The organism is Fibrobacter sp. UWT2, from assembly GCF_900142545.1.
GTDB lineage: Bacteria > Fibrobacterota > Fibrobacteria > Fibrobacterales > Fibrobacteraceae > Fibrobacter.
This window is the reverse complement of sequence record NZ_FRBF01000006.1, coordinates 115343-173013: the sequence shown is the minus strand read 5'-3', so window position 1 is coordinate 173013 and position 57671 is coordinate 115343. Positions and strand designations below refer to the sequence as shown.

General features: G+C 50.9%; 39 protein-coding genes, 1 tRNA gene and 2 pseudogenes (2 of these 42 running past the window's edge). 10 read left to right on the top strand and 32 right to left on the bottom strand.

The window, feature by feature from the left end; all coding sequences use genetic code 11:
• From dnaG to BUA40_RS06165, 3 genes are all read left to right on the top strand, one after another.
• Positions 1-1097 carry the 3' end of a DNA primase gene (dnaG, locus tag BUA40_RS06175; protein ID WP_072799573.1) on the top strand. It extends 1120 nt beyond the left edge of the window, so the window shows 1097 of its 2217 coding nt (coding positions 1121-2217); its start codon lies beyond the left edge, outside the window; the stop codon is at positions 1095-1097.
• Positions 1098-1201: 104 nt separating this feature from the next.
• Entirely contained in the window at positions 1202-1948 is a 747-nt protein-coding gene (gene sufC / locus BUA40_RS06170; RefSeq protein WP_072799571.1) for a Fe-S cluster assembly ATPase SufC, read from the top strand.
• Positions 1948-2922, top strand: a complete 975-nt coding sequence (locus tag BUA40_RS06165) for a SufD family Fe-S cluster assembly protein (RefSeq protein WP_072799569.1) — start codon at positions 1948-1950, stop codon at positions 2920-2922. Before sufC ends, BUA40_RS06165 begins: the two co-directional genes overlap by 1 nt.
• On the opposite strand, the gene BUA40_RS06160 is transcribed toward BUA40_RS06165, so the two are convergent.
• From BUA40_RS06160 to BUA40_RS06090, 15 genes and pseudogenes are all read right to left on the bottom strand, one after another.
• A complete protein-coding gene (locus tag BUA40_RS06160; protein ID WP_072799567.1) occupies positions 2919-4163 on the bottom strand; it encodes a bifunctional diaminohydroxyphosphoribosylaminopyrimidine deaminase/5-amino-6-(5-phosphoribosylamino)uracil reductase in 1245 nt (414 codons plus the stop codon). The genes BUA40_RS06165 and BUA40_RS06160 overlap by 4 nt on opposite strands.
• A gap of 57 nt (positions 4164-4220) precedes the next feature.
• Complete coding sequence (locus tag BUA40_RS06155) at positions 4221-4661, bottom strand: rhodanese-like domain-containing protein (protein ID WP_072799565.1); 441 nt, start codon at positions 4659-4661, stop codon at positions 4221-4223.
• Entirely contained in the window at positions 4658-5914 is a 1257-nt protein-coding gene (locus BUA40_RS06150; RefSeq protein ID WP_072799563.1) for a PAS domain-containing protein, read from the bottom strand. The genes BUA40_RS06155 and BUA40_RS06150 overlap by 4 nt, the downstream gene beginning before the upstream one ends.
• Positions 5915-5916: 2 nt before the next feature.
• On the bottom strand, positions 5917-6681 hold the full coding sequence (locus BUA40_RS06145) for a hypothetical protein (protein WP_072799561.1): 765 nt from the start codon (positions 6679-6681) through the stop codon (positions 5917-5919).
• A 1-nt stretch (position 6682) separates the two neighbouring features.
• Positions 6683-7477 (bottom strand): lamin tail domain-containing protein, encoded by a 795-nt coding sequence (locus BUA40_RS06140; protein ID WP_143149712.1) that lies wholly within the window; start codon positions 7475-7477, stop codon positions 6683-6685.
• 80 nt (positions 7478-7557) lie between these two features.
• Complete coding sequence (locus BUA40_RS06135) at positions 7558-8478, bottom strand: M23 family metallopeptidase (protein WP_072799557.1); 921 nt, start codon at positions 8476-8478, stop codon at positions 7558-7560.
• A gap of 169 nt (positions 8479-8647) precedes the next feature.
• Positions 8648-9412 carry a Nif3-like dinuclear metal center hexameric protein gene (locus BUA40_RS06130; RefSeq protein WP_072799555.1) on the bottom strand — a complete coding sequence of 255 codons (765 nt, stop codon included), beginning with the start codon at positions 9410-9412 and terminating at the stop codon, positions 8648-8650.
• 50 nt (positions 9413-9462) lie between these two features.
• Positions 9463-13350: pseudogene (gene hrpA, locus BUA40_RS06125) on the bottom strand (ATP-dependent RNA helicase HrpA); the annotation flags it as partial.
• 120 nt (positions 13351-13470) lie between these two features.
• On the bottom strand, positions 13471-13611 hold the full coding sequence (locus tag BUA40_RS14550; protein WP_012820363.1) for a hypothetical protein: 141 nt from the start codon (positions 13609-13611) through the stop codon (positions 13471-13473).
• 2 nt (positions 13612-13613) lie between these two features.
• Positions 13614-14528 carry a dTDP-4-dehydrorhamnose reductase gene (rfbD, locus tag BUA40_RS06120; protein WP_072799551.1) on the bottom strand — a complete coding sequence of 305 codons (915 nt, stop codon included), beginning with the start codon at positions 14526-14528 and terminating at the stop codon, positions 13614-13616.
• Between the two features lie 441 nt (positions 14529-14969).
• Positions 14970-16247, bottom strand: a pseudogene (locus BUA40_RS14900) (glycoside hydrolase family 11 protein); the annotation flags it as partial.
• Positions 16248-16507: 260 nt separating this feature from the next.
• Entirely contained in the window at positions 16508-18400 is a 1893-nt protein-coding gene (locus BUA40_RS06105) for a glycoside hydrolase family 11 protein (RefSeq protein ID WP_072799549.1), read from the bottom strand.
• Positions 18401-18551: 151 nt separating this feature from the next.
• Positions 18552-21254, bottom strand: a complete 2703-nt coding sequence (gyrA, locus tag BUA40_RS06100; protein WP_072799547.1) for a DNA gyrase subunit A — start codon at positions 21252-21254, stop codon at positions 18552-18554.
• 10 nt (positions 21255-21264) lie between these two features.
• Positions 21265-22068 (bottom strand): 5'/3'-nucleotidase SurE, encoded by an 804-nt coding sequence (gene surE / locus BUA40_RS06095; protein WP_072799545.1) that lies wholly within the window; start codon positions 22066-22068, stop codon positions 21265-21267.
• A gap of 36 nt (positions 22069-22104) precedes the next feature.
• Positions 22105-24786 (bottom strand): TIGR02171 family lipoprotein, encoded by a 2682-nt coding sequence (locus tag BUA40_RS06090; RefSeq protein ID WP_255369228.1) that lies wholly within the window; start codon positions 24784-24786, stop codon positions 22105-22107.
• Positions 24787-24811: 25 nt separating this feature from the next.
• On the opposite strand from BUA40_RS06090, the gene BUA40_RS06085 reads away from it, so the two are divergent.
• On the top strand, positions 24812-25576 hold the full coding sequence (locus tag BUA40_RS06085; protein WP_255369227.1) for a TrmH family RNA methyltransferase: 765 nt from the start codon (positions 24812-24814) through the stop codon (positions 25574-25576).
• Between the two features lie 56 nt (positions 25577-25632).
• Here the strand turns inward: BUA40_RS06085 and BUA40_RS06080 are convergent, their stop codons facing one another.
• On the bottom strand, positions 25633-26838 hold the full coding sequence (locus BUA40_RS06080) for a PD40 domain-containing protein (RefSeq protein WP_072799541.1): 1206 nt from the start codon (positions 26836-26838) through the stop codon (positions 25633-25635).
• Between the two features lie 77 nt (positions 26839-26915).
• Positions 26916-28364 (bottom strand): glycosyl hydrolase family 8, encoded by a 1449-nt coding sequence (locus BUA40_RS06075; protein WP_072799538.1) that lies wholly within the window; start codon positions 28362-28364, stop codon positions 26916-26918.
• Positions 28365-28572: 208 nt separating this feature from the next.
• Here BUA40_RS06075 and BUA40_RS06070 point away from each other — a divergent pair, with 208 nt between their 5' ends.
• The gene (locus BUA40_RS06070; protein ID WP_083585307.1) at positions 28573-30060 is read left to right on the top strand and encodes a glycoside hydrolase family 5 protein; all 1488 of its coding nucleotides are present in this window, start codon (positions 28573-28575) and stop codon (positions 30058-30060) included.
• A 54-nt stretch (positions 30061-30114) separates the two neighbouring features.
• Here BUA40_RS06070 and BUA40_RS06065 read toward each other — a convergent pair whose 3' ends face one another.
• The 7 genes from BUA40_RS06065 to BUA40_RS06035 form a co-directional block, all read right to left on the bottom strand.
• Complete coding sequence (locus tag BUA40_RS06065) at positions 30115-31590, bottom strand: hypothetical protein (RefSeq protein WP_255369226.1); 1476 nt, start codon at positions 31588-31590, stop codon at positions 30115-30117.
• A complete protein-coding gene (locus tag BUA40_RS06060) occupies positions 31587-34391 on the bottom strand; it encodes a TIGR02171 family lipoprotein (RefSeq protein WP_072799534.1) in 2805 nt (934 codons plus the stop codon). Before BUA40_RS06060 ends, BUA40_RS06065 begins: the two co-directional genes overlap by 4 nt.
• A 65-nt stretch (positions 34392-34456) precedes the next feature.
• On the bottom strand, positions 34457-37195 hold the full coding sequence (locus BUA40_RS06055) for a TIGR02171 family lipoprotein (RefSeq protein WP_072799532.1): 2739 nt from the start codon (positions 37193-37195) through the stop codon (positions 34457-34459).
• A 3-nt stretch (positions 37196-37198) separates the two neighbouring features.
• Positions 37199-39931 (bottom strand): TIGR02171 family lipoprotein, encoded by a 2733-nt coding sequence (locus tag BUA40_RS06050; RefSeq protein ID WP_072799529.1) that lies wholly within the window; start codon positions 39929-39931, stop codon positions 37199-37201.
• Positions 39924-42683, bottom strand: coding sequence for a TIGR02171 family lipoprotein (locus BUA40_RS06045; RefSeq protein WP_072799527.1), 2760 nt, complete (start codon positions 42681-42683; stop codon positions 39924-39926). Before BUA40_RS06045 ends, BUA40_RS06050 begins: the two co-directional genes overlap by 8 nt.
• Positions 42684-42718: 35 nt before the next feature.
• Positions 42719-43483, bottom strand: a complete 765-nt coding sequence (locus tag BUA40_RS06040; protein WP_072799525.1) for a transglutaminase family protein — start codon at positions 43481-43483, stop codon at positions 42719-42721.
• 57 nt (positions 43484-43540) lie between these two features.
• Positions 43541-45505, bottom strand: coding sequence for an alginate O-acetyltransferase AlgX-related protein (locus BUA40_RS06035; RefSeq protein WP_072799522.1), 1965 nt, complete (start codon positions 45503-45505; stop codon positions 43541-43543).
• A 170-nt stretch (positions 45506-45675) separates the two neighbouring features.
• Here BUA40_RS06035 and BUA40_RS06030 point away from each other — a divergent pair, with 170 nt between their 5' ends.
• The 5 genes from BUA40_RS06030 to BUA40_RS06010 are packed head-to-tail and all read left to right on the top strand — an operon-like array spanning position 45676 to position 51220.
• A complete protein-coding gene (locus BUA40_RS06030) occupies positions 45676-46947 on the top strand; it encodes a chloride channel protein (RefSeq protein ID WP_072799659.1) in 1272 nt (423 codons plus the stop codon).
• A gap of 35 nt (positions 46948-46982) precedes the next feature.
• Positions 46983-47915: a radical SAM/SPASM domain-containing protein gene (locus BUA40_RS06025; RefSeq protein ID WP_072799520.1), complete on the top strand. Its 933-nt coding sequence runs from the start codon at positions 46983-46985 to the stop codon at positions 47913-47915.
• Positions 47916-47933: 18 nt separating this feature from the next.
• Entirely contained in the window at positions 47934-48749 is an 816-nt protein-coding gene (locus BUA40_RS06020) for an arginase family protein (protein WP_072799518.1), read from the top strand.
• Positions 48736-49509 (top strand): pseudouridine synthase, encoded by a 774-nt coding sequence (locus BUA40_RS06015; protein ID WP_072799515.1) that lies wholly within the window; start codon positions 48736-48738, stop codon positions 49507-49509. The genes BUA40_RS06020 and BUA40_RS06015 overlap by 14 nt, the downstream gene beginning before the upstream one ends.
• 55 nt (positions 49510-49564) lie before the next feature.
• On the top strand, positions 49565-51220 hold the full coding sequence (locus BUA40_RS06010) for a hypothetical protein (protein WP_072799513.1): 1656 nt from the start codon (positions 49565-49567) through the stop codon (positions 51218-51220).
• On the opposite strand, the gene ftsE is transcribed toward BUA40_RS06010, so the two are convergent.
• From ftsE to BUA40_RS05970, 8 genes are all read right to left on the bottom strand, one after another.
• Positions 51213-51902 (bottom strand): cell division ATP-binding protein FtsE, encoded by a 690-nt coding sequence (ftsE, locus tag BUA40_RS06005; RefSeq protein ID WP_072799511.1) that lies wholly within the window; start codon positions 51900-51902, stop codon positions 51213-51215. The two genes, BUA40_RS06010 and ftsE, sit on opposite strands and share 8 nt — an antisense overlap.
• Before the next feature lie 35 nt (positions 51903-51937).
• Positions 51938-53227, bottom strand: a complete 1290-nt coding sequence (locus BUA40_RS06000; RefSeq protein ID WP_072799508.1) for a peptidylprolyl isomerase — start codon at positions 53225-53227, stop codon at positions 51938-51940.
• Positions 53227-54051: a hypothetical protein gene (locus tag BUA40_RS05995; RefSeq protein WP_072799506.1), complete on the bottom strand. Its 825-nt coding sequence runs from the start codon at positions 54049-54051 to the stop codon at positions 53227-53229. The genes BUA40_RS06000 and BUA40_RS05995 overlap by 1 nt, the downstream gene beginning before the upstream one ends.
• A gap of 47 nt (positions 54052-54098) precedes the next feature.
• Positions 54099-55517: an MBOAT family O-acyltransferase gene (locus BUA40_RS05990; RefSeq protein ID WP_072799503.1), complete on the bottom strand. Its 1419-nt coding sequence runs from the start codon at positions 55515-55517 to the stop codon at positions 54099-54101.
• Between the two features lie 3 nt (positions 55518-55520).
• A complete protein-coding gene (locus BUA40_RS05985) occupies positions 55521-55919 on the bottom strand; it encodes a hypothetical protein (protein WP_072799501.1) in 399 nt (132 codons plus the stop codon).
• A gap of 117 nt (positions 55920-56036) precedes the next feature.
• Positions 56037-56109 (bottom strand) — tRNA-Asn (locus tag BUA40_RS05980).
• A 133-nt stretch (positions 56110-56242) separates the two neighbouring features.
• On the bottom strand, positions 56243-57262 hold the full coding sequence (locus BUA40_RS05975) for an RluA family pseudouridine synthase (RefSeq protein WP_255369225.1): 1020 nt from the start codon (positions 57260-57262) through the stop codon (positions 56243-56245).
• A 20-nt stretch (positions 57263-57282) separates the two neighbouring features.
• Positions 57283-57671, bottom strand: partial view of a nicotinate-nicotinamide nucleotide adenylyltransferase gene (locus tag BUA40_RS05970; RefSeq protein WP_072799496.1) — the 3' portion only. The gene runs 247 nt beyond the window's last position; only the last 389 of its 636 coding nucleotides appear in the window; its start codon lies off the right edge, out of view — the gene reads right to left on this strand; its stop codon occupies positions 57283-57285.

Below are 57671 nucleotides of genomic sequence, written 5' to 3'. Positions count from 1 at the left end.
TGATGCGAATTCGCGACATGGAAAGTCCCGAAGACCGCGCCAAGCTGATCAACTTTACCAAGGCGCTGGTCAAAAGCATTCCCGACCACGAACTGAGAAACCAGTATGTAAAGCTGATTTCGGAACGATTCAACACGGACCGTTCGCTGGCACAGGTAAAACCCCTGAAGCCTCAGAAAAATTTCGCAGAACGTCGACAGATGGCTGTAAACGCAGCCGCCCCCGGCGCACCCGAAACGATTCCGCAGCTGGAACAGGAAGCCAGCCTGGACTGGGCCGCCATTCCTCCCATGGAAATCCGTTTTGCGAACTTGATTCTCAGAAATCCCACGCTGATGGACCGTGCGCTGGAATACTTCGACATGGACTGGGCCGCCAGTGGAATCCATATGTTCGAATCTCCGGTCGTTGAAGAATTCGTGAATTCGGCGATTGCCTTGTATGCCGAAACGGGAGCCGTATCGCCACAGTTGCTCTACGACAACGTTTCACCCACGCTGCGACTCTTTTTGGAAGGCCTTTCCGAAGAACAGTGGAAAACGCCGCAAGAAATTATCGAATTCTACCAGACGCTTACTGAATTTTCGAAAAAGCTTTGCGACCGGCAAAAGCACCTGATTCCGCTGACTAGCAACGAAGCGGTTGAAACGCGTATGCAGATGTCCAAGTTTACGCAGGGCATGCAAAAGTTGAACGCCCTGTTCAACGCCGAAAAGATCACCATCGATGCTTTTGCCGACCAGGTGGTACGCAGCAAGGCTCAGCTGATAATGTTCCAGTCGGTGATTCAAGGCGCCCCGATGCCTGCGGCACCAATTTCTACGCCACATTCCGCGCCGAGTGTTGTCGCAGCCCCCATCGCCCCGGCCCCGGTTCAAGCCGCACCCGCACCGCAGAGCCTACAACCGAGTGCCCCTGCATTTGCAGAAAATGTGCCGCAATCCCCTGCAGAATTTGCGTCTGAAAATTATTCCGAAGAGCAAATGCCTGCCGACGAACCGCCCGAGGGCTTTGAGCCCCCACCGCCCGAAGACGACGAAGAATATTCTTACGGCGGCGATGACAACATGGGCAACGACTTTGATGACTTCGGGTAATCCGTTCATCTGATTATAAAAAAAATTGATAAGACACAGGCCGCAAGTTTTTCTAAATTTGAGCCGTAAAAAAAATGTTCTAGCGCAATAGCGCCGGAGGAATTATGCTGTCCATCAAGAACCTGAAAGCTAGTATCGAAGACGGAACCCAAATTTTGAAGGGAATCAACCTGGAAGTCAAACCGGGCGAAGTCCATGCCATTATGGGCCCCAACGGTTCCGGCAAAAGTACGCTTTCGAAGGTGATTGCAGGCCACCCCGCCTACACCGTGAATGACGGTTCCGTGACGCTTGATGGCAAGGATCTGCTCTCGATGGAAATTTGCGACCGCGCGAATTCCGGTCTGTTCATCAGCACGCAGTACCCCACCGAAATTCCGGGCGTGAACAATGTGGAATTCTTGCAGATGGCGCTGAATTCCAAGCGCGCCTACCTGGGGCTTGAACCGCTCGCCGATGCAGACTTCAAGAAGCTCTGCGAAGAAAAGATGGCCATGCTCGAAATGGATGACCGTTACCGCGACCGCGGCGTGAACGACGGCTTTAGCGGTGGCGAAAAGAAGCGCAACGAAATTCTGCAGATGGCTATTTTGGATCCGAAGGTATCGTTCCTCGACGAAACGGACTCGGGCCTCGACATTGACGCTCTCCGCATTGTGGCTCATGGCATCAACCAGATTATGTCGCCCGAGAAGGCGGTGATTCTGGTGACGCACTACCAGAGACTTTTGGACTACATCAAGCCGACTTACGTGCATGTGCTGCGCCACGGCAAGATTATTCTTTCGGGCGGTCCGGAACTCGCCCTCAAGCTCGAAGAACAAGGTTACGACTGGATCGAGGAAAACTAATGGACGCCATTACCCGCATTAAACAATTGGGAATGCCGCGTCGCAATAACGAATTGTGGACGTTTTTCCCGGTCAACAAGATTCAGGCTCCTGAATTTCCGAGTGAATGCACTTGCGATGAAGACTTCGCAAGCGAAGATGACTTTGCCGCCCTTTTGCCCATTGCCTGCAACGCCCGCCAGTTGGTGAAGACGATTGCCGATGGCGAAAACGAAATGGCGATGCTCAAGTGCAACAACGACTTCGGTCGTACCGTTTTGAACATCGGCAAGAACGCAAAGGCGAGCATTGAAATCCTTGACAACAAGGTGATGCATGAAATTTGCGCAGAACGCTTCGATATCAATGTCGCTGAAGGCGCCGAACTCGAAATCTTTTTTGCGAACCCCGCCAACGACTTGCCGCTAACCTTTAGGCATTTCGACATCAAGCAGGACGCAAATTCTACGGTGCATTTTGCGAACGTTTTGCAAGACAGCGGCATTGGCCGCATCAGTGCGCGCGTAGAATTGAACGGCGAAGGCGCGAACTTCGATTACCGCAGCCTGAATATTCTGAAGGGCACAGCCTCTAAGCACCAGCGCCTGACAATTTTGCACAACGCTCCCAGCACGGTGAGCACGCAGTTCGTGCGTAACATTCTCGACGAAAGCGCTTATGCCAGCTACGACGGCCAGGTGGTCGTGGGCAACAACTGCAGCCAGGTGAATTCGAGCCAGCTGGTGAATACGATTCTTTTGAGCGACGGCCCGAGCGTTTCGGTGAAGCCGGTGCTCAAGATTTACCACGACGATGTGGAATGTACGCACGGCAATACCGTGGGCGAACTCGACAAGGATCAGATGTTCTATTTGACGAGCCGCGGAATTCCGGCCGATAAGGCCCGCGAAATGCTCACTAAGGCATTCGCGAAGGAATTGTTCCTGGAATTGCCCGATGGGGCCGCGAAGAAACGGCTGATGCAGGCGCTCTAGCGGGAGTATACGGTCAGGACGTCGGGCCCGAGCATGAAGGATTCGCGGGCGACGAGGGCCGTCGGCAACTCAGGATAAGTAAGGCCGTCGGCGCCGCTGGATTCAAGCGCACGGTCGACCGCAGGATCGGAAGATTGCCACAAATCGAGGCGGTTCCAGAGACCGCATTTAAAGATTTCATCAGCAAGGCGTGCACCGGGTTCTACCATCAGGCGGTGCATGCCGCGAGCGGAGAGATTCGCATGCATTTCGTGCCAGTTGGCAACAAAAGAGGCGTTACTTAAAGCGACCACTTCAACAGCCGGCGCCTCACCCACATTCTTCTTTTCAAGCGCGGGCTGCGGCACACAAGTAAAGACGATGGGCGCTTTGCCCTTTTCTACAGGCGCTTGGAAAACGCGCAGATTTTCAACCTCGGCGGCGGTAAATTCATGATGCCCCGCCCAAATGATTTTGACGGGATTGTTCCCTTGAGCAAGGCGTACATCGAGCGAGGGGTTATCGGCAAGTACGGTACCTGCTCCCACGAGAATCGCGTCGCTCATGGCTCGAAGTTCATGGTTCCAGCAGTTGGCTCCTTGACCGGTGATTTTAAGCGGGGCATGCGAGCCGTCAGGCTGGCATGCGCCCATAAAGCCTTCTTGCGAAATGGCTGACTTAATTTCGACAAAGGTTGTCTTATTGCGAACATAGAAATCGTAGGCTTCGAAGAAGCGTTCGATTTCGTGAAAGAGCATACGGGCTTCGGCAAGTGCCTCGGCGCGAGTCTCAGGCTCCCCCATGGCAGCTGAATTTCCAGAAAGCACTTTGCAGCCGTCATGAGAACAAGAATCGTCCCAGCCGCTTTCAACAATCGCACGCTCGCAAGCATCCTGACCTTCGAAGACCTTGATTCCAGCTTCTTCGAGAATGCTACGGCTCTTGCCGCGTACCAGCGGATTCGGGTCGGCGTGAGCGAAGTAGACTTCCTTGATGCCGGCCTCGATGATAGCCTTGGTGCAAGGGGGCGTGCGGCCATAATGACAGCAAGGTTCCAGCGTCACGTATATGGCCGCCCCGCGGGCGAGTTCGCCCGCGTCACGCAGCGCCATTACCTCGGCATGAGCATTCCCCGGGCGCTGTGTACGCCCCTTCCCGACGACGATGCCATCGCGAACGACGACGGCACCCACGGCAGGATTCGGCCGACTGATGCCGACAGAAAAGAGGGAATTCTCAAATGCTAGTTGCAGGTAATTCATTTTCAGGATGCTGATTCAAGAAGCTGATTCCGACCTTCGTCGGAATGACTCAACAGACTACTTCTGCGGGAAGGCGAGGTAACCGCCGAGAACGTTATACACGCGGGTATAACCCTGGCTCAACAAGTAGTTGGTTGCGGCTTCGCTGCGACGGCCGGAACGGCAATAGATCAGCAAGTCCTTGTCTTTCGGAAGTTCGGCCAAGCGATCCTTCAATTCGCCAAGAGGAACATTCTTTGCTTCCGGGGCATAGCCTTCATTCAATTCCGGCGGATTACGGACATCCACAAAAATGGCACCGTTCTTGTTCATTTCAAGAGCCTTGTCCCAGTCAATGGACTGCATTGCCGGACGTTCTTCAGCCGGAGCCTGCTTTGCAACAGCCTGTTCAGCAACAGGAGCGGGCTGAGCCTGAACCTGGGCCTGTTCTTCCTTCTTTCCTTCGCAAGCGACAAACACGAGCAGCGAAGCAACAGCAAGCAACATCAATTTTTTCATTTTTTCTCCATTGTTAGATTTTTTACGGAACTAAAGTCATTTTCATCCAGCTGCAAATACACGCCCAAAACGCGGTAAGTGTAGCCATCAGGGCGCTTCAAGGGCACCGCATTGAACCACAGCAAACGCTTTCCTACTCCAAAGGGACCTTTCCAAGACTTGGAAAGCCCTTTTTCGAACACTTCCGAAAGAACGCCATGGAACAGCGAGAAATAACGCGGGCGAACCACTTCGAGCAGGCGCTTGCCTTCGATTTCTTCAGGAATCGGACTTCCAAAGGCAAGCGAAAAGGCCTGGTTACAGCCACAAATCTTGTATTCACGGTCGATCCAGAACAGACGAATATCCGGGAATGCCAACGCAGCCACCTGGGTCGACTCGCTCATAGCCGACGTTTCCACGACCGGGGTTTCTAGCTGCAAGTCCAGCCTACGGGCAGAACCGCGGAACACGATCTTTGCGTTTTCTTCGGTATAAAGGCGACCGCAAAACGCATACCAGTCCAGCTTGCCGTTTTCACCTTCCAGGCGCAGTCTCACGCCGCGCGTTTCACTAAAATCCTGGCCCTTGGCGCGGAATTCCACAATACGGGCATTCAAATGCTTGTCGAAAAAGGCGTAATCTTCTTCAGGCATCATGGCACGAATATCCTGAACCCCCTGGGTTCTGGGAATCGCACGGCCTTCGTCATCTACAAGGGGGGTCAAGAAGGTGAACTTACGGGAGTCCACATCCATCGACCACAGAAAATCGCCAGTGTTCTGGAGCAACATGTCGACTTTTTCCTTCAACTCATCGCGCTGCGTACGGGATTCCACATCCAAGGTCACATTCTTCAGCAAAAGGACCATGTGGACATCACCTTCCTGCTTTTGTCGGGCACGGATTTCGTACCAGTTCAAGCCATCGCCCGCATCTTGAGAAAAAACGAAGGGAATATCAGGATAGGCATCCAAGCCTCTAATGTATTCCGAGAAACGCTTGTACTCCGGCGCCGAAAAGACCTTCTTGAAGGACTTCTTGCGCATAATCAGGTTATAAAGGGGATCCGAAATATAAGAGGGGGAAGCGTCAATCAGTCGGCCTTCTTTAGAAATAATGGCCAGAAAATCACTCAGGAATCCAGAAAAATTGGAATAGATTTTCTGCTTGTGAAGCAGGTCCCTAATCAAAAGGACCGAAATCACAAACGCCGTTGTCACGAGGAAACAGACAAAAGAAAGCGCGATTAAAAGACCTACAGATACCTGCATATCTATAATATAGTCTTTTTTCGGATTGTCTTAGATGCTGTAAACCCAAACCAATCCCATAAGGGGTAAGCATCGCCATAAGCCCCCGAAAGAGACCACCCCCCAACCGAAACAACTAGCGAAACCGAAAGGGCAAACTCCGGGAAACGATAAGCGGATATTACGGACAAATGCGAAAATTTCAAGTAGTTCCCGACATCAACGGAATTTCCATCATATTCCACGAACGCCCCGAAAGTTTCGCCATCAAACCGAAGGGACACTCCATAATCCACCTGGAAAACCGAACCGGAATTGACCAGGGAAATCAATCCGGAAAGAGCCAGAGGCCTTTTCACAATCGCAAGCCCCGCCTTATAGCGGTTCAAGGTCCAGCATTCTTCGCCAGGAAGCCAATCCACCGAAACGCCATAACCCGCTCCCCCCATCAACCAGAAACGGGTCAACGAAAGATCCACCTCGGAATATACCCGCCTATAAAGAGAATCCATTTCTGTATAGGAACTGGAAACCGCAAGTCGACTTTTCGCCAAACCGATTTCGACCGCAGCCCCCGCCACTTGAATATCGGCCCCAGGCATTCGGGCGTAGGCCACCCCAAATCCGGCAGCGGCCCCCTCTTCCAAGTAGCGAACCGGAGTTGACTTATACCCGGGCAAACCCGAAAGAGCAAGGGAACCTCCGGGATTTTGGACAAATTCTCCGGGAAAGTCCATCGCACAGACAAGGCTCGCAAGCCAAACAAAGACAAGAATCGCTCTTCGCATACTACGGCCTCAACAAGAATCCCACCAACTTTTCATAGCGCCCGGAAGAAAGCGAGATATAGGCTACGCCTATATCAAAATGTTGGAGTGGTATATTCAGCCAAGCATTGGAATAGGGAGGCACAACCGTTTTCCATTGTTCCCGACCAGCCGAATCCAGCAATTTCAGCTCCACCGACTGTTCGCTTTCTACATAAACCCGCAAGGGCGTCTTATTCAGCCGCACCACCCGAGTCGACAACTTGAAGGTAAAGGGAGCATTCCGAGATTCGGTTCCGGCCCCGTGAGACCCCCGACTATCCAGCGTCTTCTGGAAACCCGGCGTATTTTCGGCCCTGCCGGTACGTGGATTGAACCCCGCGGGGCAGGTAACCGTCGACTTGTCCCATGCCACACTGTCAATGACGGAATCCCCCTTGCAAATGGCAAGAGAGCCAGCCGTATTGTTCAAGTACCCCATGGCATACTGGATCAGCCGCACATCCTTGAACCCGATGTACTCCCGCAAAAGGAGCGTATCCCTGGAAAAAAGCACCGTTTCGTATGGGGCAATGGAGTCGCGGCCGCGGGTCTTGCCCACGCTCCAGTTCTTGCTCCGGTTGCAAAAACGGTATTCTTCTATGGGCAGCGGTCTGCCCGACGCATTGTAGACTTCCACCCATTCGGGCTCCGGTTCTGCAGGGCAATGATGGATTTCAGTAAAATAAAGCTCCGGTACCTCGGCGCAAAACGCGAAGCCACAAAAGCAGAGAAGAACGCCCATAAGGCGCCCCGAGCGATTTTCCTTATTTGACATGATGACCCCCTAAGGGGTTGCTGCCCTTAGCCAGTCAAAGCCGGCGCCATATTTTAGGGGCAGGGCGTTACCCGGAACCGTTAGTCGACGGTATATCCGTTGGGCAACATATAGGCAAGCGGGTTCACAGGGCTGTTGCGGACCCAGACCTCGTAATGGAGGTGCGGACCCACGGAGCGGCCGGTGTTACCCATATAACCAATCACCTGGTAGCGATGCAAGTACTGACCCGGATGCACAATGGACAACTGCATATGGCCAAAGCGGGTCTTGATGCCGTTTCCGTGGTCAATCGTTACAAAGTTACCGAAGGTCGAACTCAATTGGGCGACTTCCACCACACCATCGGCGGGGGCGTAAATCGGAGTCCAGCGTTCGTTTGCGATATCCACACCCTGGTGCATTTTGCCGACTTCACCCGTGACCGGATGGATACGGGGGCCAAATGCCGAGGCATAACGGCCGTTTGTCGGAGAAATGGACGGAATAAAGCGCCACATGTAGTGCTTTTGATCCATGAACTTGTTCAGAGTACGGAAAGAGGAATCGTTGTTCGCAAGCTTGCCCTGAATGCGCTGAGCGGTTTCATTCAAGATGGACATGCGTTCATAGACCGGGGAGGTCTTGCGCAACAAAAGCGAGTTCGGACTTACAGAACCACCCGTACCGAGTTCACGGGACTCTTTATCCTGCACAGGCAGTCCAAAGCTTGCATACAAGCGGTTTTCGTCCGAGAAGAAAGAAGCCGTGGTGTTGGACAGGTAATCGAGGGTTCCCTGAATCTGGGACATTTCCTTGTCGAGCTTATGACGCTCGTTCAACTGGTGGTTCAGGATCCCGTCATAAATGGTGGTCGAAACCATCTGGATGACAAACAACACTACACCGATGAAGACAAAGATCCTAAGCACGGGCCATGCCTTAAACAAGAACACCGGCATGTGGACGGTCATGGACTTCGAGGAATTCTGGAAGTGTATGGTTGTCTTATAAAAATTCACGAGCGGAAAGATAGCAAAAAGGTCTCAGATGGCAATGTAAAATAGTGTGATGAGGCACACTCAACGGCCTTCCTGCTCCAAAATCGCCATTTTTAGCCCAAAATCGCAAAATTTCTCGCTCGGGCGAAAGTAAAAAGTAACATTACAGAAAGTGTAAACAGGGCTGTTTTTACACTTCGTTATCAATGTCGATAAAGGTGGCCGGGATACCCAGTTCGGCCTGAATTTTGGCAGCCAGCGCCCGAACGCCGAAGATTTCGGTACGGTGGTGGCCGCAGCTGATCAAGTTGAAGCCAAGCTCTTCGCAGGCGATGGGAACGGCTTCCTTGATTTCGCCGGTGACGAAGGCATCGCAGCCGAGAGCCATCGCTTCTTCAATGGCAGGGGCTCCTGCCGAACCGCTGCAGACTGCCAACTTTTTAATGGAAGGTTTCCCGTACATCAGGGCATGCTGTACGCCGTGTTCGAACACGGCTTTTGCCTGGTCCACGAAATTTTGACTCGATACAGGTTCGGCAAACTCCCCCACGACCCCGATGGTACGCTCCCCTTCGCGGAGGAACCCTTCCACATTCTGGAGCCCAAAGGCATTCGCAATCAAGATGTTATTCCCCACTTCCATGTGGCCGTCCAGCGGCAGGTGGAAGCCGTAAAGGGAAATCCCGTTTTGCATGAGGCGGCGCATTCTTTCGCCGAACTTGCCCACCAGCCTGCAGTTTTCACCCTTCCAGAAGCCGTTCGGGTGGTGGACAATGATGCAGTCGGCCTTATTTTCAATGGCGGCATCAATGAGGCGGTCACGGAAAGAGACTCCCGTGACGATCCGCGTAACCTTGTCGGAGGCTTCGACGCAAAGACCGTCAACGCAGTAATCCTTGAACATTTTCGGTTCAAGCAGGTTATCAAGCCATGTCGAGAATTCGGAAATTTGCATCGGGCACCTCATTGGGAAATTCTTCTTGAAATATAATTATATAGTCTGCATTAGAGTCGGCCGAAGCGTCCCTTCAGTTTTTTCAGAGCATCGTCTTCGATGATTTCTTCGGAATCGTCACCTTTTCGCTTGAATTTGAGGATTTCGAAGTCTTCGAGCAGGGCGCAGGCCTGTAGGTACAGTTCCGGGAATTCCTCTTCGTCAGGCGACAGCCGCTCTATCTTAGAAAGGATTTCGCGGGCATTTTTAAGCTCATGGTCCTTCATGAAACGGGCCTTGAGGAAGGGGCGGAACTTTTCACGGAGCGTGCGCACCGACAGTTCGGGCCTTGAGGGCGGAATCATATCGCCCAGAACGCAAAGGCGTTCAAACAGGGTCGTCTCCTTGTCGGAAGTATAGAGGGCAACGATTTTACTGATAGACTTGTGGTTCGCCGTGATGACACCGAGGGCGTCGCGGGCATGGTCGCCCCCTTGGCGCATGGCAACCGAGAATTCGCGGAGAATGTCCCAGAAAGCGACAAAGGATTCGGCGCCGAGCAGGGACGACTCATAAGTCGCCCGTACCAGGGCGAGGCGCACTTCGTCATCTTCGCTGCGGGAAGACACCGCCAAATTCTTGAAATCGTTGATTTTCTTGCCGCGGGAGAATTCGAGGCCCGAAAAACGCACGCAGCGGTTCGCATCCAATTTGTCTGCTGCGAGAGACTTGAGCACCCAAGCCTTCAGGGCCGTCTTGAACCCGTCAGCATAAAGTCCGCCGGTTTCGAGCAGGTTCAGTCGATCAGTAATGAGCGTATCAGGCTCGGCCGGAACCTCGGCCCTCTTGCGGAAACTTTGCCAGAAGGCGGATTCTGCCGAAGTCATGAGGGCGGATTCGCCGAGACGCCAGCCGAAACGCATTTCGTCTAAAGCAAAATCAATGCCAAAAGTCACCACCACCGGGCGAACCGCGGCAAACAAATTGAAGCTCCCCCACTCGGGATTGAGTTCGACGGCAAATTTTTCCGGGAAACCCTGCTTGAAAATCTTGGCGTGCAGGCGCAGGTGATTTTCCTTGTCGGGCGTGACCGTCGGAATATCGCAATCCAGCTGCTTGATACCGGCAAAAACTTCGTACAGGAGCAGGAGCGGAGCCTTGTGCGGATTCGCCTTCAGTTTGTCGCAGAAGGCGTCATCAATAAAGGTTCGGCGATTTTCGAGTTGCTTCTTGGCGGCCTTGGGCATTTCGCGGATAATCGATTCGGCCATCCATTCGCGCCATTGGTGAATCGAAAGGGCTAGTTTCGCAGGCGTCAGCTGCGGGAGCAAGTCGTAAGGCAGTTCCAAGGTGATGCCGTCGTATTCCTTGGTGGCATCGAAGACCATCTCACCCACGACCATGCGACTGGAGCCGTCAAGCCCTTCGACACGGAACTGTTCTATAGAACCGCCGAGGGATGGGGTTTGAGGTTTGAGGGCAGAGCGTTGCGCCTTTGAGCTCTCGGGCAAGACAATCTTATTGAAGCCCTTCTCGCCATTCGTCTGTAGGGCAGCGCCCGTTTTCTCGTCTAATTGATCCAGCCAGAACTTGGCGTCGAATTTCAGGAACTGGTCGGTATGTTCGGCAATATAGTCGCGGAGGGTCTTGATGGAATTCACCCGCGGAGCGATGCGCACATAATAATCTACCAGGGCGTCTTCGCTGGGAGCAAGGCCAAATTGACGTTTGCGGGCTTCGAGGCCATGCAGGTCTTCGACCACACGGTCATTCTGCTTCATGAAGGGGAACGGACGGGCCATTTGCCCGAGCACCACCGCCTCGCGCCAGAAGATTTCGGCACATTCGTCCGGATTCACGCGGGCGTAATCCACCCGGTGACCGCGACTGATGACGAGCCCCCTGAAGCTCACTTCTTCCACCGCTTCTACAAAACCGCGCTCCTGGTTCCACATCGGCGAATACCAACGGCGGGTACAGAACGGTTCCGCCACTTGCATAATCCATTCGGGCTTAATTTCGGCACCTTTATTCAGGAAGATGCGACTCGTTTCGCGAACTTCGGCGCTAAAGAGCCATTCCACACTCTTGCCGTACAAATCGCTGCCGGGGAACACGTGCGTTTCGCGACCGCTCACCAGTCGGTAGCAGCCGTTTTCGATATCGCGGCGGGCAATACCACCTAAAAATCCCGAAAGAAGCGCAATGTGCAAGTTATCCGCATGGAAACTGTCGAGCGGGCACACTCGATTTTCATATTTCACGTCGAGAATGCGGCCAAATTGTTCGTAAAGGTCAATCCATTCGCGACAACGCAAGAAATGCATGCTGAACTTGTCACAGAATTTGCGAAGCTTGTTCCAGGATTTGCCATCCCATTCGGCGCAGAAGGCATTCCACATACTTACAAAAGTCAGAAAATCGCTCTTGTGGCCCGCAAACTTGCGGTGCAACTGGCGGATTCGGGTGCGTTCCGGCTCTTCGCCGGGGACAACGCGCGGGTCCTGAATGCTAAGGGCCGAGCAGACGATGAGCGCCGGCTGCAAAACGCCGGATTCTCGGGCCCGCAAAAGCACTGCCGAAAGCGAAACGTCCATCGGAAGCCGAGTCATTTCGCGGCCAAGCTTAGTCACATGACCGCTGGAATTATCCGCAGTCAACGCGCCGAGTTCAAAAAGCGTCTTGTAGGCGCCACGGAAAGCCGAATGCGGCGGCGATTGCAGGAACGGAAAATTTTCCAGTTCAAGCCCGAGGCTACGCAATTGCAAAACGACGTTCGCGAGATTACTACGCCGGATTTCCGGCTCCGTAAACTCGTCACGTTTTTCGAAATCTTCGGGTGAATAAAGTCGAATACATACGCCAGGCTTGACGCGCCCCGCGCGCCCTGTGCGCTGCCGGGCACTCGCCTTCGAAATTTCTTCGACCGGGAGCCCCTGGATTCTCGACTGCGCATTGTATCGCGAGATGCGGGCCATGCCCGTATCGACCACGTACGCGATTCCCGGAATCGTGAGTGAAGTTTCAGCAATGTTTGTCGCAAGCACCACGCGAGTCTTGCCCGAATTCTTGAAAATGCGGCGTTGTTCTTCGGGACTCATGCGCCCAAAAAGCGGGAGCACATCGAAAGTCGCGCTATCGAGTTCGTGCGCAAGTTCCCCCGCTAAATCCTGAATATCGCGCTCGGTCGGCAAAAAACAAAGCAAATGGTCGCGGTGGCGGGATTCCAAATCGAGAATCGCGTCGCGGGCTTCTTCAATCAAGCCCGAGTCGCCCTTGCCCGAAATATCGCGACCGAGCACGCCACCGTCGGCATCAAAATAATACTCGATGTCGACCGGGTACATGCGGCCCTCGGCTTCGAGCACGCAGCTGTTGTCGTAAAATTCTTCGAAAAGCTTGGCATCGAGCGTTGCCGAGGCCACAATCAGTTTGAATTCGGGGCGCGCCTGCAAAACCGTCTTGAAAATGCCCAGCAAGATGTCGATATTCAACGAGCGTTCATGCGCTTCGTCAATCACGACCGCCGAATATTGGCGGAAAAGTCTATCGCGGCGGAATTCCTGCAGCAGGATACCGTCGGTCATCACCTTGATGGGTGCATCGCTCTGCCCCTGCTCCCAGAAACGAATCTTGGTGCTGACGAGAGTTTCATCCTTCAGTTCTTCACGCAGGCGGTCTGCGATCGAGATAGCCGCCAAACGCCTCGGCTCCGTGACACCGATCTTGAAGCCCGGCGCATCCTCTCGTCTCTCGTCTTTCGTCTCTCGTCTGTCAAACCACTCTAACAAAAATTTCGGGAGCTGCGTCGACTTTCCGGAACCGGTGTCTGCCTTGAGAATCACCACCTGATGCTTTTCGAGCATCTCAAAAAATTCTTCCCGATGTTCAACGACGGGAAGGTCTGGGTATGTGATTTTCAAGTCGGTTATTTGCATTCTGGTTATGAGGTCGCAGCTACGCTGCTTTCGGCTATGGGCTCGGTCGCCAAAGGCTCCCTTTGAGGTTTAAAATAATTTCTGTATGATTCGCCCAGAGCGAAGCGACCTCATTGCTCAAAGCGACGATAAGGAGCGTGCTCACTCCTTTATGTGTCCGCACTTGTCGCAGGTCAGCTTGTAGCTGTTATCGGGATCAACGACCATCACGCCGTCACATTCCGGCACTTCGCACGGGAGCTCGCCCGGCATGACTTCGCGGTAAGTTTTCTTTTCTTCCATCGTTAGCCTCCGATTTCCTTGAGGTAGCGAGCGAGGGCATCTTGCCACGTCGGGAGCGGTTTGAAACCGTTTGCAACGAGTTTGCTCTTGTCGAGGCGGCTGTTGAACGGGCGCGCGGCCTTGCTCAAGCCATATTCGGCTGTGGTTACCGGCAACACCTTGGTAGAGAGACCTGCCTGCTTGTAAATTTCGCAAGTAAAGTCATACCAGCTAATGAATCCGCCTTCGTTGGTGGCATGGTAATAGCCGTACTTTTCGGTTTCGTTCATGTCGATGAGCAAACGCGAAAGGTCGAGCGTATAGGTCGGCGTGCCAATTTGGTCATTCACCACGCGCACGGTATCGTGAGTCTTACCCACGTTCAGCATGGTCTTGATAAAATTCTTGCCATTCAGGCCGAACACCCAAGCGATTCGCACGATGAAGTACTTATCAAGCGTATTGGCGACGGCGAGTTCGCCTTCGAGTTTGGTCTGGCCGTAAACGTTGAGAGGTTTGTAATCCTTGCAGTCGGGCAGCCAGGGTTCCGTGCCCTGACCGTTGAACACGTAGTCGGTGCTGATGTAGGTCATCTTGCAGCCGAGCTTTTTGCAGGCGTTGGCGATGTTCTGGGTACCGCCGGCGTTGACCGCGCGAACCTTCGCCACGTTGGCATCGTCTTCGGCCATATCGACTGCAGTCCATGCGGCGCAGTGAATCACTGCATCGGGCTTGATTTCAGAAAGAGCCTTGTCGACCGCGGCAGAATCTGTAATGTCGAGCTGCACATACGGCATGGTCGTGACGGCAGAACCGTCGGCGACACCGCTATAGGCAGGCGCCATGTCGGAACCAACGCCCGTGTGGCCGCGCTTTGCAAGTTCATTCATTACATCATGGCCCAGCTGGCCACCAACACCTGTCACAAAGAATTTCATACGTATAAACCTCGGGGAGAAATATAGTATTTATGAAATGCTGATGCTGACTTTCGTCAGCATGACAGTAAGCAAACAATGCTGATGCTGACTTTCGTCAGCATGACAGTAGGCAAACGATGCCGATGCTGAGTGTCCTCAGCATGACAAAAAACACCCCGCATTCGCGGGGCGCCTTTCATCCACAATATAGGAGCATTTGGATGTTAAGTATTAGCGAGTCACACGCACCTGAGTCAGCTTGCTACCCTGCTTGACCATGTAGACACCGGTCTGCTGGAACTTAGCAAAGAGAGCGTCAGCGATGGAAGCACCAGCGGCAACTTCAACCTTGCCGAGCGCGCGACCCTGCATGTCAAACACCTGGTAGGTCTTTCCAGCAGCGTTCAAGCGAAGATCGGCTGCGATAGCCAGCGGTTCACCACCTTCCTTGCTGAACTTCACGTAGTCAACGTTGGTGTTGTCGTTGGCAATCGTGATGCGAAGAACATGCTGACCCTTGGTGAGCGTAGCCTTACCGGTAGCGTCTTCATAGGCATCCCAATCGTTGCTTGTACCCGTGAAGGAGAGCGAAGCTATCTGCTTGCCATCGATAGCGAGGTTCAACTTGCCAGCACCGGAACCATTCGAAACAGAAGCCACAATATCGTATTCGCCATCTTCAGCAACATTCACAGTATATTCCATCCACTGGTCAGCAGTCGTGTAACCGAGAACCTTGCCAGTACCGCTAGAAACAATACCGATATTGCTGTAATCAGAGCCACGATAGGATGCATCAATGCCTTCTGCAGTGCTCGGAACACTAGAGCCACCGTAAGTAGAATCCTGGTTACCTTCGTCAAAGTTTTCGGCTTCGATGGTGCCCGGAATAGAAGCCGGGGTACCACCAAACGCCTTGCGTTCGATCGGCTTCGGCGGTTCAGGCGGAACATAGGAACCCACATAAACCCTAGCATGCGGGAAGTCCATGTGACCGCTGCGAACTTCACCATTCACGTTACCAGCTTCACCGAGCACCTTGGCTTCGTAAAGCTTACCCATGGTCAGGCCCATCTTTTCCCACTGTCTCATGTGTTCGGAAATATTGATGGTACCGCAATCGCGCGGAGAAGTACGCACGCTGAAATACTGATAGAACGTGACGTTACCGGAGTTCTTAATAGCCGGACCCGTACGAGTGTTACGATAAACCGTATAGGTACCGCCGTCAACATTAATAGTACCCTTTCTTTCGTTACCAATCCAGCTACCCGGCATATCATTGGCGAGGGTATTGTCAATCACGTAGTATTCCACCAACTGGCTAGCCGTTCCGGGAACGCCTTCCATCCAGCCGTAAATACCGATGTAGGAATAACCCACATTCTGTGCATTGTTCTTGATGAGCTTAAATTCGGCAATCATGTCACCATCAAGCTGATCGTAGGTCTTGTTACTGCCGAGGGAAAGACCCGCGCGGCAGAGATAGTCCTTAGCACCGGAAATGTTACATTCCATGGAACCGTCGCTATAGAAGGTTGCATCACCACCATAGCCGTTTTCGTCCCAAAGTTCGTAACCGATATCACCGATTTGACCGGTCTTGTTCGAAGAGACCTTCACAGACTGACCCGAGTGTGCAGCGGTGCTGCAGAAACTTTCAGTCTGTGCGAAAGCACTGGTTGCAAGCCCAAAGGCAAGCACCAAGCCCGTTTTAACTAAAAGATTGGTTTTCATAATATACTCCTTAAGAAAATCCCGTTTTACCTCTACTCCAAAGTTATATCCATTTAGTCCAATTTGGAATAGCCCCCATATAAATGGCGTTGTTGTAAAAAACAACACCGAATTCACAATTTTTACACAAAAAAGCCCTTTTTCAAGGTTAAAAGCCAAATTTTCTATCGCAAAAAAACGCCCCACAACATCGTGTGAGGCGCCTTTTTCCACAAAATTTGGAGTATTTTCCGGGATTTTCCTGAAAATTGTGGAAACTCTTAGCGGTTGACCCTAACCGTGTTCAAGTAATTACCCTGCTTGACCATGTACACACCCGGCTTGTGGAACTTGGCGAACAGCACATCCTTCATATTGCTGCCGGCCTGCATTTCCACGGTACCCAGGTAACGGCCCTGCATATCGAGCACCTGGAAAGAGCCACTCATGAGCTGCATTCTCGGGATTTCCGTAAGAATTGCATCGGTGCTGCTACTGCTACGGTCTCCAAAACTATGATGTCCCGAGGAACTGGACTTCTTTTCGTCCTTGCTGGAGCTGGACTTCGGAGTTTCAGAAGAACTAGATTCAGCCGGAGTTTCAAGAGGATGCTTCTTGTCGGTCATCCTGAAGTAAGAAACGTCGAAGGAACCCGAACCGCCGCCGGCTTCAACGAGCACCTTGGCTTCATACATCTTACCCATCTTCATACCGAGTTCTTCCCACTTCTTGAAGTGAGCCGTGATGTCGATATGGCCGCAAGAACGAGCACTCTTACGAACGCTGAAGAACTGCGGGAAAGTCTGATCCCCCTTAATGGAGGGCTTGTTTACACGAGTGTTCTGCCAAATTTCGTAGGTATCACCGTCAACCGTGAATTCACCCTTTCTCTGGCCAAGGAGGTTTGCACCCGGCTTATTGAACCAGTCATCCACGATGTAGTATTCTACGAGCGGATCAACCGTCCAACCATAGATACCGATATAGTTATAACCACCGGCGCTACCCTGCTTGCTCCAGTTGAAGTAAGCATCAATAGGACCGAGGTCACTGTAAGACTTGTCTTCGTTGTACTTGAAGCCAACGCGAGCAAGGAAGTCGTTAGTGCCGTTCCAGCTGGCCTTGTACGTACCGTTGTCATAGAAGGTCATGGAGTTGTTGCCACCCTGGTACCAGATTTCATAGTGGTAAGGAGAGCTACCGACATTACCCGTCACACTGGAGTTGTTTTGACCCTGAGTCGTCTTGCTAGAGCCTTCGTGACCCATCTTATCCTTACAGGCGTCAATTGTGCCCGAAACATTCGAGCCTCCGTTAGAAGAACTGGACTTTGCAACCGCAGTCGAAGAACTTGACTTGGCAACAGAAGCACTGGACTTCGGTGTATCACCGTTAGAAATATACACCTTGGCATGCGGGAAATCCATATGGCCGCCATTAACCTGACCATTGACGTTGCCAGCTTCACCAAGTACCTTGGCTTCGTAGAGCTTACCCATGGTCATGCCCATCTTTTCCCACTGTCTCATGTGCTCGGAAATATTGATGGTACCACAATCGCGCGGTTTGTCGCGGACGCTGAAATACTGATAGAACTGCACGTTGCCGGAGGTCTTAATTGCAGGACCGGTACGAGTATTACGATAAACGGTATAGGTACCACCATCAACCGTAATGGTCCCTTTTCTTTCATTACCAATCCAGCTACCCGGCATGTCATTGGCGAGAGTATTGTCAATCACATAGTATTCAACCAGGTTGCTCGGAGCACCGGAAACTTGTTCCATCCAGCCATAAATGCCGATATAGGAGTAACCCACATTACTCGCACCGCTCTTCACAAGCTTGAACTCGGCAATCATATCGCCACCAAGTTCCTTGTAAGTCTTGTTACTGCCAAGAGAAAGGCCCGCACGGCAAAGATAGTCCTTGGCTCCCGTGATAGTGCAGTCCATGGAACCGTCGCTATAGAAAGTTGCACTACCGCCATGACCGTTTTCGTCCCAGAGCTCGTAACCGATATCGCCGATTTTACCAGTCTGGTTCGAGGTAATCGTCACTTTCTGACCGGAATGTTGAGCATTGCTACAGAAATCCTGAGCAAAAGCCCCTGAAGTTGCACACAAAGTCAAAGCCACCCCGACTTTGACACCCGATTTGAATGGAATTTTCATTTTAGACTCCTATCAAAATATTCCCTAGGATTAAAATTATATCCATACAAAACGATTCAGACTTTATATATAAGAAATGCCGTTGTTCCGAGAAACAACGGCAAAAGATTTACAAAATGCCGAATCCGGCGTAATTTAGCGGAATTTGAAGCTATTCTTCGTCAGAAGAAGGAACTCCAATCTGCTGTTCCGGCTTGTCTTCGATCTTTTCGACAGAATCGTCATCAACTTCGACGCCTTCCACCTTGTCGAAGGTTTCCTTCGCCTCGGCGCTATCCTGTTCGATATCTTCGACACTCGGAAGTGCGGTAGCATCTTGCACAACATCGCCTTCGCGCAGGCTAATCGCCTTGACGCCCTGGGCGTTACGGCCCGTGAGGCGGATATCGGCGGCCTTGATACGAATCACCTGGCCTTCGCGGCTGGTAATGATCAAGTCGTAGTCGTCAGCGACGCTTTCCACGAACACGGCGGCGCCCACCTTGTCGGTCACATTCAAGTTGCGCACGCCCTTGCTACCGCGGCGAGTAATGCGGTAGGTAGAAGGTTCGCTGCGCTTGCCGTAGCCGTTTTCGGTAATGGTCACAATCTTGTTGCCGGCCTTGAGCCACAACAGAGAAATCACTTCGTCGCCTTCGGCCAAGGTAATGCCCTTCACGCCGTGCGTGCCGCGGCCCATGGCGCGGAAGCAGCTGATCGGGAAGGTCACGGCCTGACCGTTCTTGGTCGCAAGCATCAGCAAGTCCTTCGGAATCGGACGACCTTCGATATCTTCGGCGTCTTCGGATTCCTCGGCGATGGCGGCCTCGGCAGCCTGTGTTTCGGCTTCGGCATCTACTTCGTCGCCTTCGGCGGCTTCGCTAGCCTTGAAGTCTTCGGCAGACATACCCACGAGCTGGACCTTCACCAATTCATCGTCTTCGTCGAGGCTGATGGCGTTCACGCCGGCCTTACGCGGGCGGCTGAACAACGTGAGGTCCATCTTGTTGATGACACCCTTCTTGGTTGCAAATACGAGGCAGAAGTAGCCACCGAACTTACGCACCGGCACAATCGCCTGCACCTTTTCGCCTTCGGTAAGACCGATGAAGTTGATAATCGGGCGGCCCTTGCCGTTGCGAGTGCCTTCGGGCAAGCGGTAAACCTTGGTCCAGTAAGCACGACCCTTGTTCGTGAACACCAGCAAGTAGCTGTGCGTGCTTGCGGTAAAGATCTGTTCGACGTTGTCTTCTTCCTTGAGAGTAGCACCGATAATGCCCTTGCCGCCACGGTTCTGAGCCTTGAAGGTATCGATCGGCAAACGCTTGATGTAGCCTTCGCGGCTGAGCGTAATCACCTGTTCTTCTTCGGCAATCAGGTCTTCGTAATCGTAGTCATCGACAGCGTCTTCGATAGAAGTACGGCGGTCATCGCCACACTTGTCCACGATGGCATCGAGGCGGTCGAGCATGATCTTCACGCGGCGTTCGCGCTTTTCCAAAATATCCTTCAAGTCGGCAACGGTTGCAACGAGTTCGTTGTATTCGTTTTCCAACTTTTCCAAGTTCAAGCCCGTGAGCTGAGCAAGACGCATGTCCACGATAGCCTGGGACTGAATGTCGTCCAGGTTGAAGCGATCCTGCAAAGCAGTCTTTGCGGCTTCGGTCGTCGGGCTCGACTTGATAATCTGCACCACTTCGTCGATATTCTGCGTTGCAATGCGCAGGCCTTCGATAATGTGGAGGCGAGCTTCGGCCTTGTTCAAGTCAAACTGCGTAGAACGCGTAATCACTTCCAAGCGGTGATCCACGTAAACCTGGATGAGGTCCTTGAGGGTCAGGAGCTTCGGCAGGTTGTTGACGAGAGCGAGGTTATAGATGCTGAACGTCGTCTGCAGCTGTGTATTTTTGAACAAATTATTCAATACGACTTCGGCGACCACATCCTTGCGCATTTCAATCACGATGCGCATACCTTCGCGGCTAGATTCATCGCGGATGTCGGTAATGCCGTCGACGCGCTTGTCCTTCACGAGTTCTGCAATCTTCTTACAGAGTTCGGCCTTGTTGACCATGTAAGGAATTTCAGAGACCAAGATGCGCGGTTTGCCACGGCTATCTACATCGATTTCAGTGCGGGCACGCACACGCACGCGGCCATGACCCGTGAGGTATGCATCACGGATGCCAGCGCGGCCACAAATCACGCCGCCGGTCGGGAAGTCCGGACCGGACACATACTGCAAAAGGTCTTCGCCGGAGATATCCGGATTTTCAGCCACTGCATGGATTGCATTTGCAATTTCGCGGAGGTTGTGCGGAGCCATCGAGGTCGCCATACCCACGGCAATACCGGTAGTACCGTTCACCAGCATGTTCGGGAGAGCGGAAGGCAGCACCTTCGGTTCTTCCAAAGATTCGTCGAAGTTCGGACCCATGTCGACGGTATCTTTTTCAAGATCTTCGAGCATGAGGGCACCCATGTTGTTCATCTTGGCTTCGGTATAACGCATTGCAGCAGCGCCGTCGCCGTCGATAGAACCGAAGTTACCCTGACCGAACACCAGCGGGTAGCGCAGCGAGAAGTCCTGCGCCATACGCACCAAGGTTTCGTACACGGCAGAGTCGCCATGCGGGTGGTATTTACCGATCACGTCACCCACGATACGGGCAGACTTCACCGTCGGCTTGTTGGGCACCACGCCCAACTTGTGCATACTGTACATCACACGGCGGTGCACCGGCTTAAAGCCATCACGCGCATCAGGCAAGGCACGCGCAACAATCACGCTCATGGAATAGCGCAAGTAGCAATCCTGCATGTCCTTTTCAATCAAGGACCTGATTTGCGAACCTGGTACCAATTCTTCTGACATTCTTTTTCCTCTAATTATCCACCGGTGTTTCCACCAGCATTTCGTTTATCTCATTTAAACTTTCTTCGTCGGTCTGGTCGATGCGATGGGGCGTAATCGTCGCATAGCCCTGGTTCAACAGATAGTCATCACTATCCTTGGGCTGTTCGTCCCACAGTTTATCGCCGTCCAGCTGCCACATGTTCCCTTCGTGGGTATAGTGGTCCGTAAACATTCCGAGAGCCATCTTGGTCGCCTTGAACCCCTTGAAGGTTTCGGCGGTAGCCTTTGGAAAATTCACGTTCCAGAAAACACCTACAGGAATCCGTTCGAACAGGCGTTCCTTCACCACCTTCACTGCAAATTCCTTTGCAGTTTCGAGCATATTTGCGGTTGTGCCACGGAGCGAAAGAGCAATGCCCGGCACTCCCCAAAGGGCTGCTTCGCGAGCACCAGCGACCGTTCCCGAATAGAGCGACGACACGCCGGAATTTTCGCCGAGATTGACGCCCGAAAAACACACGTCAAAAGCACCCGGACCGGCCCCCTCGGTAGTAAGCCCATGCATGGCAAAATGACCCAATGCAAACTTCACACAATCGGCCGGAGTTCCGGACATAGAATAGGCTTCTACAGCTGCGTCTACATCCACTTTTTTGACGGATAAAGCCTTACGTACCGTAAAGGCGTGAGAGACCCCACTCTGTTCCTCATCGGGTGCAAAAACATACACTTCTGCGATAGGTGCAAGGGCACACGCCAAAGCCAGCATATAGCCGCTTTTTATCCCATCATCGTTTGCGATGAGAACGCGTGTTTTTTGGTCTTCTAACATGTAAGATAAAAGATAGAAAAAATAACGAAAAACGGGCTATTTTTCGAGGTCAACAAACAGCGAATCGAGACGTGCAGAAAGCCTTTCCGCACCCTTCTTACTCAGGTGGTCCTCATTGAATGCCATGTCGTCTGTATAGGCGTGTTTTCCCATGTTATTTTCATCAAAAACGACCGCCCCCATCGACGAAAGTTCGTCTATAATTTTCTGCACATCGGAGCGAAGAGCACCATAGATTCCGAACGATCCCGTCTTGGCGTATTCCGGGTTCTGCGGAGGAATCAAGAACACCACCGTCACGCCCTGGCTCTTGGCCAATTCCACCAGGTTTCTGTACTTTTCCAGATTGGTCACCACGATCGGATCCGTAGCGCGCATAAATGTCGTATCGTGCATCACGTTCGGCGAGCCCCACCCATTTGTAGGCAATAGGAACTCCCCTAACTTGGCGGGGCTTGTCATTTCGGACTGCGGCTTAGGAACATCGCTTACCAGTTTTTCAAGGCCCTTCGGCACGCCGTCTTTCCAGAAATCATGTGATTCATCGTAGCGGTAACCCGGGACACTTCCGAATACGATTTGCCAAGATGCGGTCTCATTCACCCACAAAAAGTCGATCGATGTTTCCAGTACAAGATACTTGAGTTTCGGCAGATGTTGCAAGACGTAATTTCGGGCAAGGTAATCGATTCCATAAATGTCACCCGAAGAAAAAGCCATATTCAACAGTTTCTGCGATTTCACCCACGGAGCATGAACACCATACATCGTACGTGAACTCCCGAGAGCAACTGCCGTGACAGAGTCGCGCATTTTCCAGAAGTTTTCCATCTGCACACGCAATTCAAGTACAAAGAATGGAGCGCCTGCAGTATAGTAAACACCGGCACTGTCCAAATCCAGCAGCGGATCAAGGGAATCGCGACCTGCAATATCGCGCCACATTACCGGATGCCAAAGTTCATCACCTTCGGCAAGGTCGAGGATTTCTCCCGTGTACGCATTTACCAAGACCACTTTCTTGTGAGCGCCATTTGCATTTGTCAGCGTTGCCACGAACACGGAATCCGAGCCAAGCACCCATTCCGTATGGTCGAATGCATAGCCTTCCGGAGCAGCGACAGACAGCACCATTTTGCCATCACTATCTGCCACAAAGGCACGTTCATGCACGCCGTAAGTACTTCCAACAAAAGCCTTCCCGGTCTTGCTTGCAAAATCAAGGAACAAGGTGCGATTTGCGCCTCCCCTGCTCAAGGACACATTGCAAGCCTGTTCACCATTGTACCAAATTCCATCTTCGCCTTTAACGCGAGAGCGCAACAGCCTTGCACCCGTCACAGCCAATTCGTCGTTTTCGGAAACGCCACCATGATAAGCGCCATCAAAAAGTTTTTCAGGAGTACCGAACTTGCCATTCGCGAACTTCACCTGCCAAGTGCTAGAGGCAAAGAAGGTCGAATCAATCTTGTTGTTGCCAGCATTCGTCACATACACCAATACGGTATCGCCGCCCGGAAGCACGCGCCACCGCGGAATTGCCGCTTGTTCCACATTCAATTCCACAAGGTTGCCTCCATCAAGCGGATACGCATACACCTTCGATTGTCCAGAGACACCTTCTAGCCCCGTGCAGAACGCAAGCCAATTTCCATCAGGAGAAATATCCGGATGGTAAGCGGAAATGCCAAAATTCAAGTTCGCCGTTATCGGCGCACCGACAGCCGGGTAATACAGATACGTCAGCGAATGGGTCACATCGTTACGGAACACGAGTTTCGAACGGAGGCCCGCATTAAAGTGATTCACATCTTTAGACTGTGCCAGAATCGAGACCGCCGCACTGTTCATGTGGCCTTCATTATCAAGCTTGCCGGGATTCAGGATAGCGCCAAACGCAAGCCTAAAGCCGATATAATCCGCCTTCGATGACGAGGTAACCGTATAGATATCGCCGCGCTTGAAAATTTTCATATCGGAAGGGCCGTCACGATAGCTTCCGCCCTTTACAACGCGTTCATCCAACAGGCTATTCCCTTGCACGCCGATATAGTCAAGAATTTCCATGGAAACGAACGGCACAAGCGCATCTTCGACCCATTCCTTCGCATTTCCGGCCATATCGCACAAGCCAAGTTCATCTACATACGACGAGCAAACTTTATGAAGCTTGAAATTGGAGTTATTCGAATTCCAGGAATCGTCAGGATTCCAACCTTGATTTGCCACATACGACCATTCCGCTTCTGTCGGCAAACGGAACGCCTCCTTGGACGACCAGAAAAGCAAATCCTCTAGTCCCGTACAGGCTCCGTTTTCGTCAAATGTCGCCTTCGAATAAGTATAGGCGGTATCGAAGCCTTCTGCCTTGCTCAATTTATTCGCGTACAAGACCGCATCAAAATAAGTCACATCCGTTGCCGGCAAGGAATCATCGCAGTCCAGCCCCATCTCGCCGCAAGTCACCTCATGCTTGCCGATCCAGAAATCGTAATCGAAGCTAGCAACCATCGAAGGGTGGTCCTTCACCGAAGCCGATTCGTCGTCTGTTCCGAGCGTCACCGGATTACCGCTTGCCTGGACAAGCACAAAGCCTTTCTGCGCAAGGACATCTTGCATTGAATTTTCTTGAGCGGAAGAAAGCGATTCCGAATTGGAGCAGCCTACGCCCCAAAGGCAAAAGAAAAGAACAGACAATAAGCAAACAATATTCTTCACATTCACAATATACATTTTCTACATTATGGTCATGTTTTCCGAGAAAAAATTTCTGGCCACTAAAGACACTTCCAAGGCCAAGCGCATGGCCGAACTTTTGCGCGTCATCATCCTTCAATTGGGCGACGATGTCCCCCGCGCCAAGCGTGAATTCGAGACCTACGCCGAATGGATGAAACTCCCCGAAAGCGAGCGTCTTACCGGCAAGAATCAAGCCCAGATGATCGACTTGTACAAGACCTTCCGTACTCGTGCGGGACTCGGGTTCGAACGTGACGTTTACCTGGAGCAGGAACCGGGGGACCGCGAAGTTGCAAACGAAGCTCCGCTTCCGTTCGCCGTACTCGTGCACAACTTGCGCAGCGCCTTTAACGTCGGTTCCATCATCCGCAGCACGGACTGCTTCGGACTCGAAGGAGTCCACCTGAGCGGTTACAGTTGCGGGCCTGACCACGTGACGGTCAAGAGTGCCGCCCGCGGCTGCCAGGAATGGATTCCGATCAAGCGTTGGGAATCGCCATTCGATTGCGTCAAGTGGCACAAGGAAAACGGCTACGAGATCATCGCTCTTGAAACCGGCGAAGATATTCCTAGCATCAATGACGTCAAATGGCCCGCAAAGGGGCTCATCATTCTCGGCAACGAAGAATTAGGAATCGCTCCCGAGCTGATGGCGGAAGCGACAATGAAGGTGACAATCCCGATGGCTGGCCGCAAGGCGAGCATGAATGTCGCCGGCGCCTACGCCATTATGTGCTTTAAGATTCGTTCTGATAACAGTTCGAAGTAGGAAGTTAGAAGTAAACAGTCTTAAAATCCTTCCTACTGTCTACCGTCTACTGCCTACTATTTTGCCAGAGACTTTACAGCGTCGGTCAAGCGATCAATGGCCTTGATGAGTTCGTCCATCTTGGCTTCGCTAATGCCGGACTGAATTGCATTTGCAGCACCGTTAACAGCGTCCTTCACCTGAGAAGCGACCTTGTCAGCCACCGTTTCCTTTACAGGAACCTTGCCAAGCCAAATGTCCGGCCAGCGGTCATTGCCGCTGTGGTAGGTAATACGCGTTGCCGATTCCACCGGTTCGCCAATCTTCCAGATGTACAATTCGTAGTCGAACAAGTCGTGGTCGTGGCCCTTGTCAGTTGCACCCCAAACGAGCCACTTGCCATCCGGAGAAAGACGCGGGAAATATTCATGACTGCGGCGGCCAGGCAAGTCCATCAGCTTCACGTTTTTCGGAATGCCGAAGAAGCCCACCTTTTCAATCTGCTTACCGTCCTTGGCGCTGAACCAGAGGATTTCGCTCGGAGCAGCGGTACCACCGTTACCCGTCGGATTCACGCGGTAAAGCTTGGAGCCGTCAAAGTTCCAGTCGATCTGGCAACCGTCACCGGACTTGGTCCACACGGATTTTTCCAAATCCCACACGCCCGTTTCGCGCATAGAGCCGCGGAGCGTAATGGCCAAGTGCTTGCCATCGGGACTCATGTTCGGTTCCTGCAGAATCACGCCGGACTTGTTGAAAGCCTTGTCGCCATCGAGAATCATCTTTTCGGTCTTAGAAGCGAGATCCATGGTAAAGACCTTGCCTGCACGGCTAAAGACGATAGACTTGCCGTCGGGCCTCCAGGTGCCCCACGTAGCGTTGTCGACCACCTTGCGGGCATTCTCGCCCGAGATGTCGACCATCCAAAGGTCCCACTTTTCCGGGTAGTTCGCGTCGTTTTCGGGAACCCAGCCGCCCTTGCTGCGGTTAAACAGTACCGTCGAGCCATCCGGCGAAATGCGCGGGAACCAGTCCACGTTGTCACCCTGCGTAAGAGCGCGGGCATTCGTACCGTCGGCATTCATAATCCAAATGTCGTGATGGCTATTCGCGCGGCTAGTCGCCCACACGATTGCACCTTCAAGTTTTCCCTTGAGGGCAGAAAGAGCCTTTTGTTCATCGGCAGTAGGATCAACGGCGGCACCCGTCGGAGCGCCCTGCTGGGCAAAAACGGAGGTCACGCCAAAAGCGGCACAGGCACAAAACTTCACAAACTTATTCATACCCTAAAGATACGAAAAAAAAACGCAAGCACCCAACGGGCACCTGCGTTTTTCGCAAGAATCAACAAAATACCGCTTTATTGCAAGCTGATTTTTTGCATCACGGTCGCATTTTTCGTCTGGGCGCGAATGACATAGACTCCCGCGGGGATTCCCTGGAGGTCCAAAGTCTTGCTTCCGGCCACACGGTCATTCCAAAGAGTCTTAACGGCATTGCCCGTCACATTGAACACATCGACGCGTGCAGAGCCATCAAAGTGAACCTGGAGCGTACGGCCCTGCAGCGAAATTCTAGGAGCAGCAGCCACTCTGTTATCGACAATGCCTGCCGGCGAACTGGAACTCGATTCCGGGTTTACGGAACTGGAGCTCTCCGGATTCGGATTAGAACTTGCGTTCATGAGGTTCGGCATGTTACCCGAAACCAAGAGGCCGTTCAAGAGCTTGAGAGACTGGTTAAAGTAGTTCTCGTCGCCGAGTGCCACCGCTTCTTTCCAGTATTCATCAAGCTTGGCTTGGTACTTGGAATCCGAAATGAGTGCGGTCATCAAAGATGTCACGAACGTACTGTTGTGGTCATTGCCGAGGCTACCCGAAGAACGAAGCACGGGGCCACTCATGCTAGAAGCGTTCACCGTTGACACGAACTCAGCCATCTTCTTGTCGATAGCGAGTGCACGCTGGTCGCCATGCCAGCAAACAGCCTTCGCATTACGCCACGGGGCGCGCGAGGCATCGTAGCTGTAATAGTCGTCTTCGCTCTTGCCGTTCTTGTCGGTCCAGTCGTCCACCAAGCCCGTCTTGACTTCGTCAGAGCTCGATTCATACAACTTCATGTTCGCATCGTAGGCCGTCTTACTCCAGAATTCGGCATTTTCTTCATCGATTGCGGCAAACAAGGGCATGTAAGCCGGGTCGAAGTAGCCAGGATTCTTGCGGTTGAATGCGGCATCGCCCCACTTGTCGCCCGGCATGTGCAAGCCGTTGCTTTCGAACTCGGACTTCTTCATGGCCTGAATGAGTTTTTTGGCGTCTTCCTTGTACTTTTCGTCGCCAAACTGGTAGTAAGCCATCACAAGGGCGGCAGCGGCATCGATATCGCCATCGAGAGCAGCACCGTTACCCGCATCCCAAGATTCCGAAAGGTTACCGATTTTCCAGATCATGAGTCCGTTTTCGTTCTGGAACTTCTTGTAGAAATTCCAAATCTTGTCGAATTCAGCCTGGTAACTGGTCGTGTTGTCACTAAAATACACCATCAGAAGCATGCCGTAACCGACACCTTCCGAAAAATACGCATCGGAACCGGGGTCCGAACGAATGCCCGCAATATCGCCCGATTCGTTGTACATGGCCTGTTTCCAGTACAGGAACTGCTTTTTCAACTGTTCCGAAGCGGCAACCTTGTCACTCAACAAAGTGGCATTTCCACCGTAATTGGACATCTGGGGGAACGGGAAATTCACCGTCGCCTGCGAAAGACCAAACGCCAAAGCCAAGGACGCGGTCCAAACTTTACATCCCATATATATACTCCTTTTTACTCTAACCTCAAAGATAATGGATTTTTGCAAAAAAACAACTTTTATTTTTATACCAAGTGCTTAAAATCACGCTTTAAAGCCGCAAAAAAGCCCGTTTTCGCCTGTTACACAGCTGTAAACAGAAATAGGTTCCGATTTTTCCCGTTTTAGCCCTTTAAAACCTATTTTCGGTAAAAAAGAGGGATGTTCTATGAAAACTTTATCCATATCCGCACTATTGGCATCTTTGGCACTGTGCGCAACGCTTGCCACCGCCCAAGATATCACCCCCACCCGCGTTGGCCCCGTTAGCCAATATGGCCAGCTGATGACCGGCAAGAACTCGCAGGGACAAGGCCGCATTTACGGCAGCTGCGAAGGTGTTAAAGATGGTGCCGAAGTTCAGGTGCGCGGTATGAGCCTTTACTGGAGCTTGATGCCCCAGGCACTGGAATTCTGGAGCGAAGAAGGCATCTCCACCATGGTGAACGACATGAAAATCCAGATCGTGCGCGCCGCCATGGCTACCGGCAACGAAGACTGGAAGGGAGAATGGAACGGAATCCAGCTCAAGGGTTACGCCATTGACTCCGAACACCAGAAGCAATTTGTCAAGACCGTCGTCGAAGCCGCTATCAAGAACGACATTTACGTGATTATTGACTGGCATTCCCACGAAGCCCACAAGCAGACCGATGCGGCCAAGAATTTCTTTAAAGAAATGGCCGAGACATACGGTAAGTACGACAACGTGATTTTCGAAGTCTATAACGAACCACAGCAGATTCCTTGGAGCGATGTCAAGAACTACGCAAACCAAGTGATCGAAGTCATTCGCCAGTATTCCGACAACCTGGTACTCGTGGGCAACCCCTCTTGGGACCAGAACCCGTCTGACGCTATCGGCAACGAAGTGAACGATCCCAAGAAAAATACCGCTTACACCTTGCACTACTACGCCAACAGCCACAACTGGGCAGGCAATTACAGTTGGGGCGGCGAAAGCGAAGGCGTCAAGGGTGAAAAGGCGATCAAAGCAGGGCTCTCCGTGTTCATTTCGGAATGGGGCACGGCTGATGCAAGCGGTGCCGGAAATCCGGACCAGGGCCGCAACCAGAGCTGGCAGGAATACGTGAACAAGTATCAGCTTTCTTGGGCAAACTGGTCTGCATCCAAGATCAGCGAAGGTACCGCCGCATTTGAAGGTTCCTCTACCAAGACTTCGCTCCAGTACACGACCTCTGGCAACCTGGTGAAGGGCTACCTTTCTACCAACCCCGCCAGCTACACCAAGTGCGCTGTCAACAACAACAATCAAAGCCAGGGCGACGGCAACAATAATCAGAATCAAAACGAAAACAATAATAACGGCGAAAATAACAACCAAAACGGCGGCAACAATAATCAGAACGGGAACAACAATCAAGGTAACAACAACGGAAACAACAACCAAGGTGGCAACGAAGTCCCGATTTTCGCAAAGGCTAGCGTGAACTTCAACGTGAGCTTCTCGGACAACGCATTGCATATCGCAGGAGCCCCCATGACTGTTGAAGTTTACAGCATGATGGGCAATAAGATTATGGCAATCGACAACGTGAGTGGTTCGCTTTCGCTCGCCAAGTTCCCTGCCGGCAAGTACTTCGCACGAATCCACGACAAGACAACCAATATGGTTCGCGCCTTCCAGATTAAGTAAATCCAATCAAACGAGAGAGAGATGAGAGGTCCGACCTTCGGGTCGGACCTTTTTTTATCTATCAAACACAACGAAGTATTCGTCGCGGTAAACCAGATGCCAGCGGGAATCTTGATTAAGGGCGAGCATCAGTTCATCCCAACGAGCGTAGTACTGCAGCGGGAATAAGGCGCGGTCAATGCTTAAGGAATCAGCGTCACGCATAAACAAGGCAGGATCTTTGGCGTAATCTAGATACCGCTCAAAGAAATCAGCCGTTTTAAGGATGAATCGGCCATCAATGTAAATGGAATCGGCCGGGTTCATTAGCGCCAAGTAACCGCCGGCACGGTCGTCGTTAAACAGCTTGCCCGAATGGGGGTGTTTCGCCATCCATTCTGCGGCTTGCACAGGTACACGCTGGTAGGCGACCATAGAATAATCGTAAGCCGAAAGGGAACGAGCCCAGAGACCGAGAATGAAAAAGGTAGGAAGTAGGCAGTAGACAGTAGGAAGATGGACGCGAGGAATGAGGGATGAGGTCGCAACCTTCGGTTGCTTTGAGAATGTAGGCAACATTGCCAAAAACACCGGCAAGAACAGCACAAAGTTTCGTTCGGCAATAAGGGCGAGACTCGCCATTACCAATAATGTCACATTCAAGACATCGGGCCTGCGAGCCTTATACAATCGCCAAGCAGCAAGTCCCATTCCTGCAAAGCTCAGCACAATCATTGCCGCCGAAACGATCCTGTTCTCCCCCGCCACCAAAAGCGTTATGGGAGAACGGTTCTCGGCGATTTGACTTGCAAATACTGCAGCAGAAGGCGTAAGGCCAAGCAAACGATCCAGCAGGCCAAACGGATACAGGAACAAGGCCAAACCTTCTCGATGCAAAAACGGCATCAACCAAAGAAGCAAAATAAAAGCCACTTGTGGCCAGGCAAATTTCACACGGAGCGCACGATGCTTTTTAGATTCAAGTAAATTGGCGCATAATACTAATGTTGCAAAAATCGGGCCCAAGATATAAAGTCCCTGGCACTTGCACCAAAGCCACTGAATCGCAAGAATTAACACAGTGCAAGCCATCAGCTTTACGCTGAACCGAGATTCGCGCCATTCTTTAGCTAGCCACGGAAGCACATTCCAATAAACGCCGAGGAACAACAGAGAAAAAAGCACCGGGCGCATCTCAAACTGGTAGCGGAAAATGAAAAGAAGAATAATGGTTAGGGCAGGAAAAGCTGATGCTGACCCTGAAACAAGTTCAGGGTGACGTTCAGCATGACGTGCGGCATGACGGGGGCGGAGGAACAGGGCGAAAACTACGCCCCATAAAAAGGCCTTGAAGGCCACCAAGAGCGGAGCACCACCTAAGCCATAGATAAAGCCTACCACCAGCTGAAAGTATTCATGCACATTCACAACAGGCGTGCGGACGGGAGTCCATGTTGTCACCCACTCGCGTGCACAAGCCAAATGCCACCAGATGTCGGTATCGGTCAGCGGGAAAATCGCAAGCAGTATGACAAAAACAGCTATTATCATTCCAAGGTTTTCAGCAACGAATCCAGTCGTGAGGTAATTTTAGGGGCAGCTTTGTAACACAAATGATCGGTATCTAAAGCTTCATCATCCGAATAATCGTGATCGCCCATTTTATTTTCATCAAAAAATCTAAAGTTGGAATACTCTGTCTCGTACTTTTGGAACTGTTCAATCAAGGACATCGCCATACTTCGACGCATTCCGTAACGGCCAAAGGCTCCAGATTCCTTATACCTCGGATTTTGAGGGAAAATCATCCCCACAACGTAAATGCCTCGTTCTTGAGCCAATTCTATTATTTCTTTTAATGCAGAAAGACAATCTTTGATCAAATAAATCTTGTCATCGAAATAAGTTGAATCTACTGAAAATTCAGGAGGATCCCCCCACGCGACGCAATAAGAATTCGTATAGCGTCCACGATCTTGCAAGAACGGCTTGCTATCCGCTACAGAAATGGAATTATGCGTGCATTGCAGCAAGCCTTCAGGGTAACCGTCACTCCAATATCCATGATTTTCGTCATATACATATCCTGGGTATTTTTTATAAGTCACCTCAAAGAAATTATCGCTATATTCGCCAGCAATCTTCCACCAAAAATCAATATCCAACGACACAACGAGATACTTCAATTTTTTCAGATGAGCCAAGAGATATTTTTTTAGATAATCGCGAGATGAGTAAATGGAATTTGGGATATGCGCAAGATTAATGGCAAAAAATTCCGGAGACAAATGACTCGGCGACAACGAATTTAACGGACGAGAAGAACCTAAAATGGCAACATTCGCCGTATCACGATAGCGCCACAAAAGTTCCATATTATAGCGCATCAAAATGGAACCCATATCATCATCGGGATACATATAAACACCAGCACTATCCAAGTCCAAACCCGAATTCACAGGTGATTCTTTGGGTTTCACCCACAGACTCGGATGCCAGGGTTCATCACCCTCGGCAAGTTCCACAAAGCTGCTGTCGGACAGGTTCATCAGAGTAATCATGCGATGAGCCCCGTTGGCATCGGCAAGAGTTGCTACGGCCAAATTGAGGTCTCCAGCCCATTCGCTATGGTCAAAGGTAAACCCGTTCGGAGCTCCTACAGACTGCACCAGCTTTCCCGTACTATCGGCCACAAGCAATCGTTCGTGAGTGCCGTATCGTTTGCCGACAAAGTCGCGGCCAGACTTACTTGCAAAATCCAGGAACAAGGTACGTTTGCTACCATCTTTCGCCAAGGAAACATTGCAGGCCTGTTCCCCATTGTACCACACCGACTCTTGGCCAGAGACATTCGCCCGAAGAAGTCGAGCACCCGTTACAGCAAGATTACCGTCCTTGCTAACGCCCCCATGATAAGCGCCATCGAAAAGTTTCTGCGGAACTCCGAACTGGCCGTTTGCAAAAACCACCTGCCAGGTAGACGCCGTGTGAAATGCAGATTCATCTTTATTGTTACCAGCGTCCGTCACATACACAATGGCAGTATCGCCGCTTTCAAGAATCCGCCAGCGCGGAATAGCCGCACTTTCGACATCAAGCTTTACTAGATGAGAACCCGTCGCATCTAAATCGCGAACATAGAGAGAAGACTTTCCAGAAAGGCCCTCTAAACCGGTGCAGAACGCGACATGGTTGCCGTCAGGAGAAATCTCCGGATGAAACACTTCGATACTGTCTTCGATTTCAACCACCGACTGTACGCCGCTAGAATAATCCACATAAGCCAAGTTCCCCGAAATGTCGTTGCGGAAAGCAAGCTTCGCCTTGAAGGTACCTGTCAAGCTTTCCAGCGTCGAAGAATTCGCAAGGAGAATGATTCTGCTAGATGCAGCCTTACCATTGTCGCCCATCCATACGGCATCAGGTATTGCCCCGTAGGCCAAGCGAAAGCCAACATAGTCAGCCCGAGTAGAAGAAGTTACCGTATAGACATCGCCGCGGCCGTACAGCGTTATCGACGAAGCCGCATTCCGATAGCAACCTCCCTTTACAACGCGTTGCCCCAGAAAACCGCCATCGGGAGCGCCCACATAATTACTGACCGTCGTTTTCTGGAATGAGCCCAACCAATCATTCACCCATTCCATGGCATTGCCGGCCATATCGCAAACAGCCGTACTGGGAACAGCCTTGCTACAGACATTGTGCAATTTGTACCCTGAATTTTCGGCCGTCCAAGCCTCTCGCAAGTTCCAGTTCTGGCGGGCCGCATATACCCATTCCACTTCGGTGGGCAGGCGATAAGACTTTACCTCTGGGCGAAACGCAAAGCCTTCGAGGCTTATACAATGTTTTTCATCGTCAAATTTTGCAGACGAATAAGTATAGACGGTATCTAGGCTATCCGCCTTGCTGCGGGCATTGGCGAAAAGCACCGCATCGTAATAAGTCAAGTTCGTCACCGGTAAATTTGCGTCTTCGCATTCCAGCGAAAGACCCGTCGCCGATTTCATCAGGGCATTGAATTCAGCGCAGGTAACTTCGTGACGGCCAATAAAGAAGTCATAATTCAACTTCACTTGCATCAGGGGGCGATCAATCGCGCGGACATTTTCATCGGTACCCAGCGAAACGACAGCCCCAGTCGCCTTGGCGCTCCACATTCCTTCAAGAGTATCGACTTTTTCAACTTCCTCTTGAAGCGAATCTGCAAGAACAGTTTCTTCGGGAATAGAATCCTCTGGAAGGGTGTCTTTTAGAAGGGTGTCTTTCGGAAGAGAATCCGTTTTCAAGGAATCAACGGACAATGTATCGGGAGTAATTTCTTCTGCAATCGGAAGGGGCTCAACCATATCGGCTTCCTGCTCTGAATTGGAGCAAGAGCAAATCAGAAAAGGAAGCAATATGAGGAGAGCTATCACCATTTAAGTGATCTCAATAGAGATTCAACACGAGCCGTCATCTGTTGCGCCCCCGCATAACTCAAGTGATCGCGGTTTTGCGCCATATCGTCCGTATAATCATGATCCCCCATTTTATTTTCGTCCATCAAAATAAAGTAGGGTTCTTCATCGGCATAGGTATTCAACTGGGCAATAATTTTTTTCACCACACTTCTCTGCATGCCATACAGGCCATAAGCTCCCGTATTCTTGTACTGCGGAGCCTGCGGGAACATAATTCCGATGACATAAATATTTCTTTCCGAAGCAATCTTGACAATTTCTTTCAATTCATCAATGCGCTCATTCAAATAGGACATTTCTGTTTCTTTAAAAACGGAATCCGCAAGGATTTCAATTCCATTAAATGTCCAGCCATTGGAAAGCGGCTGCAATCCTCCACGCGGCGAGAAGTTGACGACTTCCTCTTCTTCGGCGGGGAATCCATTTTCTACCGCCTCGATAAAGCCGGCAGGCAGACCATCCTTCCAGAAATCATGATTGGCGTCGTAAGCATACCCCACTCCCGAACTCAAGACCAAGCCCAGATGGTTTTCATTGCCACGCCAGCCGTCCAAATCAATAGAAACTGCAATCGCCTTCAAATTCTTCAAATGATTCAAGGCGTAGTTTTTCACGAAGTAGAAGTCTCGCTTCGGGTCAATGCCGGTAACGCCAAAATTGAACATTCCCCATTCAGGATAAATGTCAGGATACACCCCCATTTCCATTCGGGAACTTCCCGCAAAGAACACCTTTATGGAATCAAGGTTCTTCCAGAAAAGTTCCAACTTGATACGGAAACGGGCTTGTTCGATTTCATGATTTTCAGACAGGTAAACACCGGCGCTATCCAAATTCAAGAAATCGTCTTCGCCGGACGAAGCGTTCTTCTGTTGCCACAAACAGGGGTGCCAAAGTTCATCACCTTCCGTCAGTTCCATAACAGAGCTATCTGCCAAGTTCACGGCGACAATCTTCTTGTGAGCGCCATCGGCGTTTGTAAGCGTCGCAACCACCAAGTCGTTACCGCCGCTAACCCATTCGCTATGATCAAAGGAATATCCCGCCGGTGCCGCCACCGACTGGATCAAGTTTCCTTGGGCATCGGCGACCAAAAGGCGTTCATGAGTTCCATAATTGGCACCCACAAAAGCGCGACCGGTCTTGCTGCCGAAATCGAGGAACAAAGTCCGCTTGCTGCTATCTTTAGACAAAGAAGCGTTGCAAGCCTGTTCTCCATTGTACCAAACTTCATTTTCGCCATCCACGCGAGCCCGCAAAAGTCTAGCACCCGTAACAGCAAGCGTATTGTCTTCGCTAATGCCGCCATGGAACGCTCCGTCAAAGAGTTTTTCCGGAGTTCCGAACTTGTTGTCCGCAAATTTGACCTGCCACGTCGAAGCCGATTTAAAGGAAGCTTCATCTTTGTTGTTTCCGGCATCCGTCACATAGACAATCACCGTATCGCCATTTTCAAGGATTCTCCAGCGGGGAATCGCGGCAGATTCTACCTCAAGCTTGACAAGGTTCGAGCCCTTCGCATTCAAGTCGCGAACATAAAGCGCCGACTTGCCAGCAACACCTTCAAAGCCCGTAGAGAAGGCGACCTTTTTGCCATTAGGAGAAATCTCGGGATGATATACTTCGAGCGTATCGTTAATTTCAACGACCGAATTCGTTCCGCCCGAAAAATCAACAAAAGCAAGATTTCCAGAAACATCGTTACGGAAAGCGAGTTTTGTGCGGTAAGTTCCCGTCAGCGAACGAATCGTCGAAGAATTCACCAAAGACACAATTCGGCTTACAACAGCGTTTCCGCTAGAATTCAGCCAAACCGCATTCGGAATAACACCATAAGCCAAACGGAAGCCCACATAGTTGGCCCTAGTGGCTGATGTCACCGTATACACATCGCCGCGAGAATACGGCGTAACGGATTTTTCGGCATTGCGGAAGCTTCCGCCCTTCACCACACGTTGCCCAACGGCATTGGCATCAGGGGCACCCACATAATTCTGCACCGTCGTATCGCGGAAATAGCCCAACCAGTCATTCACCCATTCCATCACGTTACCGATCATGTCGCAGGGGCTATTTTCGGACGCCTTGATGGAGCATACTTCATGGGACTGGTAATCCGAATTTTCTGCGAGCCACGCTTTTTTAACATTCCAATCAAGCGAAGCCACATAAATCCATTCAGCTTCTGTCGGCAAGCGATAGCCTGCAACCTCGGGATGATAGGCAAAACCTTCCAAGTTCGTGCAATGCTTTTCAGCATCAAAAGAGGCGTTGACATAAGTATAAGCCGTATCGAGATTTTCGGCCTTGCTGCGAGCGTTGGCAAATAGAACCGCATCGTAATAAGTCAAATCGGCCGCCGGCAAATCACCGTTTTCGCAAGCAAGCGTCAGCCCCGTAGAAGACGGCATCAGTTCATTGAACTCGCTGCAAGTCACTTCATGCTTACCAATCGAAAAATCGTAATCAAAGCTCACCTGCATAACCGGGCGTTCATTCGCCTTCGCAGAAGCTTCGTTCGTGCCCAGGGAAACTTTCTTGTCTGTCGCCTTAACGCGAATCATGCCCGAAAGCGTGTCCTGGCTAAATTCCGCCGGAGCTCCAGATGACGATACACTTTCCGAATTAGAGCAAGACGTTCCGAAGAACGCCGTCATCAAAAGTGTGATGCAAAAAAGAATTTGTTTCATGACTTACTCCAAGCCTTCCAACAATAAATTTAACCGTTCCGTCAACTGTTGCGCCCCCAAATCGCTCAAATGGTCCTTATTATTGGCCATTGAATCATCGTAATCGTGGTCGCCCATTTTATTTTCATCCCAGAAAATAAAGTTCGGGTAGACAGATTCTAGATTCTGGATTCGTTTCAGCAAGGCCGGAGCCTCGCTTCTGCGAACGCCATAACGGCCAAAAGCGCCCGTTTTCTTGAAATTCGGACTCTGGGGGAAAACAATGCCGATCACCTTCACATTGTAATTCTCGGCCATTTTCAAAACATTCTGCAAATGTTCAAGAGACGCTTCGAAATGATCGGGCCAATAATCCATCCAGGTGCTATCAAATTCCACTGCAGGTTTTTCTTCCCAATTGGCCGGGGCACCGGGCACATAACCCAACGTCGAGCGCAACAAGTTTTCGTTGTATTCCTGCCCTAACGTATTCTGGGTCAGTTCCGCCAAACCTTCGGGGTAACCGTTCTTCCAGAAATCATGATTTTCGTCGTAGACATATCCCGGATACTTCTTGTAATCCTGGTAGAAGAAATTGTATTCACTATGTTCATCCTTGTGCCACAAATCAATATCCAAGGAGACAATAAGGTACTTCAAATTTTTCACATGCGGGAATACATAATTCTTCGCAATGAATTCCGTAGAAGCGACCATATTCGGCACATTCGTCACATTTATAGTCTTGAACTCATCACGCATCTTTGCAGGAATAATTCCTGACTGGGGGCGCGAAGAACCAAGCACCACCACATTCGCCCAATCTCGGTAGGTCCACACCAATTCAATCTTGTAGCGCAATATGGTGGCACCCACATCAAAGTCTTCGTCCAGGTATACGCCGGCGCTATCCACATCCAGCGTTACGTTTTTCAGCACGCTATTTTGCAAAGACCAAAAGTTCGGATGCCAAAGTTCGTCACCCTCGGCCAAATCCATCACTTCCCCATTAGCCAAATTCACCAGCACGATTTTAGTATGAGCGCCAGCACTATTGGTCAACGTGGCTACCGCAAGATCATTTCCACCAAGAGTCCATTCGCTATGGTCAAAAGTATAGCCCGCCGGAGCCTCTACCGAGCCAATCAACTTTCCTGTGCTATCGGCAATTAAAAGCCTCTGATGGGTACTATAATCTTCACCCACGTAGTCACGACCGGTCTTACCGCCAAAATCAAGGAACAAGGTGCGCTTGCTACTATCCTTCGCCAAGGACGCATTGCAAGCCTGCTCTTCGTTATACCACACCGTATCATGACTTGAAACTCGAGCACGCAGTAGCCTTGCCCCGGTCACCGCCAAGGAGCCGTCTTCACTGATGCCGCCATGATACGCGCCATCAAATAATTTTTCAGGCTTACCGAACTTGCCTTTAGCAAATTTCACCTGCCAAGTCGAAGTTTCCTTAAAAGAAGATTCGTTCTTGTTATTGCCGGCATTCGTCACATAAACAATCACCGTGTCGCCGTTTTCAAGAACGCGCCAACGAGGAATCGCAGCAGATTCTACCTCTAGTTTGACGAGATTCGAACCTTCCCCATTCAAGTCGCGGACATAAAGCGACGACTTGCCAGAAACACCTTCGAGGCCGGTGCAAAAAGCGACTTTCTTGCCATCGGGAGAAATTTCAGGATGGTAGGCATCAATCGTATCGGCGATTTCAACAACCGACAGAATGCTATTGGAATAATCGATAAAAGCCAGATTCCCTGTTAAATCGTTGCGGAAAACCAACTTCGAGCGGAACGTTCCTGTTTGAGAGCGAATGCTAGAGGAATTCGCCAAGGGAACAATTCGACTTGTCATAGCATCGCCATTGGAATTCATCCATGTCGCATCGGGAATCGCACCGAAGGCCAGACGAAAGCCTACATAGTCGGCCTTCGTCGAAGAAGTCACCGTGTACACGTCTCCGCGTGCATAAAGCGCAATGGAATGCGCCTCGTTCCGGTAGCTACCACCCTTCACGACGCGCTGGCCGAGCGAACCGCCATCAGGAGCGCCCACGTAATTCGACACGGTCGTATCGCGGAATGCTCCAAGCCAGTCATTTACCCACTCCATGGCGTTACCCGCCATGTCGCAAACATCCACATCGGCAGAGGCAAAGTGACAAACTTCATGCAGCTTAAAGCCAGAATTATCCGCAGTCCAAGCAGAATCGGGTCTCCAATTCAAATTCGCCACATAAGTCCATTCCGCTTCCGTCGGCAAACGGTAGCCTTCTTTTTCAGGGTGGAATGCAAAGCCCTCCAAATTGGAGCAGTGCTTTTCGGCATCGAAAACTGCAGCCGTATAGGAGTAAGCCGTATCAAAGCCTTCGGCCTTGCTACGGGCATTGGCAAACAAGACTGCATCGTAGTAAGTCAAATTCGTGGCCGGCAAATCTCCACTTTCACAATCCAGCGAAGTGCCCGCCAACTTCATTAAGTCGTTAAATTCACGGCAAGTCACCTCATGCTTGCCAATTGAAAAATCGTAATTCAGTAAGACCTTCATTTGCGGGCGTTCATTCGCCTTAGCCGCCGTTTCGTCTGTACCGAGATGCAACTTCTTCTGTTCCAATCGAACAGAAAGCATTCCGTCTAAAGAATCAACAGCAAGAACAGGATCCGAATCATGCTGCGAATACACGCTTTCGGAATTGGAGCAGGCGAATAGACAAACGCCCAGCAGCAATAAAAGGATCCTATTCATCTTTTTCCTTCAAAGTCTTAATAAACTCATAAACGCGAGTCGAAAGTTTTGCCGCACCCTTCATGCAAAGATGGTCGGAATCGTTCGCCTTGTCATCATCGTAATCGTGGTCGCCCATCTTGTTCTGGTCAAACACCTTAAAATGAGGATAATCTTTTTCAAGGTCTATCAAATCCTGGATAATCTTTTTTGCGTGACTTCTACGAACACCATAACGGCCAAACGCACCAGTCTTTTTGTACTTGGGATTCTGCGGGAAAATCACACCGACCACAAAGACCTTATTTTCTTCCGCCTTTTTCAAGATATCCTTCAAAACGGCGATCGAATTTTCAAGGACTTCAGGATGCTTGTCATAATACATCGAATCCATTTCAATGTCCGGTTCACCCCAAGCCTTACAATCCGAAGCGAGGTAACGTCCACGATCATCCAAATAATAGGCTTCCCCTTCGACGCCAATGTAGTTTTCGGTATATTCCAAAAGGCCTGTCGGGTAACCATCCTGCCAGTAGTTGTGATTCTTGTCGTACACAAAACCGGCATACTGTTCATAACCTTTCACAAAGAAATTATCACTGTTAGGACCATTGTCCTTGTACCACAAGTCGATATCCAGCGACAGAATAATGTATTTCATTCGACGGACATGGGGATAAATGTAATTGTTCAAGTAATCCCTAGTCATGTAGATGGAATTAGGCGTTTGCGCTAGATTGATGACAAAATATTTGGAGCTAAAATATTTAGGAGATACCGAAAGTAACGGACGAGAAGAACCCACCACGACCACATTGGCCGTATCGCGATAACGCCACAGGAGTTCCATCTTGTAGCGCATCAAAACGCCCTCCAGCTTATCGCCAATATGCATATAGACGCCTGCACTATCTTCATCGAGTTCAGAAGTAGACTTGTCGAAAGAATCCGGAATCCACATAGTCGGTTGCCACAGGTCTTCACCTTCCACCAGTTCCGTAATGCTGCTGTCCAGCACATTCACAAGGGCAATCTTATTGTGCATGCCGTTAGCATCAGAGAGCGACACAACGGCAAAATCCGAACGGCCACGAACCCATTCGCTATGGTCAAAAGAATAACCCGCCGGAGCCTTGACAGAATGGATCAGCTTACCCGTGCTATCCATGACGAGCAAACGTTCATGAACACCATAAGATTCGCCTACAAACTTCTTTCCTGTTTCGCTACCAAAATCAAGGAACAGCGTTTTCTTGGAGCCATCCGTAGCAAGGGAGGCGTTGCAGGCCTGTTCCCCGTTGTACCATACGGAATCGCGGCCACTCGACAAGGTATTTGAGGAATCGGCCATCTTCGCACGGAGTAAGCGAGCACCACTAACCGCCAATTTATTGTCGCTGCTAATACCATCATGGTAAGCACCGTCAAATAATTTTTTCGGCTCTCCAAAGCGGCCTTTTTCAAACTTCACCTGCCAAGTCGAAGCAGACTTGAACGTTTCAGTATTCTTGTTACTGCCGGCATCGGTCACATAAACAATGACCGTATCCCCATTATCGAGGACTCGCCAACGGGGAATCGCCGCACTCTTGACATTCAATTCAACGATATTGTGTTCATTCAAGGTCAGCACTCTTACGTACAGCTTTGAACTGCCCGACACACCTTCAAGCCCCGAACAATAGGCAATGTAGCGGCCATTAGGAGAAATTTCAGGGTGGTAAGATTCATAGATATCCGGAAATTCTGCCGTATAAATGGAACCATCAGAATAGTTCTGATAGGCCATAGTTTCGCTGACGTTGTTTCTGAACGCAAGTAAAACCTTGTAGGTACCCAGTTTAGATTTCAACGTACGTTGGTTCACCAACGAAATCACGCGCGTCGTATTCACCAAGCCGTTGTAGTCCATCCATACAGCATCAGGAATGGCTCCAAAGCCCAAACGGAAGCCGACATAATCGGCACGGCTAGCAGAGGTAATAGTATAGACGTCAGTACGGCCATAGAGATGCATGGCAGAAGGCTGCTGGCGATAGCTTCCCCCTTTCACGATTCTTTTGCCCAAGTTTCCGCCGTCTGGAGAACCTGCATAATTGTAAACCGTCGTATCCCTAAAGAATCCAAGCCAGTCATTCACCCATTCCATGGCGTTGCCCGCCAAGTCGCAAAATTCGCTATTTTCTGTGCGGGTACAGACTTCATGTAGTTTCATACCCGAATTTTCGGAATGCCACCCCGATTTAGGATTCCAGTAGCGGCCCGCCACCAAGACCCATTCCGCTTCCGTAGGCAAACGGTAGCCATTGACATCCGGATGAAAATTAAAACCTTCCAAGAACGTACAATGGCCATCAGTGTCCATCTGCTTGCTTGTATAAGTGTACACCGTATCGAAATCACCGTCTTTACTCTTTTCGTTAGCAAACAAAACGGCATCATAATAAGTCAAGTCCGTAGCCGGAATATTCTTGTTTTCGCACGGGAGCTCAAGTCCCTGAGGTTTCATCAGCTTATTGAATTCGCCGCAGGTGACCTCGTGTTTTCCCATCGAAAAGGAATAGTCGATTTTGACCCTCATCTGAGGAGTTTCTTCGGTTTTGGCCAGAGGGTCGTTTGTTCCTAGCAAGGCATTTGCATTTCGTGCAGTCACACGCACCATGCCTTCTAATTCGTCATCTGAAAAATCAACGACAATGGCGCTCGAAGATCCACTCTCTTGCGAACACGCTAAAAGAACTAAAGATACAAAGAAAAATGCAAGTATCCGCATTTTCTAAAAATAGTATTTTTAAGAAAAATTCTCGCCTACAGGTGGTCTGGCAAGCGGCTTTTAGCGATTTCCTGATTGGCTTTTATCCCCGGATATTCCGAAAAGAATTCTTCGGCCATACGGTACCATGTCAAGGCGCGACGCAAATCGCTATCCAAATAGGAATTTCCCATGTTAAAAGCGGCAAGTCCCACAAATTGCGTGGGGGTCAGCGGTTTAAATTCAAGACCAGTCCAGGGTCCCTTTTTATACTTTTCGCGGTACTCTTCGTCCGTGTAGGAATACCCCTCTCGATTGGGTTCCAAATTCACTCCAGTTGTAGATTCCGTCCCATAACGCAGGAACACATGACCCGGCAGCATGATAACCGAGAGGGGAATCTGCCTAGATTCAGCCACCATCATCGCAAGCCAAGAAAGGCCCATGCAACCGGATTTTCGGGATTCAAGAACGCGTAAGGGCAATATGGAATTCTTCGCCACCGCAGGCTTCCCCGCTCCGGCAAATTCCAGACTCCAGTGTTCCCAAAGCAAAGCCTTCAAGCTCTGCAAGGTATCACCGGAGACCTTCAAAGCACTGTCATAAAAAGCAAGTCCCTCGTTCCACGCCGGCACCGACTCCAAGCAGCCCGGCAACTTGTCTTCGAAAGAACAAGCCGCATCTTTGAAGCTCATTTTCTCGGCTTGTCCGCTCCAAAGCACCAGCGCTAGTGACGCCGCAAAAACGACAATCAGCACCGGCCAGAAAAATTTAGACGAGAGACGAGAGATGAGAGACGAGAGAGAAAAAAGACTTTTCATTTTATAATTTATCCTCTCTCGTCTTTCGTCTGTAGGCACGTAGTGCCGTTCTTTCGTCTATAAACCATCCCACTCCATCGGAGATTGCCAGAAGTCACGAGCCGTCATCATGTAAATCACGAGGCGCTTGCTCTGCATATCCTTCTTCATTTTCATCATACGGTGATACACGCCCGGGCCGCCGCCCCAGCTAGTAAGCACTTGCACGTCGAGCCCCGTCGCGTAAGCAAGAAGCGAGCCCGGACCGCCGCTCTTTTGATCGACGGATTCAAATACACCCGTAAACGAATCACCCATCAAAAGGATCGGAGAATTCTTGCCGCCCTTGTAAGCCTCGGTGCCCTTGAAAATCTTCATGACCGGCAAGGTATCGGCCGGATACTTCGACTTTTCAGCATCGGGCAGATGAGCCACCAAGTCTCCTTCGCGAAGCGTCTGTGTCTCTTGCATATTCAGCGAACCCGGCTGAGCGCCCGATTCAGCGTACCAGGAATACTGCGTCACGCGGGAAGCCAAGAGTTCCATGGCAGCAAGCATTCCCGGAAGCGCCCAGTGCGTATCGTAACGCTGGTAGCTGTAATGCGGCGGTTCATCGCCAGACTTCGCCGCCATCAGGGCCGGGTAAAGATCCAACACGTCAAGGCCTGCGGCAAGCATTTCGCGGGTAAATTCGCGACCAGCGGGGTTCACGCAAAGGTCAGCCGCCGTACCGTTAACTAGGCGTTCACCATAAATTTCTTCTTTCACCGGAACCGGCACCACCAGGAGCTGCACATTCAAGGAATCCAGATACTTCTTGAGTTCCAGCAAGCGCGGAAGCGGATTATGCAAGGAATCCTGCTTAGTTATTTTATCTGCTAGCAAGTAGTTAGCGTTGCGTCTGAACCAAAGCATATCGCCATCAGCCCAGGCATTCTGTTCCTTCGGCAGTTTCTTGAGTTTTTTCGCAAGTACATCGCGGAATTTTTTTGTCGCGGCATTCTCGGGGCAGGAGCCTTCGAGCGAAGCAAGCGTTTCGAGTCTGAACGCAGAATTCGTATCGAGCGTACGATTGACCGGCACCACTTCGCCCGCTTCGGCCAAGGAATCTGCCGTACGCTTGGCACGCAAAGCTTCGTCACTCAAGCGGAAAGCAGGCACTTCAAAAGCAATCCACATCGGCGTACCCATCGGGTTTCCGCGCATCACGGCAAAAGGCCTATTGGCATCGCCTTCCCACGGAGCACCAGCCGTATGGGGTTCCAAGTCCGTATTCAAAGTCGGATACCAGTAAGAAGACAAAGTACGAGCCCAGTTCATGGCATCGTCAATGTTCATTTCTCCGGTCAAGTAGTAATTCAAGATTTCAGCAGTTTCACCTCTAGAGGCCAACTTCAGCTTGCCATAAAAAGCAGAACGTCCCGTCCAATGAGCAGGCATCACCTCGACCCACCATTCTACGGAACCATCGCTCAGGGGTACGCCCCACATACGAGAAACAGTCTGGAAAGCACGGAACACATCGGGTTCATCCCACTTCACCGCTTCAACGGCATTCAATACACTGCCCAAAGAATCGTTACCCGTCTGGGCATAAAGAATCTTCGCAAGCGGTTCCCAAGCCAAAGGCTGTCGGCCCTCAATCGCAGCCGGTTCATATTCCTGAATCGAATCCAACATCGGGAACGGATATTCCGTCAGCTTCGCCGAAGCCATTTTACCTGTGTAGTTTTCAGGTTTTTCTTCTTTACCCGCCAAGCGAATGGGATTGTTGAAATAGGCTGCAAAATCCAAAGCTGCAAGCGTGGGCTTGTTGACCACGCGCAACTGCTTGTCTGCACTTAAGAATTTCATTTCGAACACCGTCACTGGCGTCGAGGGCTGAGGCGGAAGAGCCTGCGGACGACTTTCGGCTGCAACATTGGTCTGAGCCGTTTCAGGTTCCTGCTTGCTAGAAGCGCAAGAAGAAAGGGTCCAGGTCAAAGCAGCTAAAACAGAGACAGCTACTGAAATCTTTTTATAGCGGGATTCAAGAAATTTCATAATTCAAATATACTAAATCTGCTTTTCAAGCTAAATTTCTAAATTTACCGCGCAAACAAGGATTATCCATGAATTTTAGAGATTTTGGCAAATACAACCAATTCAAGGAACAATTCGCCGGTATGTCTCCCGAAATGAAGGAGCAAATGATGCGCATGGCGAAGGAACAGATGAAAATGCGAATTCAGGCCTTCATTCAAAAATGGCTTTCACAACCAATTCTTATCGCTGTAGCCTTGGTTCTTGGAGCAATTGTTGGAGCCCTCACCGCCTTTTTCGGGCAAGTTTTACTGGCCGTCAGCGCCCTTCGCGACGCCAACCCACTTTACTGGATTCCGGGACTAGCCCTGATCGGTGTCGCAATCGTACTCGGTTACCAGAAATTTGGCAAGGGCTCCGAACGCGGCATGGATATGGTTTTCGGAGTTGCCCATGGTAAAGAAAGCGAAATTCCGCTGCGCATGATCCCGATGGTGGCGGTAAGCACTTGGCTGACGCATTTGTTCGGCGGTAGCGCTGGCCGCGAAGGTGTCGCGATTCAAATTGGCGCCACTCTCGGGCACAACATCAGTAAAAAGATTCATGTCGAAAACGCGGGCAAGATTCTGCTGATTGCAGGCATGGCCGCAGGTTTTGCCGGACTTTTCCAGACGCCGCTTGCCGCCATTGCGCTCGCACTCGAAGTTCTACTTGTGGGATACTTGAATCTGTCGGCATTGCTCCCCGCCACGGTCGCCGCATTTACGGCCTACAAAGTTTCCGAAATGCTCGGACTTGAAAAATTCTCCGTCGACTTGAATACGCTTTTCCCTGATTGGAACGTTGCCGGACTTCTGTGGAACGAAAACGGATTGAATATTCAATTTGTGCTGAAGCTTGCGCTACTCGGCATACTATTCGGTATCGTCGGTGGCGGCTTTGCAAAATTGCTTTCGCTCGCCAAGAAGCTTTTCGCAAACAAGTTGCCGAACCCACTCAAGCGAATCGCTTTCGTTGGCATTGCCATAAGCCTTCTTTTGCTGCTGTTCTGGCAGGGCCGCTATGCGGGCCTGGGTACCAACTTGATTGATATGAGCTTCGCCGGTTCTGCGCAAGACGCCACATCGATTTACGCCTGCGACTGGATTCTGAAATTCGCGCTGACCATCGTGACGATTGCAGTCGGATTCAAAGGTGGCGAAGTCACCCCGTTGTTTGCCATTGGGGCAACCTTTGGCACTTGGGTTGCCGCTATGGTGGGCGTACCCCTGCCGCTCGCAGCCGCCCTCGGTTACGCCGCTGTCTTTGGCGGAGCCACCAACACCCTGTTCGCCCCCATTTTCATCGGTGCAGAAATCTTCGGATTCGACACATTGCCGGCATTCTTTATCGTTTGCGTACTCGCTTTCGCTTGCAACGGCGGCCAAAGCATTTACGCCCAGAAAAAACTGAGACTAAAATGACACCTAGTGTCATCCTGAGCTAAGTCGAAGGATCTATGAACGCGGTTTATATCGAAATCACGGATGTTTGCAATTTGAATTGCAGCTTTTGTCCCTGCGGCAAGACGAATTCATCGGCATCGTCCCATTCGACAAATAAGCCGCGCGAATTCATGAGTACGGAACTGTTTGAGCGTTGCCTTACCGAATCAGCGACCGTTGCCGAGAACGTCTACTTTCATGTTCTCGGCGAACCTACGCTGCATCCGGGATTCGGCCTTTTCCTGAAAAAACTGGAAGCGACGTCGCTCAAACTGAACTTGACAACGAACGGCACCACGATTGCACGCACCGGCAAATTGATTCTAGCCTCCTCTGCGGTACGACAGGTGAATTTTTCAACGCACGCCTATGCAGAATTGCCGCAAGACGATGCGACCCGCCACCTCCAAGACGTCCTCGACTTTTGCAAGATGGCCAATGCCATTCGCCCAGACCTCTACATCAATTTAAGGCTCTGGAATGTAGGCGATTATGCCAGCGACGCTTGGAACCGAACCTTGCTCGCCAAGGTCAACGAGACATTCGGCAACGATTCTGACAACACTGAATCTGGCACGCAAATTTCGCTGGAACATTTCTGCAGCCGCCACAAGAGTTTCAATGTCACCGGAAGGATCTACCTGCATCAAGACAGCCGCTTTGAATGGCCTGAATTAGACGAGAGAAGAAAGACGAGAGACGAGAGAATTGCAGCAGGGACTTGCCGCGCCCTCGACACCCATGTAGCGATTCTGCACGACGGGCGCGTGGTCGCATGTTGTCTCGACCATAGCGGGCAAATCACACTCGGACGCATTCAGGAACAAAACCTCGCCGAAATTCTCGAATCGCCCGCCGCCAAGAGTCTCCGCGAAGGATTCGAGAAGCACGAATTGCGCCACCCGCTTTGTCAAAGTTGCTCCTTCTGCAAGCGCTTCGGCAAATAAGTTTATATTTGAGTCAATATGCCAATCGTTACCGTTCAAGATTTCACAGGCGTTTACGCCGAACAGCCTTTTATGCAAGGGTTGCGGGAATCTGCGGCTACCGACAAGAATATTCATTGGTTTGACTGCACTCAAATTGACAGCACAGACTGCTACTGCGACGACGAGGCGCAAGCGATTCTCCGCCAGCAAATCGAAAGCACTCGCGGCGATACCGTCGGCATTCACTTCTTCGATAACGGCAATTACCATTACATGAGTAAGCTCTGGACGGACCGCGTTCAAGAACCGTTCGACCTTATCGTATTCGATCACCATCCCGACATGCAACCACCCCGTTTCGAAGGAATCCTCAGTTGCGGCGGCTGGATCAAGGAAGTTCTTGACAACAATAAATTCGTGCAGAACGTCATCGTTATCGGAGTCGCCGACCATCTCGTCGAAGAAATCCGCGAAGACCTTTCGCAGGCAAACGCCGCCGAAATTCTGAACCGCGTCACCTTCATCCGCGAAAGTGAATTAGAGGCTCTTACCTCACACCTCAAAGGCACCCTGTGCCGACCCCATACCCCAAGCCTCTATATTTCTATCGACAAAGACGCCCTCTCTACAGCCGAGGCAGCCACCAACTGGGAGCAAGGCTCACTCACTTTTGAACAGCTCACCGACACGCTCCAAACGCTCGCACAGAACCGAAAAATTTTAGGCATCGACGTTTGCGGCGAACGCGCCCGTGACATGGGATTCGAAGACACCGCCGCAGCAGACGCTCTCAACAACGCGCTAAACGAGAAACTTTACCTCACTCTTGCGGGGCTCCATGGCATTCAATAACCGCAAGCCCCAAAAGCAGGGCGCCCACGGCGTTGCCCGCGTGATTTCCAAACGCGGCTATTGTAGCCGCAGCCAGGCCGAAAAGCTGGTGCGCGAAGGTCACGTGATTCTTAGAGGCAAGCCCGTACGCGACCCTGAATCGCCCGCTTACGAAAACGACGAAATTCTCATAGACGGCTCCCCCGTGACCGCAAGCGAATTCGTCTACTTCGCCATGAACAAGCCCCGCGGAATCGTCACCACCGCAAGCGACGAAAAAGGCCGCAAGACCGTGATGGACTTATTCCGCGAAGAGTTCGCCAAGATGTACCCCGGCAAAGCCATGCCGCACATCGCTCCCGTAGGTCGCCTCGACGCCGCAAGCGAAGGCTTGCTGCTGTTTACTAACGACACAGCCTGGGCGGACCGCGTCCTCACCGACGCCACCCACATCAAAATCTACCGCGTACAAGTCAAGGGCAAACCCACCGCCGCCGAACTTTCGCAAATGGAATCCGGCTTCAGCGTCCCGCCCCGCGTCTTCGGCGAAAGCGAAGAATTCATGCACGCCGAGCGTGCGATTCTCCACAGCGAAGGAGAAAAGAACTGCTGGCTTGAAATTACTTTGTCCGAAGGCAAGAACCGCGAAATCCGCCGCATGCTCGCCCACCTCGGCTACGAAGTCATGCGCCTGATGCGCATTCAATTCGACAATTTCTCATTAAACGACTTAAAACCCGGCGAAATTCACAAAATCGTCCCCAAAATAGCCTCACATTAGACCGCGGCGCTTTATCAAGAAATTTTTATCTATATTCGTTCATAGGAGGATTTCTATGAATCTGAACAAACTTGTATACACCACATTCATTGCCACTACATTAACCACCTTCTTTGCCTGCAGCGATAACAATTCAAGCTCGGCAGCCATTACCACACCCGGCAATTCTTCTGAAATAGACATTGCCGACTCCTCCAGCATCGGCACAGAATCAGGCAACGCAGCCAACAACAGTTCCTCCAACAATTCGACTGTGGCAAATGACTCCACAACAGCAAAAGATTCTACCGCAGCAAAGGATTCCTCCGTTTCCAAAGACAAATCCTCGTCTAGTTCCGACAACAACAGCACAATTTCATCTAGTTCGGATAACAATAACACATCATCTTCAAGTTTCAGTAACAACGAAACATCTTCCTCTAGTTTCATCAACAATGAAGGCGCCTGCATTGTCAAACTGGATTCCCTCTACGGCTACCCTGTTATTTGCGACAGCATTCGCTTCGGCAATCTTTACAGCAAAGATGGTGAAATCTACCCCATCGCCGTTGACGGTCAAATTTGCACCTTAAACGACCACATGGACGCTGACAGTATCGTGGAGGTCACCTGCGACGGCATCACCTATACGCTATACAAAAAGTATAACAACAGAGCAGGAGGGGTAATGAGCGCATATTCCGAACCGACACTCGTCTCCTGCGACAACAATGACTTATGGTGTCATAACCCCATCGTAGATGGTACAACGGCACCCGTCGGCTCAATGACTTATCAAGAAAACGAAGGCATATATTTCAGCAGTCCGGGTACTCACGATTTGTCCGATTGGGATGGCATCTGCATTACCTATACAGCCGATACAAACGTGAATATCCTTCTAGACCTTGGCGAAACCAAGAATCAGGAATTCAACAACAACCTACCCTATATTTCACTCCGGCCTAGGCCCATAATTCCCTCAGAAATCTGCTACACATGGTCTGAATTTAAGCCTGCTCGCTGGACTAGTCCTGCCATATCTGGTAAAGAAGCAGCTAAAACGATTGCCCATATCAAAATCCAGAATCAACCCACAGCGAATTTCAATCTTATTCGTCTAAAAAAATATCTGCTAAAAGAAAACTATTCTTACAACAAAATCAATTGTGGCGACAATTACAGATGGTGCGCCGAATATGGCGAAGATGGAATCATAAGCGGTTGCGGTAAAGAACAATTCGGAACATGGGATGCCCAGACCGATGCGACTTCTTCCATAACTTGGCCAGGAAAAATAGGAAATGAATTCAATCCAAACTCCCTATTAGGTATTATCGAATATTACCAAGCTCTCACAGGAAAGTTTACCATTGGCAACGGCGAAAACGCTTACGTCAAAATCGGTTTCAAACTGGATTACGCAACCCAAGAAAATTTCGACATTACCTCTTGGGGCGGCTTCTGTTTTGTCTATAAATCCACCCATGACTTTGAAATAGAACTGGCCCCCTTCAACGCAGACGACAGCCAAAGCATTCCGAAGGTTTCAATTCCCAAATCATTGGAACCAACAGTCGTCAATTTGTCATGGGATTCGTTTAATCCGTCGGACGCAAGCGCCGTAAACCGCATAAACACCGTGTTCCGTGAAGCCGCAGGAACAACAGGATATTTCGCCTTCTACACCTTAGGCGAACCGGGATCCTGCACCATAAAAGAATTTAAATAAGGTCTCTGTTCAAGAGTTCGCCGTGGTCAAGCACCAGGCGACGGAACGGGCTATTCAAGTAAAAGTCCGGGTTATGCGTCGCCATCACGACGGTTGTACCGCGGGCATTGATTTCCTTGAAGATTTTGAAAACTTCTTCGGCGTTTTTCGGGTCAAGGTTACCCGTCGGTTCGTCAGCCAAAAGAAGGTACGGATTATGCACCATCGCACGCGCAATGGCCACACGCTGCTGTTCACCACCCGAAAGCGTATACGGCATGGCAAAGCGTTTCTGGCTAATACCCACGAGCGCTAAAGCGTCAAAGACCGCTGCATTAATCAACTTACTCGGCGTACCCACAATGCGGAGAGCAAGCGCCACGTTTTCAAAAACATTGCGATCCGGCAGCAGCTTAAAATCCTGGAAGATAATTCCCATCTTGCGGCGGAGCGCCTGGATCTTGCTATCCGGCGTATTCTTGCTGTCGTACAGGCAGTCGCCCGTAAACTTCACCATCACCTGGCCGCCGCGTTCTTCATCAGGACGTTCGTCCATGTAAATCAACTTCAAAAGCGTAGACTTACCTGCACCGGAATGTCCGGTCAAAAACACGAATTCACCTTTATGAATACGCAACGTCACGTTGGAAAGCGCCTTCCAATTGTCTTCGTAAGACTTTGTGACGTGGTTAAAGTGAATCATAAGACCCGCAACTTATTGTTTTAACGAAAAATAAATTATTCCGTCATGCGGATTTCGATATGCACTTCGTCGCGCCACTTTTTCACGAGCGCTTCAAGCTTCTGATTTTCAAGATGCGTTGCCGCCATCTGTTCAATCTTGCCGTAATCTTCTTCCAAAGTCAAGTCACGAGTCTGACGGGAATCATCGAGGCGGAACAAGTGATAGGCGCCATCGATCAGCACCGGTTCCGAAATTTCGCCCACATTCAAATTCGCCACGGGTTCCACATAAGCCGGTTCCATTTCGTTACGCTGGAACCAACCGAGGCGACCACCGGCAAAGTTGCTGGACTTGTCTTCGCTATACTTCTTGGCTGCTGCGGCAAAAGCTTCGGCAGACTTAATATTCTTCTGCAAGGAATCCGCCAAGGCAATCACCTTCGCCGTATCCTTTGCTGTCGGAATCGTACGGAGCAAAATCTGTGCCGAGCGCACGCCGTCCTCTTTACGGCCAAGCACGCGGGCAATATGCCAACCGAGCTTCGTCTTCACCGGGTTTGCAGAATACTGACCGTTCTTCAAGACATCCAGAGCACGTTCAAAAGCAGGGTCCAACTGGCCGCGCTTGAAGTATCCCAGGTCGCCACCCTTGGCAGCAGAAGTATCCTGCGAATGAGCCTTGGCCAAAAGTTCAAAACTCATACCCAAGTTAAGAGTGTCAATCAAGGCATCGGCAATACGCTTCACCGAGTCCACAATCATGGAATCCGGCAGAATCGGCAACTGGATGTGGCTCAACAGCACGCAGTTGAACTGCTGCGGAATAGAATCCTTGAAATCTGCAAAGAAGGCATCCACTTCTTTCTTGGTCGGCGAAACAGAACCGACATGGCGCTGACGGACGCGGGCCATTTCAATGTGGCTGCGAATTTGCTTCGACAGCTGGTCGCGGTACTGGGCCATGCTAATACCGAGCTGAGCACGAATGGCCTTTTCAAGAGTCGCCAAGTCCGTATTCTGGCTTGCGGCAAGCTGAGACAAGTGGGCGTTCACGCGCTGGTCTACTTCGGCATCGGTAATCACGATGGAGTCGCGGTCAATGCGGCTAAGCAAGACCTTTTCGTCAATCAACTGGTCCAACACATACTTGCGCTGGTCCGCTTCAGACATGGCGTTTCCTTCGGGAGTTTCCTGATAGCGGTACAACGCATTCAAGTACTCCGAACGCATAATCGGCTTTCCGTCGACAACTGCAGCAATTCCTTCCATCAATGCCGGTTCAGCCTCGGCAAACGAGATGCCGAGAATGCTCAAAGCAAAAACCAAACGACCAGGAAACTTCATTACTTTTCCTTTTCACTAAATACATTCATCTGCGAGAAAATCGGACGGGCCTTCTTCCATTCCTTCTTCAGGCGAGAGAGAACCGTCTTCTGGTGCTCGACCCAGGCGCGGGCAGCCACGTCTTCGGCCACTTCGGCATAGGGCAGCACATCGGCAGAATCAAGTCTAGACAAAACAATCACAGCCTTGAGCTGGCCACCGCAAAGCTTCACTTGAGAAAGCTTGCCAAATTCCACATCGGTAAACGACGGGAGAATGCAGCTATCGGGGCTTACGGCAACGGTATCGAAGTTTTCGATGCGCTTCACCATCCAGCTGTTTGCGGCATAAGTTTCATAGGTCAGCTTCCTGTGACCCTTGTAATACATTTCGGCCATCTGCCAATCCTTAAAGTAAAGGATAGAGCCGGTCAGCAAGTTACGACCGCGGACAAAGAATTCCGGATGGGCGTGGTAGTAATCCAGCTTTTCAGTATCGCCAAGCATCATGGTGTCGGCAAAGGTCTGCAGGTAGTAATCGACCGTCAACTTGCGTTCGGTACGCTTGATCTGTTCCTGCAAGGCGGGGTCTTTCCAGAAGCCCTTGGCGAGAGCTTCCTGGTAAATGGTTTCTTCGTCGATCCAGTGTTCCAAGAAAGTCAACTTTTCACGATCCGACAAATAGTCCCATTCGGGAACAAGACGGTATACAGCAGACTGACGGAGCTTGGATTCCCCTACCGATACCACAACCGGATCATCTTCGGAAAACGGACTGTTACAACCTGCTATAACCGAAAGAAAAGCAAGGCTGACTACACTCAAAAAACGGGTTAAATATTTCATGGGCTTAAAAATAGAAAATTAAGTATTCACTAGACTAGGACATTTCACTAGAATTGGAAATACAAAAACGGATTGTAACTCTGTGTAAACAAAGCAAGAACCGCCACCACAAAAATGACCAAGGCCACCGCCACACGCAACGGCGAAACTTTGTTGCAAAAATCGAAACTACGGAACTTCCAGAACGAAAGCAGAGCCGCAAGCGCCATGAAGAACAGGCAAGTCGGCGTAAAGATTTCAGTCGAAAGAATCGCGTCGGCAGAACTGATCGCATTCAAGCCGAGCATGCACTTCCACATACGCCAAGCCTCGCCAATGCTATCGGCGCGGAACAGCACCCAGCCAAACAGCACGATCACCTGCGTAATCAGGACCTGCACCACTTTGGGAGCCTTGTAATAGAAAGCGTTCTTGTTGTTCGCGCGTTCCACAATCATAAAGAAGGCATGGTACAAGCCCCAGCACACAAAAGTCCAGTTGGCACCGTGCCACACGCCGCTCACGAACATCACCAGGAACAGATTAAAGTATAGACGCGCCGTTCCCACGCGGTTTCCGCCCAGCGGAATATACAGGTAATCGCGGAACCAACTCGTAAGCGAGATATGCCAGAACTTCCAGAATTCGGTAATACTCTTGGAACGGTACGGACCGTTAAAGTTGCGCGGGAAATGGAACCCGAGCATCAGGCCAAGACCAATCGCCATATTCGAATACGCCGAGAAGTCAAAATAAATCTGGAACATGTACGCCAGTGCGCCCCACCAGCTATTCAGGACACCCGGTGCATCCGCCGCAAACACGCGGTCTGCGATAATCCCCACCTGGTTGGCGAGGAAAATCTTTTCGGCAAAGCCAAAGCAGAAAAACGCAATGCCGCGCACAAAGTTTTCAAGGGTATGGGTGCGGGTTTCAAGTTCTTCGGCCACCGTATTGTAGCGCACAATCGGGCCCGCCACCAGCTGCGGGAACAAAGCCACATAGCAGGCGAAAGTCGCAAAGTTCTTGACCGGAGGCGCCGTACCACGCCACACGTCAATGGCGTAGCTCATGGACTGGAACGAATAGAACGAAATACCCACCGGCAAAAGCACCGTCATCACCGAGAAGGGTTCACAGCCCAACTTGGTAATCACGTCATTGATGACGCCCATGCCGAACATGTAGTACTTGAAATAACCTAGAGCGCCCAGGTTCACCGCTACCGCAGCTCCCAGCGCCAAGTTCCGTTGCAACTTGGAAGCACCCGGCGCCGAAATGAATCGGCCAGCCACGTACACCACCAAGGTGCAGCCAAACATCAAGAACACAAGCCACGGTTCAAGCCATCCGTAAAAAACGTAGCTGAAAACCGTGATGAAAAAATTCAACAAGGAATGCTTCGCGTGGAACTTGTACAACACGAAGTAGCCGACCAAAAAAGTCGGCAAGAAATAGAACAGAAAAAGCTGAGAAGAGAAAACCACGAACTACTCGTTCACTTCGATAGCCAGGTAACGCGGCGATTCATCGTCAAAGTATTCATCTTCAACGGCGCCATCCCAGTTGCCTTCAAGCGGCACGAGCTTGAGCTTGTGCTTGGCCTTCGCCTTGAATTCGCCTACATTGCCCTTGGACTTGTCAGCCATCTTGTCCTTGACCTTGCCGCGAGCAATGAGCGGGTTATAGACACCCACCAGCACATCCTTGGCATCCAGCTTGCCCGATTCCACCTTGAGCACCTTGTACTTGAACACGTACACGTAGCTATAAAGGTCGTTGCTCGGCATCTTGCCCGGAATTTCGGTCAAGCGGCCCTCAATAGAAATGGGGTCTGCCACGGCAAAAACCGCAACTGCAAACAGAATGGCAATCAGTTTCTTGAGCATAAAAGCCCTCATTAAAATGGTACATTCAAAATATAAAAAATAAGGACTTAGGCAGCCCCATTTTGCCGAGTCGAGAGTATAAGAAAAAGGTCCCGACTTGCATCGGAACCTTTTTCACTGCTTCACTTGGACTCGAACCAAGGACAACGCGATTAACAGTCGCGGGCTCTACCAACTGAGCTATGAAGCAATTTGGTTTTGCCTTTGAGATTGCTCTCATCGACGGCACCAAATATAGATATTCAGAATATTTCGTCAAGGGGTAAGGGCGAATTTTTTGCTTTTTTTTTGAAAAAATTCATTTTCGAGAGCTTTTTCGCAACTTACGCATTCTTTTGGGCGTTTTGGACAAGCACCGCCATGTCTGTCGGGTAGTCTGCGCAGTCGAAAACGCGCGATTCTTTCCAGTAAGGCAACTGGATTTCGACCTTGTAGGCATAAAGCATCTGCGACTTGCCGCCGAGGGCCGTGAGGTCTTCGGCGGAAAGGCCTTCTTCGGAATTATCGACAGAAGGATCGCGAGACCAGGAGCGAGACATCTTCTCGTAGTAAATGCCATCGAAGCTGTACAGGCGGTCGCCCAGAATCGGGTACCCGAGTTCTGCGAGGTGGGCCCGAATCTGGTGCTTGCGGCCCGTCAAAAGTTCCGCCTCCACCACCGAGTACTTCGACTCGCCTGCCACCGGCTGTAAAAGCTGCCCCTCACCAACCTTTCTAAAGCGCGTGTGGCAGGGTTTGCCATCGGCAAAGTGGTGCATGCGGAGCCGCAAGCGGTCCGCGGGGTCTTCGCGCAAAGGCATCGTGCAATCTACAGGCTCGCCCGCAGGGGTTCCTTCGACCGCGAAGTCCCCGCGCACGACCGCCATATAAAATTTCTTCAGCAAAATGCGGTCCAGATTTTTCTGGAATCTTGCTGCCGACTCCGCATATTTCGCAAACAGCATGAGTCCGCCCGTATCGCGGTCCAGGCGATGCATGGGGGTCGCGGTTTCGTAGTCCGTTCCGCGACGCACAATCGACGTAAAAGTATTGTAGAATATATGGCCCGTATGGTGCACCGGCACGCCCGCAGGCTTTGCCACCAGCATGAATTCGTCGTCTTCGAATACGACCTTAAAATCCGTCGGCACTTCGGGCTCGGTGTAGTTCGTGACGTGGTACACCACCTTGTCGCCGCGGTGCGCAATCGTCTCCAGATTCGCGGCCACGCCGTTCACCGACACAAAGCCATTCGCAATCTTTTCGCCCCACAGTTCGCGACTATGGTAAGTAAAGCGCTTGCAGAGCGAATCGAGCAACAGCCAGCCTTCATGCTCCGGCTGCACCACGCTCTCGAAATACATATCAGAAGGCGCGCGCGACATTATTCCCTATACAGATTATGCTGTTTGATATACTCGTACACCTTCGGGTGCAAGCCCTTGGGTTCTTCGCCACACAGCAAAGCCTTGCGGATCGCGGTACTCGAATACACGCCTTCAAACCCTTGCTCCGGCCCAAGCCACAAAAGGTCAGCATAACCCTTCGCCTTGTGTTCAACTATATCCGGCTTCGGGTAACCGTTACGGGCAAATACAATCAGCTCAATGTCGCGCAACAGCAGGTGTCCATTGTAGTTCGTGCCGAAAAAGTTCATCGGGTCGCGCCAATGCGGAATGCCGTCGTAGGTATCGGCACCGGTCAGCAGGCGAAAATTGATGTCCGGGAATTTTTCCTTGAGCCCGCATAAGAACACGTACGAGCCGCGAAAGT

Bases quoted from the DNA above. Each gene is read 5' to 3' on its own strand.
- BUA40_RS06140 (WP_143149712.1), bottom strand. From the start codon at position 7,477: ATGTCAAATAAGGAAAATCGCTCGGGGCGCCTTATGGGCGTTCTTCTC.
- BUA40_RS06035 (WP_072799522.1), bottom strand. From the start codon at position 45,505: ATGAAATTTCTTGAATCCCGCTATAAAAAGATTTCAGTAGCTGTCTCT.
- BUA40_RS06050 (WP_072799529.1), bottom strand. From the start codon at position 39,931: ATGAATAGGATCCTTTTATTGCTGCTGGGCGTTTGTCTATTCGCCTGC.
- BUA40_RS05975 (WP_255369225.1), bottom strand. From the start codon at position 57,262: ATGTATTTCGAGAGCGTGGTGCAGCCGGAGCATGAAGGCTGGCTGTTG.
- BUA40_RS06165 (WP_072799569.1), top strand. From the start codon at position 1,948: ATGGACGCCATTACCCGCATTAAACAATTGGGAATGCCGCGTCGCAAT.
- BUA40_RS06160 (WP_072799567.1), bottom strand. From the start codon at position 4,163: ATGAATTACCTGCAACTAGCATTTGAGAATTCCCTCTTTTCTGTCGGC.
- ftsE (WP_072799511.1), bottom strand. From the start codon at position 51,902: ATGATTCACTTTAACCACGTCACAAAGTCTTACGAAGACAATTGGAAG.
- BUA40_RS06020 (WP_072799518.1), top strand. From the start codon at position 47,934: ATGCCAATCGTTACCGTTCAAGATTTCACAGGCGTTTACGCCGAACAG.
- BUA40_RS06045 (WP_072799527.1), bottom strand. From the start codon at position 42,683: ATGCGGATACTTGCATTTTTCTTTGTATCTTTAGTTCTTTTAGCGTGT.
- BUA40_RS06040 (WP_072799525.1), bottom strand. From the start codon at position 43,483: ATGAAAAGTCTTTTTTCTCTCTCGTCTCTCATCTCTCGTCTCTCGTCT.
- BUA40_RS06075 (WP_072799538.1), bottom strand. From the start codon at position 28,364: ATGGGATGTAAAGTTTGGACCGCGTCCTTGGCTTTGGCGTTTGGTCTT.
- BUA40_RS05995 (WP_072799506.1), bottom strand. From the start codon at position 54,051: ATGAAATATTTAACCCGTTTTTTGAGTGTAGTCAGCCTTGCTTTTCTT.
- gyrA (WP_072799547.1), bottom strand. From the start codon at position 21,254: ATGTCAGAAGAATTGGTACCAGGTTCGCAAATCAGGTCCTTGATTGAA.
- BUA40_RS06150 (WP_072799563.1), bottom strand. From the start codon at position 5,914: ATGCAGGTATCTGTAGGTCTTTTAATCGCGCTTTCTTTTGTCTGTTTC.
- BUA40_RS05985 (WP_072799501.1), bottom strand. From the start codon at position 55,919: ATGCTCAAGAAACTGATTGCCATTCTGTTTGCAGTTGCGGTTTTTGCC.
- BUA40_RS06030 (WP_072799659.1), top strand. From the start codon at position 45,676: ATGAAAATGCGAATTCAGGCCTTCATTCAAAAATGGCTTTCACAACCA.
- BUA40_RS06025 (WP_072799520.1), top strand. From the start codon at position 46,983: ATGAACGCGGTTTATATCGAAATCACGGATGTTTGCAATTTGAATTGC.
- BUA40_RS14550 (WP_012820363.1), bottom strand. From the start codon at position 13,611: ATGGAAGAAAAGAAAACTTACCGCGAAGTCATGCCGGGCGAGCTCCCG.
- BUA40_RS06010 (WP_072799513.1), top strand. From the start codon at position 49,565: ATGAATCTGAACAAACTTGTATACACCACATTCATTGCCACTACATTA.
- rfbD (WP_072799551.1), bottom strand. From the start codon at position 14,528: ATGAAATTCTTTGTGACAGGTGTTGGTGGCCAGCTGGGCCATGATGTA.
- sufC (WP_072799571.1), top strand. From the start codon at position 1,202: ATGCTGTCCATCAAGAACCTGAAAGCTAGTATCGAAGACGGAACCCAA.
- BUA40_RS06015 (WP_072799515.1), top strand. From the start codon at position 48,736: ATGGCATTCAATAACCGCAAGCCCCAAAAGCAGGGCGCCCACGGCGTT.
- BUA40_RS06130 (WP_072799555.1), bottom strand. From the start codon at position 9,412: ATGCAAATTTCCGAATTCTCGACATGGCTTGATAACCTGCTTGAACCG.
- BUA40_RS06155 (WP_072799565.1), bottom strand. From the start codon at position 4,661: ATGAAAAAATTGATGTTGCTTGCTGTTGCTTCGCTGCTCGTGTTTGTC.
- BUA40_RS06055 (WP_072799532.1), bottom strand. From the start codon at position 37,195: ATGAAACAAATTCTTTTTTGCATCACACTTTTGATGACGGCGTTCTTC.
- BUA40_RS06070 (WP_083585307.1), top strand. From the start codon at position 28,573: ATGAAAACTTTATCCATATCCGCACTATTGGCATCTTTGGCACTGTGC.
- BUA40_RS06000 (WP_072799508.1), bottom strand. From the start codon at position 53,227: ATGAAGTTTCCTGGTCGTTTGGTTTTTGCTTTGAGCATTCTCGGCATC.
- BUA40_RS06105 (WP_072799549.1), bottom strand. From the start codon at position 18,400: ATGAAAATTCCATTCAAATCGGGTGTCAAAGTCGGGGTGGCTTTGACT.
- BUA40_RS06080 (WP_072799541.1), bottom strand. From the start codon at position 26,838: ATGAATAAGTTTGTGAAGTTTTGTGCCTGTGCCGCTTTTGGCGTGACC.
- BUA40_RS06065 (WP_255369226.1), bottom strand. From the start codon at position 31,590: ATGATAATAGCTGTTTTTGTCATACTGCTTGCGATTTTCCCGCTGACC.
- surE (WP_072799545.1), bottom strand. From the start codon at position 22,068: ATGTTAGAAGACCAAAAAACACGCGTTCTCATCGCAAACGATGATGGG.
- BUA40_RS06085 (WP_255369227.1), top strand. From the start codon at position 24,812: ATGGTCATGTTTTCCGAGAAAAAATTTCTGGCCACTAAAGACACTTCC.
- BUA40_RS06060 (WP_072799534.1), bottom strand. From the start codon at position 34,391: ATGGTTGAGCCCCTTCCGATTGCAGAAGAAATTACTCCCGATACATTG.
- BUA40_RS06145 (WP_072799561.1), bottom strand. From the start codon at position 6,681: ATGCGAAGAGCGATTCTTGTCTTTGTTTGGCTTGCGAGCCTTGTCTGT.